Raw genomic sequence first — 57287 nt, 5'->3', positions numbered from 1 at the left:
GGCACGAAAGAACCTCCGCGGGAAATGGCACGTCTCGGGGAGGACTCGCGGTGACCGCGTGCGATCGCAAGGACGGGCCCGGCGCGACGAGGGCGCCGTTGGTCGGGTTTCGGATGCACCGGGGAAAAATCCGGGTCGCCGGAGAGCGGGAGGTCGTCCCGAGTGGACCCGGCCGGTGCGGCACCCGAGTCTAACCGATCGGGGTGAGCACCGGCCGGGACGCCTCAGTGGCTGTCTGCGAGCTCACCTTGCGCAGCGGTTCCGGTGGCGAGCCTCAGGCGCTCTCCGGCTCCGGGATCCAGTCCGCGCGCATCACCCGCTTCGAAGCTCGAAAACAGGCACTCAGGCCATCCGGGCCGCTTCGGCCAGCGCGGCGCACAGTTCGTCCGGATCGACCTGATCGCCGGGTGCGCCGCGGTCCCGGAACCACCCGGTGATGTTGTCGACGTCACGCCGCAGGTAGGCGGCGCCCAGCGGGTTCGCCGCCAGGTCCACCGCCTGCGGGAGGTCGATGAGCAGCAACCTGCCCGGGCCGCCGGGTTCCGGCTCCACCAGGACGTTGTAGGCCGACAGGTCGCCGTGGGCGTAGCCCTGCTCGGCCAGCGCGAGCAGCGCGTCGACGAGCTGGTGCCACAGGTCGGCGAGCTGCTCGCGGTCCGGGCGCAGCGAGGCGAGCCTGGGCGCGGCCTCGCCCTGCGCGGTGCCCACGAACTCCAGCAGCACCTCGGTGCCGACGCGCTGCACCGGGTACGGCACGGGCGCCCCGGCGTTCCACAGGGCCGACATCACGCGGAACTCCGCCACCGCCCACTGCTCGGCGATCAGTCCGCGGCCGAGCGCGCTGCGGCGCGCCATCGCGCGGTTCTCCCTCGCCCGGCGCATCCGGCGGCCTTCCAGGTAACCCGCGTCGCGGTGGAACATGCGGTGGTCGCTGTGGCGGTAGCGCTTGGCCGCCAGCAGGCAGGACTTCCCGCCACCGGAATTCTCGCTGCGGGCCTTCTCGCCAGCCTTCCCGCCACCGGAATTCTCGCGGTCGGACTTCCCGCCGCCTGCTTTCTCGCCGCCGGACATCCCGCGCTCGGATTTCCCGGTGCCGGACGTCTCGCCGCAGGGCAGCGACCGGCGCAGCAGGTGGACGTCGGCTTCCTTGCCGGTCTTGAGGATTCCGAGCTCGTGGTCCACCGCGGCGAGCTCGGTCACGACCCACTCCGGGCGCGGGAGCGGACCGCGTTCGCCGGTGTCCCATGTGGACCATCGATCGGCGTCGCCGGGCAGCGGCCGGGGTTCCGGCTCCTCGCGCAGTGAGGCGAGCCGTTCGCGCTGCTCCTCGGTCAGGCGCCCTCGTCGGGCCTGCTCTTCGTCGAACCTCTTGCGCTGCTTGGTCCGGATCTTCGACATGCGCGGCATGTCGTCGTGGTCGTGTTCGTCGAATGCGTCTTGCGCACGCACTGCGTGGTGCTCCTCGCTGGCGATCCCGCGCCCGGAGCACCGCGGGTCAGCGCGGCGGGGCGGCAGGAGGTCGGTTCCGGGTGCGGCTGGGCGCGGCTGTCGGTAGCTGCCCAGCGCGGGCTTCCGTCGCGGTCGTGTCCACGGTGACCTCCTCCCTGTGCAGTCGATGGGCGTTCGTCCGGTCGGCTCGGTGCGAGCGCGTCCGGCTCGACGCGGGTTTTGTCCGACGGCCAGTCAAGCCGCCTTCCACCCTGCGCCGCAACCGGTTTTTCCCGAACGCCGCCGTGCGGCGCTCAGGCGCTGACCACGACGCACAGTTCGCGCTCGGCTTCCCGCTCCACGCGCAGCCCGGCGGCCTCGGCGACGGCGAGCAGTTCGCCGACGTCGGCGGGCTCCGCCGGCGCCTGCGCGAGCGCGCGGGCCAGCTTGCCCTTGTGCGCCTTGTTGTGGTGGCTGACGACCTTGCGCTTGCCGCCGGCGTCCTCCGACAGCACCCGCACCTTCACCGCGTGCGGCACCCGCGCCAGCGTCGCGTAGGCACCGGAGCGCAGATCCACCACGAGGTCGTCGACGTCGGCGAGCAGCGGTTCCAGCACCGGACGCCACATGCTGCGCAGCGGAGGCAGGCCGGGCAGCGAGCTGCCTCCGGAGAGCCGGTACGCGGGAATCGCGTCGGTGCCCCGCGCCAGCCCGAACAGCGCCGAGGCCACCGCCAGCCGCGAGTCCGCCTGCTTGCGCTCGGCCGCCGACAGCGAGCCGACGTCCAGCGCGTCGTAGAGCACGCCGGTGTAGCGCTCCAGCGCGGGCGCGGTGGGGGAGCGCAGCAGCTCGGCGTTGCGCTGCACCTCCTCGGCCTGCCGCTGCGACAGCCCGAGCGCGTCCAGGCTGGCGGGCACGTCGTCGGCCAGCGCGCGCAGCGCGTCGATCAGCTCCCGCCGCGCCGGGTTGAGCTCGGGGTGCGACAGGGCTTCGAGGTCCAGCGGTCCACCGTCACCGCCGACGGCCTTGGTCTCGGAAGGGGGAAGCAGGACGAGCACAGCGCGCCAGGGTAGCGGCCCGGCTCAGCGGCGGCCTCCGGCCGTCGCCTTCGACGCCGCGACCGGCAGCGCGGACAGGCCGTGGATCACCGACGTCGGCCGCCGCACCAGCGCCCCGGACCTGCGCAGCTCCGGTACCCGCGTGGCCAGGCAGCGGAAGGCGATCTCGGACTCCAGCCGCGCCAGCGGCGCACCGAGGCAGTAGTGGATGCCGCTGGAGAACGCCAGGTGGTCGCCCCTGGTGCCGCGGGTGATGTCGAAGCGGTCCGGCGCGAAGTGCACCGCCGGGTCCCGCCCGGCCGCGCCGAGCATCGGCAGCACCGCGGAGTTGCGGGGCAGCAGCCGGCCCGCCACCTCGACCGGTTCGTGGGCGATGCGCATCGTGGTCTGCACAGGCGGGTCCCAGCGCAGCGTCTCCTCGACCACTCCGACGGCGAGGTCCGGGTCGTCGCACAGCAGCCGCCACTGGTCGGGCCGCTCCAGCAGCGCCAGCACGCCGTTGCCGATCAGGTTGACGGTGGTCTCGAACCCCGCGACCAGCAGCAGGTCGCACATCTGCACCAGCTCGGCGCTGTCGAGCTTGTCCTGGTCCAGCGCGGTGACCAGGTCGCTGACGATGTCTTCGCCCGGCTGGCGCCTGCGCTGCTCGATCAGGTCGCCGAACAGCTCGTTGAGCTCCAGCGTGGAGGCGCGCATCTGGCGCAGGTGCCGGATCGAACGGATGCCGTCGAGCGCGCCGGACAGCGCCGCGCCGTGCACCGCGAGCCGCTCGGCGCCCAGCTCGGGCAGCCCGAGCAGCTCGCAGATCACCCGGATCGGCAGCGGCGATGCGAAGTCGCGGATCAGGTCGAACTCGCCCTTGGCCAGCGCGCGGTCGAGCAGCTCGTGGGCGCTGTCCTCGATGCGTTGCCGGTAGTTCTCCAGCTTGCGCGGCCGGAAGGCGGGCGCGGCGAGCTTGCGCAGCCGGGTGTGGTCGGGCGGGTCGAGTTCGAGCAGCGAGAGCTGGAGCCCGACGGCCGCGGTCGTCGGGTCGCCGTAGGAGCCGTCGCTGGTGCGCACGCCGAACCGGCGGTCGCGCAGCACCGCGTCGCACACCTCGTAGGTGCTGGCCGCCCACACGCCGAGCCTGCTGCGCACCAGCGGTCCCCGGGCGCGCAGCTGCCGGTAGATCGGGTACGGGTCGCGCCGCCACGGCGCGTGCAGCAGCCGGGCCACCGGATCGCCGAGCCGGGCGATCGACCACGTGACCGCTCCGTGCAGCACCAGGCGAAGCCCCAGGTTCAGCTCCGCCGGCGAGCCGGTGCCGGCGGGTTCGGCGGTGGTCATCGGCGGCCTCCCTGGAGTGCGATCTCCCTTTCGAGGAGACCGCAGAACGGGTGGAAGCGGCAAGGGCCCGATCGGCTCAGTCCGCGCGCGGGCCACGGGCACGGCGGTGACCGTCGCGCAGGTGGCGCGACGCCAGTGACCGGGCGCTCGGCGCACCGGCGTGCGGTTCGCCGACGGCGTTCACTCGTGAACGCCCACGCAGAACTCGTTGCCCTCGGGGTCGGCCAGCACCCTCCACCTGATCCCCGGAGCCTCGTACCCGCCGAGCTCCCGCGCGCCCAGCTCCACCAGCCTGCGCACCTCGGCCGCCGGGTCGTCGGTGCTCAGGTCGATGTGCACGCGGTTCTTGCCGGTGCGCGGCTCCGGCACCCGCTGGAGCCCCAGCGCGGGGCCGTTGCCGGACTTCGGCGAGAGCATCATGAACTCGCCCGCGTCGAACGCGACGGTCATGTCCAGGGCCCGCGTCCAGAACTCGGCGAGCCCCTGCGGGTCGGTGCAGTCGAAGGTGACCATGACGATGTCGAGCTTCATGCGGCAACGCTGGGCCCGGGCACCGACAGCCGACCGAAATGAGCTGGACCGGGCTCGCTACCCTGCGGAGATAACCGCCACGCCGTCTGAGGAGCGAGCAGCCGTGATCACGAGGATGTCGACGTTGTTCCTGCGTACCCTGCGCGAGGATCCGGCCGACGCCGAGGTGCCGAGCCATCGGCTGCTGGTCCGCGCCGGTTACGTCCGCCGGATCGGGCCGGGTATCTACTCGTGGCTGCCGCTGGGCCTGCGCGTGCTGCGCAACATCGAGGAGATCGTCCGCCAGGAGATGGACGCCATCGGCGCGCAGGAGATCCACTTCCCCGCGCTGCTGCCGAAGGAGCCCTACGAGGCGACCAACCGCTGGACCGAGTACGGCCCGAACCTCTTCCGGCTCAAGGACCGCAAGGGCGGCGACTACCTGCTCGGGCCCACCCACGAGGAGCTGTTCACGCTCACGGTCAAGGGCGAGTACAGCTCGTACAAGGACTACCCGGTCATCCTCTACCAGATCCAGACCAAGTACCGGGACGAGGAGCGCCCCCGCGCCGGCATCCTGCGCGGCCGGGAGTTCGTGATGAAGGACTCCTACTCCTTCGACCTCGACGACGAGGGCCTGGCGAACTCCTACCAGCTCCACCGCGACGCCTACATCCGGATCTTCGACCGCGTCGGCCTGCGCTACGTGATCGTCGCGGCGACCTCCGGTGCGATGGGCGGCTCGGCGTCGGAGGAGTTCCTGGCCGAGGCGGCGACCGGCGAGGACACCTTCGTCCGCAGCACCTCATCCGGCTTCGCCGCCAACGTCGAGGCCGTGGTGACCCCGGCGCCCGGGCCGGAGCCGATCGAGGACAAGCCCGCCGCGCAGGTCCACCACACCCCCGACACCCCGACCATCGAGACGCTGGTCGACTTCCTCAACGCCCACGGCGACCGCAAGTTCACCGCCGCCGACACCCTGAAGAACGTGCTGGTCAAGACCCGGCAGCCGGGTTCCCGGGAGTGGGAGCTGCTGGCCGTGGCGGTGCCCGGCGACCGCGAGGTCGACCTCAAGCGGCTGGAGGCGTCGCTGGAGCCCGCCGAGGTGGCGCTGCTGGAGGAGTCGGACTTCGCGGCCAACCCCTTCCTGGTCAAGGGCTACATCGGGCCGAAGGCGCTGCAGGACAACGGCATCCGCTACCTGGTCGACCCGCGCGTGGTGACCGGCACGGCCTGGGTGACCGGCGCGGACAAGCCCGACCACCACGTCGTTGACCTGGTCGTCGGCCGCGACTTCACCCCGGACGGCACCATCGAGGCCGCCGAGGTCCGCGAGGGCGACCCCTCGCCGGACGGCGAGGGCACCCTGGTCGCCGCGCGGGGCATCGAGATCGGCCACATCTTCCAGCTCGGCCGCAAGTACGCCGACGCGTTCTCGCTGGACGCGCTCGGCCAGGACGGCAAGCCCAAGCGCATCACCATGGGCTCCTACGGGGTCGGCGTGTCCCGGCTGGTCGCCGCGATCGCCGAGCAGAGCCACGACGAGCTCGGCCTGGTGTGGCCGCGCGAGGTGGCGCCCGCCGACGTGCACGTGGTCATCGCGGGCAAGGACGAGTCGGTCCGCGAGGGCGCGGAGCGGCTGGCGGCCGACCTCGACGCCGCCGGCGTGCGCGTGCTGCTGGACGACCGCAACTCGTCGCCGGGCGTGAAGTTCGCCGACGCCGAGCTGGTCGGCGTGCCGACGATCCTGGTCGTCGGCAAGGGCCTGGCCAAGGGCGTCGTGGAGGTCAAGGACCGCCGCAGCGGCGACCGCGCGGAGGTCCCCGTCGACGGCGCGGTGGAGCACCTGGTGAGCGTCATCCGCGGCTAGGACGTGTTTCAGGGGCGCAAGCGGCTCCGCCGCTTGTGAACAGAACCTGGTGGGGGTTCGGGTCCGGTTTCGCGGGCCGCCGGTTGCGCACCGGCGGCCCGCGTTCGCGTCTGCGGGTGCACGGCCACCAGCGCGCTGCCGCCTTGCCCGGACGTGTTCGCCCGGCATGCGGTGCGGGCGGTGAGAACGTCGTCGAGTCCGGTCGGCCGCTTGACGGCATATCGTTTTTCGATAGTATCGAAAAACGATATCCTGCTGGAGGTGGCCGACGTGGAGAAGGCGTCGTGGTGGGTCCGGCTCAACGACCACGTGCTGGAGGCGGCCGTCGGGCTCGGGTTGCTGCTGGTCGGGCTGTTCGGCGTGCTGTTCCCGGTCCTCGGGGTGATCGGCCCGATGCCGCCGACGGTCAACAGCAGGGAAGTGCGGCTCGGCGCGGCCACCACCCCGCCCGGCGGCGGAACCCCGGGGCCCGTGGCACTGCGCGGCACCGACAACGCCGAACTCGTCTTCGCCGCCCCGGACCTCGCGGAGCGTCTGCTGCTCGCCCTGCCCGGGGTGGTCGGGAGTCTGCTGCTCGTCGTGATCTTCGAGGTGCTGCTCCGGATCGCGCGCACCTTCCGCGACGGTGACTTCTTCGTGCCGAAGAACGCGCCGCGGCTGCTCGCCATCGCGCTGATCGTCCCGTTGTTCGGCATCCTGCCCCCGATGGTGGATGCGATCACCACCGACCTGCTGGTGTCGGGGACGGCCGTGGAGGGTTCGGTCCGGACAGTCTTCGAGTTCGACGCCGGCCCCGTGCTGCTGGGGCTGCTCATCGCCGCCGCGGCGGTGGCGTTCCGCAACGGCGCCCGCCTGCGTGACGACACCGCGGGCCTGGTCTGATGCCGCCGGAGAAGCCGCACCAGATCGAGTCCCACCTCGACCGGCTGCTCGCCGAGCGCGGCATGACCCTGGCCGAGCTCGCCGCGCGCGTCGACGTGACCGTTGCGAACCTCTCCATCCTGAAGAACGACCGGGCCAAGGCGATCCGCTTCAGCACGCTGAGCGCCATCTGCCGCGAACTGGACTGCCAGCCCGGCGACGTCCTCACCTACCGGCCTGCGTGATCAACGGCGTCCTGAGCCGTCAGAACGAGAAGCAGCCGAGCGCGGCGTTTCCGCCGCTTTGTTGACCGATCTGTACAGAACTGCCTAGGATCGGTTCCCGTGGGCAGGCCGAGGGAGTTCGACGAGGGTGCCGCTGTCGACGCCGCGATGCGGGTGTTCTGGGTGAAGGGCTACGAGGCCACCTCGACCCAGGACCTCTGCGAGTGCACCGGCCTCGGCCGGGGCAGCCTCTACAACGCCTTCGGCAGCAAGCGCGCCCTCTACGAGGCCGCGCTGCGCCGCTACGCCGACCGCGAGTTCGCGCCGGTGCTGGAGATCCTGGACAAGCCCGGCCCGGTCAAGGACCGGCTGCGCGAGCTGATGGTCTGGGTGATCGGCCTGGACGTGGCAGACCCGGACCACCGGGGCTGCCTGACGATCAACGCCGCCGTGGATGCCGCCGGGCGCACCGGCACCGTCGCCGAGTTCGCCCGGCGCGAGTTCGACCGGCTCGAAGGCATCCTCCGCGACCTGGTCGCCCTCGGGCAGCGCACCGGCGAGCTGTCGCCGGACCGCTCGCCCGAGCAGGTGGCGCGGTCGGTGCAGAGCACCTACTACGGCCTGCGCGTGCTGGGGAAGGTGCGCGGCCGGGACGAGCTGCTGGACGTCGTGGAAGGCACGCTCTCGAACCTCTGACGCAAACCTCCCGTCACCGCTGGTGGTCTTCGCATGGCGGAATTTTGTACAGATCAGTCAAGAAAGGGTCCCGAGATGAACCCCGAACCGAGGACGGAGCGCTGAGATGCCTCGTGCCGTGTACGTGCTGGCCATGGGCATCTTCGCCATGGTCACCAGCGAGTTCGTCGTGGCCGGCCTGATGCCGCAGGTGGCCGCCGGGCTGGCGGTCACCGTGCCGCAGGTCGGCTACCTCATCACCGCCTTCGCGGTGGCGATGGCGCTGGGCGGGCCGGTGCTGACCGCCCTGGTGCTGCGGATGCGCCCGAAACCCGCCCTGATGGTGCTGTTCGCGGTCTTCCTCGCAGGCAACCTGATGGCCGCCACCGCCTCCGGCTACGCCGTGATGATGATCGCCCGCGTCGTCACCGGAGTCGCGTCCGCGGCGTTCTTCGGGGTCGCGATCTCGCTGTGCGCCAGGCTCGCGCGACCGGAGGTGCGCGGACGCGCCGTCGCGGTGGCCATGAACGGCCTGATGCTGGGCACGCTGCTGGGGCTGCCGCTGTCGACCGTGGTCGGCGAGCGCCACGGCTGGCGGGCGGCCTTCTGGGCGATCACCGCGCTGGCGGTGCTCGCCGCGCTGTGCACCGCCGTCGGCGTGCCGAGGCTGGAGCGGGCCGGCGACGGCGGCGACTTCCGCGCCGAGCTCGGCGCGTTCACCCGGCCCCGGCTGTGGCTGGCACTGGCGACGAGCACGCTCATCATCGGCGCCACGTTCTCGGCGTTCAGCTACCTCGCACCGATCCTCACCGAGCTCAGCGGCTTCGCCACCGGGACCGTCCCGCTGCTGCTGATCGCCTACGGCGCCGCGACGGTCGTCGGCAACACCGTGGTCGGCAGGCTCGCCGACCGCCACGCGATCGCCGTCCTGCTGGCCGGGCTGGTGCTCAACCTCGGGTTCCTCACCGCATTCGCGCTGCTGGCCCACCTCAGCGTCCTCGCCGTGGTGGCGATGCTCGGCATCGGCCTGGTCGGGGTGACCATGAACCCCGCGATGATCACCCGGGTGCAGCGCGCCGGGAACGCCCGGCCGCTGGTCAACACGGTGCACTCGTCGTTCATCACGCTCGGCGTGATCATCGGCTCGTGGGGCGGTGGCGTGGCCATCGGCGCCCACGGCCTGCGCGCCCCGCTCTGGCTGGGGGCGGCGCTGGCCGCGGTCGGAATCCTGACGGTGGTGCCGGAACTGCGCATGTCCCGGCGGGCTCCGGTCGTCGTCGCGGAGGAAGCGGCGGTCTGCACCTGAGAACACGCGACGGTGCCGGTCGTGGGGGTGGCCACTCGGCCGGCGCCGCTTGCGGTGCAGCTCTCAGCCGGGCAGGAAGCTCAGGCGGACGCGCCGGACGGGGTTGTCGACGTTGGTGTCCACCAGGCACACCGACTGCCAGGTGCCCAGCGCCAGCTCGCCGCCGAGCACCGGGATGGAGGCGTACGGCGGGACCACGGCGGGCAGCACGTGGTCCCGCCCGTGCCCAGGCGAGCCGTGCTCGTGCCGCCACCGCCCGTCGGCGGGCAGCAGCTCGCGCAGCGCCATGAGCAGGTCGTCGTCGCTGCCCGCGCCCGTCTCGATGATCGCCAGCCCCGCGGTCGCGTGCGGCACCCAGACGTTGAGCAGCCCGTCGCGCGCGCCCGCGGAGGCCAGGAAGCGCTCGCACTCGGCGTTGAGGTCGTAGACGACCTCCACCGATCCGGTCCGGACCTCGATCTCCTCGCTGTGCATGCGCCCCACGGTAGGCGTCGCCGATCTACCGCGCCGCCGGCGCGGTGGCGGTAGGTCGACACCGCCGGGGCCGGACGGCGAGGATGCTCGGCATGCGACACGCGTTCGGCGCGGACTTCGACGTGCCACCGGGCTACCTGAACACCGCGAGCATCGGCATCCCGACCGCGAAGGCCGCCGCCGCGGTCGGCGAGTCGGTCTCGCGGTGGTCGTCCGGGCTGGACCGGCCCGGCGACTTCGACAGCTCGGTCGCGGCGGCGCGCTCGGCCTTCGCCAGGCTGGTCGGCGTGCCGGTCGAACGGGTCGCCACCGGCGCGTCGGCGGCGCAGCTCGTCGGCCTGGTCGCGGGCAGCCTGCCGGACGGGGCGCGGGTGCTGGTCGCCGAGGGTGAGTTCACCAGCGTGTCGTTCCCGTTCGCCGCCCACCACGACCGCGGGGTCAGCGTGACCGAGGTCGAGCTGGCCGACATCCCCCGGCGCGCGCCGGAGTTCGACCTGGTCGCGGTGAGCGTCGTGCAGTCCGGCGACGGCCGGTTCGTCGACCTGGACGCGTTGCGCGAGAACGCCGGACCGGCCCGCGTGCTGCTCGACGCGACCCAGGCGGCGGGGTGGACGCCGTTGAGCCTGGACTGGGCCGACTGGGTGGTCGTCGCCGCCTACAAGTGGCTGCTCGCCCCGCGCGGCGCGGCCTGGCTGGCCCTCGGCGCCGACTCGCCGGCCTTGCGGCCCGGCAACGCGAACTGGTACGCGGGGGAGGACCCGTGGAGCACCACCTACGGCCTGCCGCTGCGGCTGGCAGGCGACGCCCGGGCCCTCGACCTCTCCCCGACGTGGTTCTCGCAGGTGGGCGGGGCCGTCGCGATGGAGTGGCTGTCCGGGCTGGACCTCGCCGAGGTCTCCCGGCACTGCACCGGACTGGCCAACCGGCTGCGCGACGGGCTGGGCATGCCGCCCGGCGACTCGGCGATCGTGGCGGTCGACGCGCCGGACGCTGTGTCCAAGCTCACCGCGGCCGGGGTGGCCTGCTCGGCGCGGGCTGGTCGCGCGCGGCTGTCGTTCCACCTCTACAACACCGACCAGGACGTGGATCTGGCACTCAACGCACTCCGGTGGTGACCGACCGTCGTCGCCGCGCACGTCGTTTTCGAACTGATATCCACAACCGCTACGGTTGGTGCCCGTGCCTGACCCGAATGGTGCGCCCGAAGACATGACGGGCTCGCTCCCCAACACACAGCGCGAGACGACGCCGCTGACTCGCGACAACTCGCGGGTACGACCGGAGAACCGGAGCGAGCCGCCCGACCCGGAAGAGGCCGGGGAGGAGAAGACCCGCCCCGCGTTCCCGCAGCCGACGGCGCAGCAGCCGGCGTCGTCGAGCGGGCCGCACCAGGTGGGTCAGCAGCACCCGGCGTCCTCCAGCGGGCCGACTCACCTCACGCCGCAGCCGGCGTCGTCGAGCGGGCCGCACCAGGTGGGTCAGCAGCACCCGGCGTCCTCCAGCGGGCCCACCCACGTCACGCCGCAGCCGGGGGCCTCCAGCGGGCCGCACCACGTCGGCCAGGCGCACCCCGCCGCCTCCACCGGCCCCGGCTACCAGCCCCAGCAGCCGCATCCGACGGCGCAGCAGCCGATGCCGCAGGCGCACCACGGCCAGTACCCGTCGAACCCGCAGCCCCGCGGTCCGCAGCCGACCGCCAAGCAGCCCTACCCGGCGCAGCCCCAGCAGGCACCGGGGCACGCTCCGGCCGCCGGGCCGGGCAACGCGCGCGCCGCCGGCGCCCGCCAACCGGCGGGCAGGGTCACACCGATGGGCTGGCTGCTGCGCGTGGCCGGGCTGTGCGCGGTCGCCGTCATCTCCGGCCTGCTGTGGATCGCCCTCAAGCCCGGCTCGGAGCCCGAGCCGCAGGCCCAGGACACCGCGCCGCGGACCAAGTACCAGTTCGCGCCGGTGACCAAGGAGGACGCCTTCCAGGGCTGCAAGAGCATCTCGACCTCCCGGATCGCGCAGTTCTTCGCCCGGCAGGAGTGCGACCACCTGACGCGGGCGCTCTACACCACCACGCTCCCGGACGGGGACAAGGTGCTGACCTCGGTGGTCACCGTCCTGATGCCGAACCCGCAGAGCGCCACCGAGCTCAACGAGCTGACCACCAAGAACAACACCGGCAACATCAAGGACCTCGTCGAGGACGGCAGGCAGGCCGAGAAGAACTTCCCCGACCTCAACGACCACGCCTACGCCTCGCAGCGGCAGGACCGGCTGGTGGTGATCGGCGACTCGGCCTACATCGGCAGGAAGACCCCGGCCAAGGACCCCGCGCTGCTGGAGGTCACCAAGGACGCGCTCCAGCTCGGCAGGCCGCAGGACCAGGCCCCGCAGTGAGCGGCCCGGCCCTGGCGCCCGCCGGGTGTCAGGGCTGACCGGGGAACTCCGGCGCCGCCGGCCGCTCGCCGATGGTCAGCCGCCACCGGGTCGCCCTGGTCGCCGCCGTGGTGAGCCCGTTCAGCGCGGTGCGCCGCAGACCTGGGTCCTCGCTGTTCTCCAGCACCGAGCGCCAGCCGACCTGGCAGTCGTGCTCGGCCTTGGCCAGCACCCGGATCGCCGAGGTCTGGTCGGTGAGCGACTGGCCCACGTCGTAGGCGGGCTGCGCGGCGGGCGGGGTCTGCCCGGAGTCGCGGACCAGCTTGTCGGCCTCGTCCCGCTGCATCCGGTGCGCGGACATGGCCTCGTCCAGCGCGGAGCGGACCCTGGACTCCGAGACGAAGGCGGCGGCCAGCCCGTACACCCAGACGGCGGCGTGCTCGGCCCCCAGCGCGGACCGCAGCGCCCGCGCGGCCTCCTCGGTCATCTCGGTCACGACAACACCTCCAGCAGGCAGGCGCAGCTCGCCGAGATCGACCCGGCCAGCCCCGCCCGGTACGGCGGCAGCGCGGGCACCATCCCGCCCAGCCGGTCCTTCGCCGCGCGCAGCGCCTCGGCCAGCGCGGCACTCGCCTGTTCGGCCGAGGCCGGAGCCTGCTGCGGCCCGGGGTCGGGCACCGACGGCGGCTTGTCCGGGTCCGGCGGGTTCATCCGGTCGATCTCGCGCTGGAGCGCCTGCGCGTGGGCCTTGCGGGCGGCGGCGACCTCTCCCGCCTGCTCCGCCAGGCCGGTGTGGGCGCGCGCGACCGCCTCGGCCAGCGCCGCGTCCTTCCTGGCCGCGGTCGCCGCGGCCAGCAGCGGATCGGGTTCCTCCGCGGTCGGCGTGCACGCCGTGGTCAGCGCCACCGCCGCGGGGGCGAGAGCGAACAGGCGCAGCGCGGACCGGCGCCCGAACGTGTACCGGGCTCGCGAAGGGGATTCCACGCCGCACCATCCTGCCAGCGCTGATCTCGGCGCCGCGCGGTGCCTCGCGACGATCACCGGCGGGGCCGGATGTAGGGTTGCTTGGCTCGGACGCCGGATCTCGCGCACCGGCCCCGCGACGGCGGAGTCCGGGCGGTTCCGGCATCGCGCCAAAGCCATCCCCGTCCACCCCGCGTCGGCGGGTGGGTGGTGCTGCGCGCCGCGCGCGGCTCGGCCACGCGGGACGCGATACGCTGGGCGACCGCGACCGGCACGGGCAGCACTGGTCGCGGGTCGGCGTGCCGCCGCAGGCCGGCGTCGCGGACCGCGCGAACGAGCGCACCGCAACGCTGCGGGTCAGCCGAATGACCCTGTAACGACTTTGAGGGAGTGCCAACGTGTCCAGCCCGCCGCGCGGTGAGGTCGCCGCGCGACTGGAGCCAGTCGTGGCCGAGGCCGTCTCGGCGGCCGGCTTCGACCTCGAGGAGCTCGACGTGCAGCAGGCCGGGCGCCGCCGGCTGGTCAAGGTCGTCGTCGACGCCGAAGAGGGCGTCGGCCTCGACGAGATCTCCGAGATCAGCCGCGCCGTGTCGAAGGTCCTCGACGCCCACGAGCACGTGCTCGCGGGCTCCTACACGCTCGAGGTGACCTCCCCGGGGGTCGACCGGCCGCTCACCAGGCCGCGGCACTGGCGGCGGGCCCGCTACCGGCTGGTCCGGGTGCGGCTGGCCGACGGCTCCGATTTGGTGGTCCGGGTCGGCGAAGCCGATGATGAGGGCGTGGTCGTGCTGGCAGGTGGCGAGATCCGCACGCTGGCCTACCGCGACGTCGAGCGCGCAGTGGTCGAGGTGGAATTCCAGCAGCCACCGGCGGAGGATCTGGTCAGGCTGGAGCGGGCTGCGGACGGCGCCCCCGAGCGCGGGGGCGACCGGGGAGACACGGAGGAGTCGAGGTGAACGTCGACATCGCGGCGCTGCGGGCGATCGAGAGCGACAAGGGCATCCCGTTCGAGACGGTCCTGGAAGCCATCGAGTCAGCGCTGCTCACCGCATACCGCCACACCGAGGGGCACCAGCCCCACGCCAGGGTGGAGGTGGACCGCAAGACCGGTGTCGTGCGGGTCATCGCCCACACCCTGGGCACCGACGGCACCGTGGCCGAGGAGTGGGACGACACCCCTGAGGGCTTCGGCCGGATCGCGGCGACCACCGCGCGCCAGGTCATCCTGCAGCGGCTGCGCGACGCCGAGCACGAGCGCACCTTCGGCGAGTTCTCCACCAAGGAGGGCGAGATCCTCGGCGGCGTCATCCAGCGCGACGCCAAGGCCAACTCGCGCGGCATGGTGATCGTGCAGGTCGGCGACAGCGAGGGCGTCATCCCCGCCGCCGAGCAGGTGCCGGGGGAGCGCTACGAGCACGGCATGCGCATCAAGTGCTACGTCGTCGGCGTCTCGCGCAGCGCCCGGGGCCCGCAGATCACGCTCTCGCGGACCCACCCGAACCTGGTACGCAGGCTGTTCGCGCTGGAGGTGCCCGAGATCGCCGACGGCACCGTGGAGATCCCGGCGGTCGCCCGCGAGGCCGGTCACCGCTCCAAGATCGCGGTCCGCTCCACCGTCGGCGGCGTCAACGCCAAGGGCGCCTGCATCGGCCCGATGGGCGCGCGCGTGCGCAACGTGATGAGCGAGCTCGGCGGCGAGAAGATCGACATCATCGACTACTCCGACGACCCGGCCACGTTCGTGGGCAACGCGCTCTCGCCTGCCAAGGTCGTCTCGGTCGAGGTCGTCGACGAGCGGGCCAAGACCGCCCGCGTGGTCGTGCCCGACTTCCAGCTCTCGCTCGCCATCGGCAAGGAGGGCCAGAACGCCCGGCTGGCGGCCCGGCTGACCGGCTGGCGGATCGACATCCGCAGCGACGCCGACCCCAGTTCGCCCGCCACCTCGGCGGGCCAGGCACCCGGGCTCGACCCCGCGGTTGGTGGCGTGCCGACCGTGGGTTCGGCCGAGTGAGGGCGGCGGGTTAGAATCACAGTTGGCTCGACGCGAGGGAGCGGCAATCCGCGCAACCAACACCAGTGACCAGGGCTCAGACCGTGGTCCGGTGCGAACGTGTGTGGGATGCCGGGTCCGGACGTCGGCTACCGAGCTGCTGAGAGTGGTCGCCGAGGGTGGTCGTGCGGGTTCCGCCGCCGTCCCGGACCCACGGCGGAGGCTTCCGGGGCGGGGCGCGTGGCTGCACCCCGACACCGCATGTCTTCGCCAGGCCGAGCGGCGTCGGGCGTTCCCACGCGCACTGCGCGTACCGGGGCCACTCGACATCTCGGCTCTGCAGGAATATCTGGAGCGCCCGGAGCGGTTGAACCGGTCCGGCCGGCTGGGGAACCACCAGGTGGCTCGTGGCCAGACCGACGCGGGAACCTCCCGCGCCAGGCATCGAAGGAAGCAGGTCGACCCGTCATGAATCAGCCGTGAAGCTGAAGCCATGAACGCGCATCGGCGATAGGACGAGGTCGAGCGGGACTGCCGCCCGGCCTCACCAGATGAGGAGAGCAGTGGCAGGCAAGGCCCGCGTACACGAGCTCGCCAAAGAGCTCGGCGTGACAAGCAAGGAAGTTCTCAACAAGCTCGCCGAACAGGGCGAGTACGTCAAGTCTGCGTCCTCCACGGTGGAGGCGCCGGTGGCGCGCAGGCTCCGGGACGCGTTCCCGAAGTCCGGCGGCAAGAAGGGCGGCGGCGACTCCAACGGCCGCGCCAAGCCCGCGCCGCCCCGCCCGCCGGAGTCCTCCGGCCGCACCGAGGCGCAGGCGCCCAAGCCCGGCCCGAAGCCGGGACCGCGCCAGGAGGCGCCGTCGGGTGAGCGCCCGAAGCCCGGTCCCAAGCCGGGTCCGAAGCCGGGCCCCAAGCCGCCCGCGCCCGAGACCAAGCCGTTCGAGGAGGCCCCGGCCCCGGCGGCCAAGGCCGACGCGCCCGCGCAGCCTCGGTCCGAGCAGTCTCGGTCCGAGCAGCCTCGGTCCGAGCAGTCTCGATCCGAGCAGCCGCGTTCGGAGCAGCCTCGCTCCGAGCGGTCCGGACCCAAGCCCGGCGGACCCAAGCCGGGCCCGAAGCCGGGCCCCAAGCCCGGCTCCCGCGGTGGTGGCGACGCCGACGCCGGTGTCGTGCCGCCCAGGCCGCAGTCGCCCAAGCCCGGCCCGCGCTCGCCGCGTGTCGGCAACAACCCGTTCGGCGTCGGCAGCGGCGCCCCGGCGCAGCGTCCGCCGCGCCCGGGGCCCGGCGGTGGCCAGCGCCAGGGCGGTCAGGGCCCCGGCCCGTCCGCGAGGGCGCCTTGCGGCGCCTCGCGGCGCTGCTGGCCGTCGCGCTGCTGCCCGCGCTGCGGGCGCTTGCCGCCGCCGTTGCGGCGGCCGCCCGCGCCGCCGGCCCCGCCGCCTCCGGCGGACTGGCCGCGCTCCGCGCGGCCGCCGGAGCCGTTGGTTTCGTCGTCGAGCCGGAGGGTCAGGGAGATCCGCTTGCGCGGGATGTCGACGTCGAGGACCTTGACGCGGACCACGTCGCCGGACTTGACGACGTCGTGGGGGTCGCTGACGAAGTTCTTCGACATGGCCGAGACGTGCACGAGGCCGTCCTGGTGCACGCCGATGTCGACGAACGCGCCGAAGGCGGCGACGTTGGTGACCACGCCCTCCAGGCGCATGCCGGGCTTGAGGTCGCCGATCTTCTCCACACCGTCGGCGAAGGTCGCCGTCTTGAAGGTCGGGCGCGGGTCGCGTCCGGGCTTCTCGAGCTCGGACAGGATGTCGGTGACGGTCGGCAGGCCGAACTTGTCGTCGACGAAGCTCTCCGGCTTGAGGCCGCGCAGCACCCGGGTGTTGCCGATGAGCCCGGAGATCCCGTCGTCGGTCCGCTCCAGGATGCGGCGCACCACGGGGTAGGCCTCGGGGTGCACGGCGGAGGAGTCCAGCGGGTCGTCACCGTCCGGGATCCGCAGGAAGCCCGCGCACTGCTCGAACGCCTTGGGTCCGAGCCGCGCCACGTCCTTGAGCGACTTGCGCGAGCGGAACGGGCCGTTGGCGTCGCGGTGCACGACGATGTTCTCGGCCAGCCCCTCGCCGATGCCCGAGACCCGGGTCAGCAGCGGCGCGGAGGCCGTGTTGACGTCGACGCCCACGGCGTTCACGCAGTCCTCGACCACCGCGTCCAGGGAACGCGACAGCTTGGTCTCGGACACGTCGTGCTGGTACTGGCCGACGCCGATCGACTTCGGGTCGATCTTGACCAGCTCGGCCAGCGGGTCCTGCAGCCTGCGCGCGATCGACACCGCGCCGCGCAGCGACACGTCGAGGTCGGGCAGCTCGCGGGAGGCGTAGGGAGACGCGGAGTACACCGACGCGCCCGCCTCCGAGACCGAGATCTTGGTGAGCTTGAGGTCGGCGTGCTTCTTGATCAGCTCAGCGGCGAGCTTGTCGGTCTCGCGCGAGGCCGTGCCGTTGCCGATGGCGACCAGGTCGACGCCGTGCGCGCGGGCCAGCTTCTCCAGCTTGGCGATCGCCTCGTCCCAGCGCTGCTGCGGCTGGTGGGGGTAGATGGTGTCGGTGGCCACCACCTTGCCGGTGCCGTCGACGACGGCGACCTTCACACCGGTGCGGAAGCCCGGGTCCAGGCCCATGGTCGCGCGGGTGCCCGCCGGGGCCGCCAGCAGCAGGTCGCGCAGGTTGGCCGCGAAGATCCGGACGGCCTCGTCCTCGGCGGACTGGCGCAGCCGCAGCCGCAGGTCGATGCCGAGGTGGGTGAGGATGCGGGTGCGCCAGGCCCAGCGCACGACGTCCGACAGCCAGCGGTCGGCCGGGCGCCCCTGGTCGGCGATGTCGAACCGCTGGGCGATGCGGCGCTCGTACTCGGTGGGCCCCTCGGACTGCTCGTTGCCGTCGTCGGGTTCGAGCGCGATGTCGAGGAACTCCTCCTTCTCGCCCCGGAACATCGCGAGGATGCGGTGCGAGGGCAGGTCGGTGAAGGCCTCGGAGAACTCGAAGTAGTCGGAGAACTTCGCGCCCTCCTCGTCCTTGCCGTCGCGGACGCGGGAGACGAGCCTGCCGCGCGTCCACATGCGCTCGCGCAGGTCGCCGATCAGGTCGGCGTCCTCGGAGAAGCGCTCGACCAGGATCGCCCGCGCGCCGTCGAGCGCGGCCTGCGCGTCGGCCACGCCCTTGTCGGCGTCGACGTAGCCCGCCGCGGTCTCGCGCGGGTCGTGCGAGGGGTCCGAGAGCAGCAGGTCGGCCAGCGGCTGCAGCCCCGCCTCGATGGCGATCTGGGCCTTGGTCCGGCGCTTGGGCTTGAAGGGCAGGTAGATGTCCTCCAGCCGGGCCTTGGAGTCGGCGGCCATGATGCTGGCTTCCAGCGCGTCGTCGAGCTTGCCCTGGGAGCGGATCGACTCCAGCACCGTCGCGCGCCGCTCCTCCAGCTCGCGCAGGTAGCGCAGGCGGTCTTCCAGGGTGCGCAGCTGGGCGTCGTCGAGGGCGCCGGTCGCCTCCTTGCGGTAGCGGGCGATGAACGGCACGGTCGCCCCGCCGTCGAGGAGGTCGACTGCCGCCTGCACCTGTCGCTCGCGGACGCCGAGCTCCTCGGCGATCTTGTGGTGAACAGATGTCGTCACGATCCTGATCCGCCTTATCCGAGCTACGCCGAAGATCCGCCGTGCATTCTGCCGGAAGCCGCGAACGGCCCCGCCCGGCACTCGCGTCGGCGTGTCGGCACCCGCTTGCCCAGCACTTTCGCACCCGCCGGAGAGGGAGAGCACCGAGCGCCGGAGGTGCCGCGGGCAGCGCCGCGCCGCTGTGGCAGACTCCGCCGCCGGGTCGAGCCGGGAGATCGGCGGGGCCCAGCCGCGACCTCGAGCGATGCCCAGGAGCCGCCCCCGGCCAGGGGCCGGCTGCCCCTGGAGAAGGCCCGGGGCAAGGTCATCGGTCACCCGCTGTGTCCGGGGTCTCGTCGTCGCTCGTTGTGACCGAGGTCTGTGACCCACGCCAAAAAACAGCCGGATTCTCACGTCGCGTAATCGCTATGACGGTCCAGGGTTACCTCTAATGGGTCAATCTAGGTAGTCGCGTACGTACAAACCGCGATGCTCGTGCACTCTCCGTGCCGGAGTGTGGGGACACGTGAAACCCGAATCCCCCGACCAATCCCGAAACCCCGAAAACCCCGACACCTCGAACGAGACGCAGGACCGCGGTCTGCGTTCCTCGGCCCTCAAGGCCGACCACGCGGTGCGTTCCGCCGTGGACCAGGTTCGGCCGGTGGTTCACCGGATCGGTGAGTCGCCCGCCGCGCAGCGCCTGCGGCAGTGGCTCGCGCCGCTGCTGCTGCGCATCCAGCAGTGGATCGCTCCGCTCGCGCGGCGCCTCTGGGAGAGGGTGGCGCCGCAGGTGGAAGCGGCCCAGGGCAAGGTCCAGGGCAAGCTGGGCTCGGCCTTCGGCAACGACCTGACCGCGGGCAGGCAGTCCGCGGTGCCCGCCCGGGTGCGCTCGATGCAGCTCGGCGCCGTGGCGGCCGCGCTCGGCATCGTCGCCGTCGTGGTCGGCAGCGCCGGCGGCACCTCCGGCGGCCAGGACGTGGAGGAGGCCGCGCAGACGGCCGCGCTGCCCGCGGGCTCCCCGCAGAACCCGGGGCAGGCTCCGGTTCCGGCCGACCCGCACGGCGGCGACGGGGACGTGCCGCCGGAGGCGCCGCCCGGCCCCGAGCCGGAGGCTCCGTGGGGTCCGCCCGCCGAGGGCATCGACGTCTCCAACCACAACGGCTCCATCGACTGGCGCAAGGTCGCCGCCGACGGCAAGCAGTTCACCTTCGTGCTGGCCACCGACGGCACCAGCTTCACCAACCCCCGCTACAGCGAGCAGTACCACGGCGCCAAGGAGGCCGGGCTGATCGCCGGTGCCTACCACTTCGCGCGGCCCGACAAGTCCGCCGAGGCGCAGGCCGACCGGCTGCTGGCCACCGCCGACTACCAGCCCGACGGCCGCTCCCTGCCTCCGGTGCTCGACCTGGAGGTCGACCCGAAGGGCGGCGGCTGCTACGGACTGTCGGTGCAGGAGATGCACCAGTGGACCGACACCTTCAACCGCAAGATCAAGGACGCGACCGGCAAGGACCCGATCATCTACGCCAACCCGTCCTTCTGGAACCAGTGCATGGGCGGCACCGCCGACTACGGTGACCACCCGCTGTGGCTGGCCTCCTACGGTGTGAGCAACCCGAAGGTCCCCGCGGGCTTCGACAACTGGGACTTCTGGCAGTACACCGACAGCGGCAAGGTGGCTGGCATCAGCAAGCCGACCGACCTGAACCAGTTCCAGGGTGGTATCGAGCGTCTCAAGCAGCTGGCCTCGAACTGACCCGGTCAGGTACAACGGGCCGTCCGCACCGCGCGGGCGGCCCGTTCTCGTGCGTCCGCGCAGGTCGGGACCAAGGGCCCGTGACGGTGCGCGGTTCGAACGTGCATGCTGACGGACACCGGGAGGGCAGAGCTCTTCCGGTCCCGACCGCGAGGAGACGCTTTGATCCTGAACCAGTCGCCATGCGCCCACGGCGAGTCCGGCCTGCTGCCGGTGCTGACCGCGCTGGAGTCCGCCCGCGTCCTGCGGTACCGGATCGACGTGCTGGACACCGCCGACGCCGACGACCTGACGGGCCTGCGGCACGAGGCCGCCATGCTGCGCCACTGGTTGGAGGTCGGCCACCGGGAAGCCGAGTACACCGCGCTGCTGGAGGGCCTGGCGGCGTTCGCCGACCACGTCGACCACCTGCTCGCCGAGGCCTGAGCCCGTGCCCGCCGCGGAGCCCGCACCGCCGGGCTCCGCGGTTCACGTTCGCCGTTTTCGGCTCACCACCCCGAGCCCGACGCGTGCGGCTCATCCCGGAGCCCGGGCCGCCCGCGGCTCACCTGCCGGGGACTCGTCCCGGTAGCGAGCGGGTACCGGATCGGTCCAATCGGGTCACTGGCCGACATTCGGGCTACCCGCAAGTAGCTATTTGTTCTAGTGTGCTGGGAAACCCCGCCCCCGCAGGGCGTTTTGTCTGTTCCACTCCCCGGAGGGTTTTCGATGGAAGCCAGCACGCAGACCCCGACCGGCGTCGAACGGCGTCCGGCCTCGGTCGGCCGGATGTTCCTCGACCGGGTCGCCGACACCCCGGACCTGGAGGCCTACCGCTTCCCGCGGGGTGACCGCTGGGAGTCGGTCACCTGGGCGCAGGCCGCGGACCGGGTCGCCGAGCTCGCGGCCGGACTGCTGACCCTGGGCATCGGGCCGCAGGAGCGGGTCGCGATCGCCTCGGGGACCAGGTACGAGTGGGTGCTGGCCGACCTGGCGATCATGTGCGCCGGCGCGGCGACCACCACCGTCTACCCGAGCACGGTGTCGTCGGAGGTCGCCTACATCCTGTCCGACTCCGGCAGCCGCATCGTCTTCGCCGAGGACGACGAGCAGATCGCCAAGCTGCGCGAGCACCGCGACGAGCTGGGCGACGTCTGCAAGGTGGTCACTTTCGACGGCACGCCCGACGGCGACTGGGTGATCTCGCTGGCCGAGCTGGAGGACCTCGGCGGCCAGCTGCTATCCGAACGCCCGGACGTGGTGCGCGAGCGAGTCGAGGCCACCGCGCCGGACGCGCTGGCGACCGTCATCTACACCTCCGGCACCACCGGCGCGCCCAAGGGCGTGCGGCTGCTGCACTCGGCGTGGACCTACGAGGGCTGGGCGGTGGCCGAGCAGGGCATCGTCTCGGCCGACGACCTGCAGTACTTCTGGCTGCCGATGGCCCACGCCTTCGGCAAGGTCCTGATGTGCGCGCAGCTCGCCGTCGGGTTCGCGACCGCGATCGACGGCCGGATCGACCGGCTGGTCGACAACCTCGCCGTGGTGCGGCCGACCGTCATGGGCGCGGCGCCGCGGATCTTCGAGAAGGCCCACGCGAGGGTCGTGACCATGGCCGCCGGCGAGGGCGGCGTGAAGAAGAAGATCTTCGACTGGGCGTTCGACGTCGGGCGCCGGGTCTCCAGGCTGCGGCAGGCCAAGCAGCCGGTGCCCCCGCGGCTGGCGATGGCCTACAAGGTGGCCGACCGCCTGGTGTTCACCAAGATCCGCGAGCGCTTCGGCGGGCGGATCCGGTTCTTCATCTCCGGCTCCGCGCCGCTGGACCCGCAGATCGCGGAGTGGTTCGACGCGGCGGGCGTGCTGATCCTGGAGGGCTACGGTCTGACCGAGACCTCGGCGGGCACCTCGATCAACCGGCCCGGCAACTACCGCTTCGGCACCATCGGCGAACCGCTGCCCGGAACCGAGATGCGCATCGCCGAGGACGGCGAGATCCTGATCAAGGGTCCCGGGGTGATGTCGGGCTACCACCACCGCGAGACCGAGACGGCCGAGACGCTGGACGCCGACGGCTGGCTGCACACCGGCGACATCGGCGAGCGCGACCCGGACGGGCTGATCCGCATCACCGACCGCAAGAAGGACCTGTTCAAGACCTCCGGCGGCAAGTACATCGCGCCGACGGCGATCGAGGGCCGGTTCAAGGCGATCTGCCCGTACGTCAGCCAGTTCCTCGTGCACGGGCCGGGGCGCAACTACTGCACGGCGCTGCTGACCCTGGACGAGGAGACGATCGTGCCGTGGGCCCGCGACAACGGGCTGGACGGGCGGAGCTACGCCGAGATCGTCTCCTCCGCCGAGGTGCGCGACCTCGTGCAGGACTACGTCGACCAGCTCAACGCCGGGCTCAACCGGTGGGAGACGATCAAGAGCTTCACCATCCTCACCCGCGATCTGTCCATCGAGGACGGTGAGCTGACGCCGAGTCTGAAGGTCAAGCGGCGCGTCGTCGAGGAGCGCAACCAGGACGCCCTGGACGGGATGTACTCGTCGTAACGTCCGGCTGCGACCGCGGAGGGGCCGGAGGGCGGCTTCGGCGGATCGGCGGCTGACGGCGGACCGCTGCCGGGCAGCGGTCCGCCGGTGCACCGCTGCTCGGCCCGCCTACTCCCGTGCGGACGCGTCGCCGGAACGCCACTCGCTCGCCAGCAGCGACCACACCTCGATGTCGAACCTGCGGCCCAGGTAGGGGAAAACCTCCCGCAGGACGCCGTCGAGGGTCATGCCCAGCCGCTTGGCGACGGCCTTGCTGCGCTCGTTCTCGACCGCGTTGCGCCATTCCACCCGGTGCATGCCGCGTTCGCCGACGGCCCAGTCGATCATGAGCCGCGCCGCGCGGGTGATCAGCCCGTGCCCCTGCGCTTCCGGGGACAGCCAGACGCCGATCTCGCAGAGCCCGTCGACAGGGCTGAAGACGCGGAAGAGGGTGCCGCCGACCAGCCTGCCGTGCGACCAGATCCCGTAGATCCGGCCGTCGTCGGCGGCCTGCCGGTCGGCGTAGCGCTGGAGGAAGGCCCGCGCCGACTCCTCGTCGGTGACCAGTTGCGTCCAAGGCAGCCACCGTTCGAGGTGGACCCGGTTGCGGTCGGCGAACGCGGCGAACTCGGCGGCCTGCCACGGTTCCAGCGGTCGGAGCTCGGCACCCTCGGCCAGTCGGCACGACAACATCCGCGACTCCGTTCCGCTCGAATCCCCGTTCGCATCCTAGCCGGATCCGGTGGCGCGCTCCCCCGGATTTCCACGGCAGCCAGGGCGTCAGGCCGGTTGCACCGAGTACGGCTTGAGCGCTACCGACCGGGCTGCCCGGTTGAGCGGGCCCTGGTCCTCCTGGCCGCGCCCGTTGGTGATGGCGAGTTCCTGGCACCCCCGGACGTAGTCGCGCATTTCCCGCTCGTAGGCGGCGAACGCCGAGGTGTGGTCGCCGTCGGCGGCCGCGAGCTCGCCCGCCAGCACGTAACCGGCCACCAGCGCGAGGCTGGTGCCCATGCCCGACAGCGGGCTCGCGCAGTACCCGGCGTCGCCGGCGAGCGCGACCCGGCCGCTGGACCAGCCCGGCATCCGGATCTGGCTCATCGAGTCGCAGAAAAAGTCCGGTGCCCGCCACATCTCCTCCAGCAGCCGGGGCACCTCCCAGCCGTCCGCGCCGAAGCGCTCGGCCATCAGCCGCTTCTGCCCCTCGACGTCGCGGTGGTCGAAGTCCAGCCGCGGTGCCTCGAACCCGAGCATCGCCCGCACCTCGGTGTTGCGCCGGGTGCTGAGCACTCCGGCGAGTTTGCCGGGGGACTGGTGGAAGACCTGCCAGCGGTCCAGCCCGAGGAAGTTGGGGACGCTGAAGATCGCCAGATAGGTGTCGAGGTGGTGCGCGAAGCGCGACTCGTCGCCGAAGACCAGGCCGCGCACCGCCGAGTGCAGGCCGTCGGCGCCGACGACGAGGTCGAAGGTGCGCGGCGCACCGTGGTCGAAGGTGACCAGCACGTCGTGCTCGCGCTGGGTGATCGAGGTGATCGAGTCGCCCAGGACGTACTCGCTGTCGTGGCGGGTCGCCGCGTGCATGATGCGGACCAGGTCGCTGCGCATGAGCTCGACGTCCGGGCAGGCCAGGTCGCCGCCGGTGAGCGTGCGCCCGGTGTCGCGCCACAGCTCCGCGCCGGAGGGGTCCACGTAGGACATGCCGGTCATGTCGGTGGCGTGGCGGCGGATCTCGTCGAGCAGCCCCATCCTTTCGACCACGTCCAGCGCCGTGCCGCGGACGTCGATCGGCTGGCCGCCGGTGCGGATCGCCGGCGCGCGTTCCACGACGGTGGCGCCGAACCCGTGGTGGCGCAGCCAGTACGCCAGTGCGGGGCCCGCGACACCGGCGCCGGAGATGAGGACGTTCAGCATCAGGTGCTCCTTCGGAAGTCTTTCGGTACCAGGAAATGTACGGCGTATTTAGCGGTATTCCGTCTCTGTGCACTGAATTCGTGGAATACTGAATATGTGTACTAGTACACATGTGGCCTGATTTTGCGGTTTTGGTGAGGAAATCGTGTTGTCCGGCGCCTGTCGGTGCGATGTCGTACTAGTACGCTTGCGCGGACTTGGGAGGACGAGTGAACAAGGCCGATCCGCCGTACCTGGCCATCGCGGCGCGGATCCGCGCCCGCATCGCCTCGGGCGAACTGCGCCCCGACGACCGGGTGCCCTCGGCACGGCGCATCAGCCGGGAGCACGGCGTGGCGATCGCGACCGCGACGAAGGTGCTGGCCGAGCTGCGCCGTCAGGGCCTGGTGCGGGCCGTGCCCGGTGTGGGCACCGTGGTCGTCGGCGTTCCGCGGGACGCGCAGGGGGAGACCGGTGCGATGCCCGACCGGATGGTGCGCGTGGCGATCGGGATCGCCGACGCCGAGGGACTCGACGCGGTGTCGATGCGGCGGATCGCGACCGAGCTGGGCGTGGCCACCATGACCCTGTACCGCCACGTTCGCAGCAAGGGTGACCTGGTGCTGCGGATGGCGGACGCGGCCTTCGGCGAGTCCCCGCTGCCGGAGGTGGTGCCGCCCGGGTGGCGGGCCCGGCTGGAGGTCTCGGCGCGGCTCCAGTGGGCCCTGTATCGCAGGCACCCGTGGCTGCCCGGCGCGATCTCGTTCGCCCGGCCGAGGCCGATGCCGAACGTGATGCTGCACGTCGAGTGGGTGGTCCGGGCGCTCGACGGCCTCGGCCTGGACCGCTCGACCTTGCTCTACACCTACGTCACGCTTTTCAACCACGTGCGCGGGACCGCGCTCAACCTGCGCCCCGACGCCGAGGCTCTGCGCGACACCGGGATGTCTGCCGACGAGTGGATGGACGCGCACGGCGGGCCGGAGCTGCGCTCGGTGCTCGATCCCGAGCGCTACCCGGTGTTCGTCGCGCTCACGGAGCAGGACTGGGACTTCGACTTCGACACGCTCTTCGAGCAGGGGCTGCGCCAGCTCCTCGACGGCCTCGAGGCCCGGCTCACCGGATAGCCCGCTCCCGGTCCGTGCGCGGACCGTCGGCGATCCGTGCGTGCCCGGCGGCAGAGTCGGACAGGTCAGCCAACGACGAGCGGGAAGAGACCATGAACGAGCACAAGGAAGCTGTCACCGTGATCGGCCTGGGCCCGATGGGCCGCAGCATCGTGCGGGTCCTGCTGGCCGCCGGGCACCCGGTGACCGTCTGGAACCGCACGCCCGGCCGAGCCGACGCCATGGTGGCCGAGGGCGCGGTGCGCGCGCAGACCCCGGCCGAGGCGGTGGCGGCCTCCGGGCTGGTGCTGCTGAGCCTGACCGACTACCAGGCCATGTACGACATCCTCGGCGACGGCGAGGGGCTTTCCGGCAAGGTGCTGGTGAACCTCAGCTCCGACACCCCGGAGCGCAGCCGCGAGGCCGCGACGTGGGCTGCCGAGCGCGGCGCGGAGTTCCTCACCGGCGGCATCATGGTGCCGGAGAACCTGGTCGGCACCGAATCCGCCTACACCTTCTACAGCGGCCCGCGCGAGGTGCTCGATGCCCACGAGCCGGTGCTGCGCCTGATCGGCAGGCCCGACTACGTCGGCACCGACCCCGGCCTGGCCCAGCTCTACTACCTGGCGCAGCTGGACATCTTCCTCGGGTCGCTGTCGCTCTACATGCACGCGACCGCGCTGCTGGGCTCGGCGGGGGTGTCGGCGAAGGAGTTCCTGCCGAGGGCGGTGGAGAACTTCGACACGGTGTCCTATTTCCTCGCCGATGCGGCCAAGGCCGTCGACGAGGGCGCCCACCCCGGGGACGCGGCCTCGACCTTCATGATGGGCGCGACCGCCGACCACATCGTCGGTGCGAGCGAAGTGGCGGGCATCGATCTGGCGCTGCCGAAAGCGATCCAGTCGCACTACGCGCGGGCCGTCGCGGCCGGGCACGGCAAGGACAGCTGGACCAGCCTCATCAACGTCATCCGCGACCCATCGCTCTGAGTGCTGGCTTCGGACGCACCCCTGCGTGGCAGGGGTGGGTCGAGCGGCTTCGCCGCTTCGAAGGCCAAAGACAGGTCTGACGTCTCGCCGGGAGGCGTCAGCGGCGGCGGAACTCCTCGGGTGAGGCCCGCGCACCGCGCTCGAACTCGGCGGCGAAGACCTCGTCGCCGAGCTCGGCGCGCGCGGCGGCGGTGATGCGGTCGACGTCGGCGGACTCGGCCGGGATCAGCGGCGTGCCCACCGACTCGCGCGCGTGGGCCGCCGCGCCCAGCAGCCGGGCGGCCCGGGCGTGCCGCCCGGCCAGCGCGTCGGCGCCCGCCAGCCCCTCCATGGCCAGCGCGACGGCCCTGGAGTCGCCGAGGCGGAGGACCAGCTCGAAGCCCCGGTGGTGGTGCTCGGCAGCGCGCCCGGCGTCGCCGCGCATCTCTGCGACGAAGCCGAACTCGGCGTGCACGAGCGTGCTGCTGGGCTCGAACGCCGAGTCGCGGTACCAGCGCATCACCTCGTCCAGGTGGCGTTCGGCGAGGTCGAGGTCGCCCTCCCGGCGGGCGCCGAGCGCAAGCCCGGTCACCGCGTAGACCTCGCCGGTCCGGAAGCCGTGCTCGCGGGCGATCTCGGCGGCGCGCTCGTGGTGTTCGCGGGCGAGGGCGTGGTCGCCGGTGAGCAGCGCGTTGCGGCCCAGCCACGTCAGCTGGTAGGAGACCTCCGGCCAGAGCTCGAGCTCCCGCGCCTTGTCGAGGCCCTCGCGGTGCAGCCGGCGCGCCCGCTCGTGGTCGCCGAAAGTCTCGGCGAGCACTCCCCGTGCGAACGACGCCTGCAGTTGCCCCCACCGGTCGCCGAGCTCGTCGAACAGCTCGGCGCTGCGTCGCGCGGCGCGGTCGGCGGAGGCGAGCTCGCCCGCGCCGAGCGCCTGGCTCGTCCGGTCGGCCAGCGCGGCGGCGATGCCCCACTTGTCGCCGAGGGCCTCGAAATCGCGCAACGCCGCGTCGGTGAAGCGCCGCCCGGCCGCCATGTCGCCGATGGTGGACTGCACGTAGCCGGCGAACCACAGCGCACGCGAACGCGCCCTCGGGTCGGCGATGCCCGCGGCCTGCTCGAACGTCTCCTCGTCGACCGGATCTCCTCCCAGCACCGCAAGACCCGCCGTCCAGACCGCGACCTCGGTGCGCCGCGACGGACTCGCCCCGGGCACCGACAGGGCACCGCGCAGCGCCCTGCACGCTTCGCGGAACCGGCCGCGCAGGAACCAGAACCACGTCAGCGCGCGGGCCAGCCGCAGCGCGGCGTCGGCTTCGCCGTGCTCGGCGAAGGTCTCCAGCGCCGACCGCAGGTTCGCGGCCTCGGCGTCCAGCTCGTCCAGCCGCTCGCGCTGGTGCGGGCCGCGCGACAGCGGTTCCGCTCTTTCGGCGGCGGTGAGGTGGTGGTGGGCGTGGCGCAGCCGGACCGCCGCCAGCTCCCCGGCCTGCTGGAGGCGGTCGAGGCAGTAGGCGGCGACCGACTCCAGCAGCCGGTAGCGCTGGCCGGACCGGCCGGGCTGGCTGACCACCAGCGACCGGTCGACCAGTCGGGCCAGCACGTCGAGGACGTCCTCGGGGCGCACGCCGTCGCCGGAGCACACCGCCTCCGCCGCCGCCAGCGTGCACCCGTCGGCGTGGACGGCGAGCCTGCGCAGCACGACCCGTTCCGGCTCGCCGAGCGGCTCCCAGCTCCAGTCGATCACCGCCCGCAGGGTGCGCTGCCGCGCGGGCGCGTCGCGCGGACCGGTGGTCAGCAGGCCGAACCGGTCGTCGAGCCTGCCCAGCAGCTCGCCGACGCCCAGCGCGCGCACCCTGGTCGCGGCCAGCTCCAGAGCAAGGGGGATGCCGTCCAGCCTGCGGCAGATCGCCGCGACGGCGGCGGCGTTGCCCGCGTCCAGCGCGAAGCCGGGTCGCGCGGCGGCGGCGCGGGCGACGAACAACCGCACCGCGCTGAACCGCCCGACCTCGGCCGCGGCCACGACGTCGGCGCCGGGGACCTCGAGCGGCGGGACGCTCCACACGACCTCGCCGGTGAGGCCGAGCGGCACCTGGCCCGTGGCCAGCACCCGCAGCCCCGGCGCGGCCCGCAGCAGGCGGGCGACCAGCGCGGCCACCGGCTCCACGACCTGCTCGCAGTTGTCCAGCAGCAGCACGACCTCCTTGCCGCGCAGGACATCGGTGAGCCGGTCGGCGGAGGCGCCCGCGACCTCCTCGCGGATGTCCAGGGCGGCGGTCACGACGGCCACGACCCACTTGTCGAGGGAGTCCGGGCCCGCGCTCACCTGCCGATCCAGACCGGCGAACTCGACCAGCCACACGCCGTCGGCGGTCTCCAGCGACCTGGCCACCTCCACCGCGAGCCCGGTCTTGCCGACACCGCCCGGCCCGGTGAGCGTGACCAGCCGCGACCCGGCGACCAGCGAGCGGACCGCGGCCACCGCGTCGGCCCGGCCCACCAGCTCGGTCAGCGGCGCGGGCAGGTTGGTGCGCCGCGCGGGACGGACCTCCAGCGCGGCGTCCTGCCGCAGGATCGACCCGTGCAGGGCGGTGATCTCGGGGCCGGGCTCCAGGCCGAGCTCGCGGTCGAGCCGCTCCCGCAGGTCGAGGTAGGCGTCCAGTGCCTCGCTCTGCCTGCCCGCCCGGTACAGCGCCCGCATCTGGACGGCGCGCAGCCGCTCGCGCAGCGGGTGCGCGGCGACCAGCTCGGCGAGCTCACCGGCCAGGTCGTCGTGCTCGCCGAGCGCGAGCCGGGCCTGCGCCCGGTCCTCCTCGGCGACGAGGCGCTGCTCCTCGAGCCGCCGCGCGAGCGGCGCCGCGAACGGCGCGTCGGCGAAGTCGGCGAGCACCGGACCCCGCCACAGCGCGAGGGCGTCGGTGAGCAGCGCGACCCGCTCGCGGGGGTCCGCCGCCGCGCGGGCGCGTTCGGTGAGCGACTCGAACCGCCGGGCGTCCAGCGACTCGTCGGCGACGTGCAGCAGGTAACCGGGCGGCTGGTGCCGGACCAGGTCGCGAGCGCCGGGCTCGGCGGCGTCCAGCACGCGGCGCAGCTGCGAGATCTTGGTCTGGATGGTGTTGGCGGGGTTGCCCGGCAGCCGCTCGCCCCACAGGCGGTCGGCGAGCCGGTCCACCGAGACCGCCCGGCCGGGTTCGACCAGCAGGCTCGCCAGCAGCGCGCGGACCTTCGCCTCGGGCACCCGGACCGGGCGCCCGTCGGCGGCCCACGCGGCCAACGGACCGAGCACTCCGAAACGCACGGTATGACCTTAGGGAATGCGTCGGACAAGGTCTGCGCAGCCGTGCGCGCTGGGCCTGCACCCAGCGGCTGACGCCGCTCGTGAGCCGACCGTGCGCCCCGTCACTTGATCGTGCCGACGAGATCGCCAGAATCGGACGCATGGCTTCCCCGAACGAGGACCCCGACACCCGCCGCCGCGGTTGGTGGCGCACCCCGCGGCTGAAACCCCGCGGCCTCAGCGCCGACGTGAAGCGGGGTGCGGTCGCCTCGGCGCTGGCGGTGGCGATGATCGTGGCGGCCGCGGTGGTCGACCCCGCCGCGCTGTTCCGCCACGGCTCCGCGCTCTACAAGACCGCCGCCATCGCGGGCGCGATCGTGTTCGTCGTGCTGGGCGCGATCGCCGTGCAGTGCCTGGCCAGGGAGGCGGGCCGCCGCACCCGGGTGCGGCTGAGCCCCAGCCACGCCGGGGCGCTGCGGCTGGTCATCTCCCTGGCCGGGTACGCGCTCGTCGCGGTCGTGGCGCTGGGAGAGCTCGGCGTGCGCGTCGACCAGCTGCTGCTCGGCGGTGCCGTCACCGGTGTGATCATCGGTATCGCGGCGCAGCAGTCGCTGGGCAACGTCTTCGCCGGGCTCATGCTCGTGACCGCACGCCCGTTCACCCTCGGCGACCACCTGGTCATCCACTCGGGCACGCTCGGCGGGCCGCTGCAGGGCCGCGTCACCGAGATGGGGCTGGTCTACCTGACGCTGGAGAGCGACGAGGGCCCGGTCAAGCTCCCCAACACCGCGGTGCTCAACTCCGCCATCGCCCCCAACAACAAGACCGACTCGGGGCGGTCCGGCCAGACCAACGGGTTCGGCAGCGAACAGACCACCGCCGGCTAGCGACGTCGCGGAGGACGACGTGAGAGCGGGCACACGGGCTGGGGAGAGGGCTTGGTACCAGCGCATTCGCCCCGTTAGCGTGCGGTTGCTTCCCACGGCCGCCCCCGGCACGCGGTCGTGGTCCCCCGAGGCGTCCCCGAGGAGGCTGCGTGAGCTCCCGATACCCGCTGGCCCGCGTGCCGTGCTCGCACTGCCGCGCCACCGACGTGTTCGGTGACGTGCGCCACCAGTCCGGTTGCCCGTCCGACGGCGACAACATGGCGTTCTTCGCGCACCCCGACCTGATGGATCTCGAAGCGCACATCGCCTCGTTCTACCCAGAGGCGTGAGCCTCCCGTCGCGGCCCTGGCCAGGGCCGCGACGGGAGGGGAACACCGGCGTTCTGGCGTAGCCTTGACGGCGTGGACGACCTCGGCAGACCGATCGCCTACCTCGCGCTGGCCGAAGGCACACCGGTCTTCGACCGCGACGGTGAGCGGATCGGGACCGTGGAACGCGTCGTCGCGGACCTGCCGATGGACATCTTCGAGGGCGTGGTCGTGCAGGGCGCGCGGCTTCCCGTCCGCCGCCTCTTCGCCGACCCCGACCAGATCGCGCAGATGCACGAACACGGCGTGCTGCTGAAGGTCGGCCGCGGCGAGCTCGCCGAGTACCGCGACCGCACCAACCCCAGGCGCGACAGTGCGGGCCGCCCGTTGCCGGAAGGCCGGTTGCACGCACTGGTGCGCCGCGCCTGGGACCTGATCAGCCGGCGCTCCTGACGCCGGGGCCGTCACGGCCCGCGCGCGACGGACACCTCCACGCACAGCGGTTCGACCACGGTGCCCAGCGGGTGCGTCGCGAGCGCCTGCGCGTTCGCGACGCCGAGACGGAACGCAAGTCACGCCGGCAAGTGCAATCGGGTCGTCGGGGCCTTGCAACCGCGTATTCGATCTGAGTAGTGCTACCGATGCGGCCCTGATCGCCCGTGGCAAGACTCTGGGCCCATGTCGCACTCCAGTTCAGGTGAGCGGTCCGACTGCGGACCCGATCAGGACGGCACGCTCGTGCTGCTCGCGGGCGAGCTCAACGCGATCGGGCAGCGCCTGGCCGAACTGGGCGCGGTTCTGCATTCCCGCGCCGCCGGGTCGGCGCCACAGCAGACAAGCGTGCCGCAGCAGCCGGCCATCCAGCCGCCGCAAGCCATGCCGCAGCCGCCGACGATGCCGCAGCGGCAGGAAGCCTGGGCGCAGCAGCCGTACGGCATGCCGCCCGCCCCGCCGCAGCCGACTCCCCACGCCCCGCCGTATCCGGAGATGCCGCAGCCGGTGCAGGCCGCGCGGGCCCCGCGCCGCCTCAGCGCCGGACAGCTCACCACGAGCCGCGTTCTCGCCGTCGCGGGCACCGCCGTGACGCTGCTCGGAGTGGTCTTCCTGCTGGTGCTCGCCGCGCAGCAGGGCTGGTTGCTGCCGCAGTTGCGCGTCGGCGGCGGAGCCGCGCTGGGCGCGGCGCTGGTCGCCGCCGCAGTCTGGGTCCACCGCAGGCAGGCCGGCCGCATCGGCGCATACGCGCTCGCCGCAACGGGTTTCACCGCGGTGCACCTGGCCGTGGTCGCCGCGACCTCGCTCTACGGCTACTTCCCGAAGCCGGCCGGCCTCGGCCTCGGGTTGCTCGTCGCCGCCGCGGGACTGGCGCTGGCCGACCGCTGGCGCGCGCAGTCCCCGGCGGTCGGCGCGGTGCTCGGCAGCGCCGTCTGCGCGCCGATGATCACCGCGCGGCCGGATGCGATGCTGGTCGGTTTCCTGCTGGTGTTGCAGATCGCCGCGACGCCCGTGCAGATCCGGCGCGGGTGGCGCGGGCTGACGCTGGCCGCCGCGGTCCCGTGCGTGCTGGGAGCCCTGGTGGCCGACGTCTGGAACCTCGTCCTGCCCCGCCACGACGGGACCACGCTGCTGGCCGTGCTGGCCGTGTCGCTGCTCGGCGTCGTGCTCGCCGCCGTGACCGCCGGGGCCCGCCGCGGCGACGACGTGACGGCGATCGGGCTGCTGGTCGCCTCGCCCGCCCCGGCGCTGCTGTCGGCGCCGATGGTGGAACGCGTGCACGCCGGACTGCTCGCGGCGCTGGTGGCCGCGATGCTGCTCGCGGTCTGGGCGGTGGGCAGGTTCCTGCCCGCGTTCCGCGAGCTGCTGCCGAGCCGCTTCACGGCGGTCGCCGGTGGCGCGGGTGCGGTGGCGGCATTGCAGGCGACGGTCACCTTCGTCGATCCCTCGGCGTGGGCGACCGCGCTGCTGTGCGAGGCGCTGCTGCTGGCGCTGGGGGCCTTCCAGTTGCGCAGCAGCGGAATCCTGCTCGGCGCGCTGTGCTTCGGCGTCGCCGGCTTCCTGGTCTCGATGGTCCACGAGGTGCCGATCGCGGCGCTGGCCGGCCTGGGACGCGCCCAGGGCATCCCGGGTGTGCTGGCGGGGCTGCTGATCGCGGCAGTCGCCGTTCTCGTGCCCGCGGTCGCGGTTCGGCTCGGCGCGCTGAGCCGGGAACCCGGTGGAGTGTGGGCACTGCCCGGCATGGTGCTGCTCTACGGCAGCGCCAGCACGATCATGGCGCTGGTGCTGCTCGTGCGCGATGACCGCACCGGCTTCCTGACCGGGCACATCCTCATCACGCTGAGCTGGGTCGGCGCGGCGATCTACCTGCTGCTGCGGGGAGTCCGGCTCACCCACCTGCGGGTGGCGGGGATGGTGCTGATCGCGGTGGCGCTGGCGAAGCTGTTCCTGTTCGACCTGGCCACATTGGACGGTTTCGCGCGCGTGGTGGCGTTCCTGTGCGCGGGGTTGGTGCTGCTGGCGGCGGGCGTGCGCTACGCCCGTCTGGTGGCCGCGGAGCAGTCCGACGCCTGAGGGCCTGGTCAGGTCCTCAGCAGCGAGTGCACGGCCATGACAGCGGGGGAGGCCCACCGCGTCGCCGAACGAACCAGCCAAAGGTGGTGCTCGGACGTGCGCGGGCCGCGCAGCTCGACCAGCCTGCCGTCGGCGATCTCCTCCTCGACGGTCGCGGTCGGCAGCAGCGCCGCGCCGAGGCCCGCCGCCACGCAGCGCTTGACGGTCTCGACGCTGCCGAACCGGGTGGGCGCGGCGGCCGGGGCGGCGGCGGACAGCAGCGCGGCGAGCTCGTCGCTGTAGCCGCAGCCCTCCTCGAGCAGCAGCGCACCGGCCTCGGCCAGCTCCGGCGCCGTGACCCGGCGCCCGCGGGAGAGACCGGTGGCCGGGCCCGCCACCAGAGACAGGCGCTGCGGTCCGAGATCGACGACGTCGAACCCGTTGCCGCTCACCGACGGCTCGAAGACCAGCGCGAGGTCGGCGCGGCGGTCGGCGACCGCGCTCAGCGCGTCACCGGTCGCCGCGGGCGCGAGTGACAGCCGCACGTCGGGATAGCGCTCGGAGAGTCCGCGCAGCACACCCGGAAGCCGGTACGCGCACACCGACTCGGGCGCCCGGAGGCGGACCTCGCCGGCCGGTGTCCGGTCGGCCGCGGCCAGCTCGGCGAACATCCGGTCCTCCAGATCCAGCATGTGCCGGGCGTGCTCGGCGAGCCGGGCGCCCGCCGAGGTCGCCACCGCCCCGGCCGCCGACCTGTCGAGCAGCCGGGCGCCGGTCAGCCGCTCCAGGGCCTGCACGTGCGCGGTGACCGTGGACTGGGCGTAGGAGAGCTCGGCCGCCGCCGCGGTGATACCGCCGGTGCGCACCACCGCGAGGAAGCTGCGGAGCAGCCTGGTGTCCATCGAGTTCTCCGATCGAAGGCATCGGAAGTCATCGTTGGACATGATGTCACCGGGTCGGCAGGCTGGTCACCATGGACGACATAGACGTGCTGCGGTACAGCGCCTTCGACGACGGCGGCCGGGGCGGCAACCCGGCCGGGGTGGTGCTCGACGCCCGCGGGCTGACCGAGGAGCGCATGCAGGAGATCGCCGCGGAGGTCGGCTACTCCGAAACCGCTTTCCTCGTCGAGCGACCGGGCGACCGCCACCACCGCATCCGGTACTTCAGCCCGCTGGCCGAGGTCGGGTTCTGCGGTCACGCGACGATCGCCACGGCGGTCGCGCTCGCCGAGCGCGACGGGGCGGGAGAGCTGCTGCTGACCGCACCGGTCGGCGACGTCGCGGTCGACACCCGGACCGAGGGCGGCCGGGTCGTCGCGACGCTCACCAGCGTCGCCCCGGCGGTGCGCGAGGTCGACGAGGGGGACCTGGCCGCGGTGCTCGGCGCGCTGGGCTGGGACGCGGCCGAGCTGGACCCCGGCCTGCCGCCGCGCATCGCCAACGCGGGCAACGACCACCTCGTGCTGGCCGCCGCCACCCGCCGGAGGCTGGCCGAGCTGGACTACGACCGCGCCGCGCTGGGAGCGTTGATGGCGGAGCGGGGCTGGACGACCGTGCACCTGGTGTGGCGGGGCGATGACGGTGAGTTCCACGCCCGCGACCCGTTCCCGCCAGGCGGCGTCTACGAGGACCCGGCCACGGGTGCCGCGGCGGCGGCCTTCGGCGCGTACCTGCGGGTGCTCGGCGCGGTCGAGCCACCGGTGCGGATCACCATCCACCAGGGTGAGGACATGGGACGTCCGAGCAGGCTGCTCGTCGACATCCCCGCCGGGGCGGCGTCGGGCATCGCGGTCACCGGCTCGGCCGTACCCATCTCCGAGTGACGTCGCCGACCCCTGGTGCGGGGGCGAGGTCCCGCGGGGCGCGGGGTGCACCTCCGGGCCGCGGCACGGCCGGACTTGCGGCCCGAAGACTCTCGGGCGGGCAGGCGCGGAGGGGGTGCGCTGTGGCTTCTCTCATGTGCCTGGCAGTGGGGGAGGGCTGTCGCCCCGGCGGTGTGATCGTCACAATGGCGGGCCATGAGCAGTCACCCGCCCCAGGGGCCGCCGCCCGGCGCGAGACGGGGCCCCGGTCCGGCTCCGCCCGGACCCGGGCCGCAGGGTCCCGGCCCCGGTGCTCCCGGCCAGCAAGGCCAGGGCCCGAGTCCTCAGGCTCCGAATCCGCAGGGCCCGAACCAGCAGGGTCCGAACCCGCAGGGCGCGCCGCCTCCGGCGGCTCCTGGCCCGTCGCAGGGCCCGCCGCCACCGCCCGGGCCTCCTCCGCAGGCACCCGTGCCACCGGGACCGCCGCCCGCGCAGGGCCGGCCGCCCGCGCCCGGACCTCCGGGACCTCCGCAGGCACCGCCCCAGGCTCCCCCGCAGGGCGGTGGACCGCAGGGGGCTCCGCCTGGGCCGCCGCAGGGCGCTGCGCCGCAGCCGCCCCGCCTGGGCCGCCGCAGGGCGCGCCGCCCGCTCCGCAGGGCCCGCCCGCGCCGCCGCAGGGTCCGCCGCCCGGCGGCGGGCAACCGCCGATGCCGCAGGGCCAGCAGCCGCGTCCGCCGCAGCCACCCGGCCCGCCTCCCGGTCAGCCGCCCGCGCAGCCTCCGGGTCCGCCGCCGGGAGCACCGGAACCGGCGACGCAGGCGGCACGTCCGCCGAACCCGCCGACGATGCGGTACGAGCAGCCACCGGCGCCGGCGCGGCAAGATCCGGAGCCACCGCCGTCCCGGTACGACGACCCGGACCCGTACGACCACTACGACCGGGACCGCGACTACGACTACGACCGCCCGTACGACCGCGAGAGCGACCGGGACTGGGACCGCGACTGGGATCGCTACGACAGGGACCGGGACCGGTACGACCGCGACCGGCGGTACGAGCGCGAGCGCGGGCGCGACCGGTACGAGCCGCCGCCGGAACCGCCGCCGGCCCGCCACGACCGACCGGAGCGCTCCTACGAGGAGAAGCGCGCCCGCAGGGCGGACCGCGCCAACACCCTGGCCATGGTCGTCCACCTGTTCACCGGGGTGGTCGCCACGGTGTTCGTGCTGCACATCGTGTTCCAGCTGTTCGGCGCGAACCCCGACAGCGGGTTCGTCTCGTTCGTCTACCAGACGGCGCGGATCTTCGTGTTCGGCTTCGGGGACGTGTTCACCCCGGGTGACGCGACGTTCGGCCTGGTGCTCAACTACGGTCTCGCGGCCGCCGTCTACCTGGTCGTGGGCCGCGTCGTCGCCGGAGCGCTTCGGCGCCGCTGATCCGGCGCGACGCGCAGGGCCGGGGACGCGAGCCGTTCGGACGGGGCTGCCGCGCAGCCCCGTCCGGCCACCGGCCGTGACTACGCCACCGGCCGTGACTACGCCACCGGCCGTGACTACGCCGCCGGCCCGCCCCGCCAGCCCGCGGGCACCTGGCCCAGGCGCATCCGCTGCGGGTGGTCGCCGACCTGGACGCTGCCGACCTCCTGCCCGGTCCGGTAGGAGATCGCCGACACCTTGTCGTCGCCGCTCCACGACACGTAGCAGTGCTGCCCGTCGGCGCTGGGAGTCGCCCAGTACGGCTTCTTGCCCGAGCGCACCAGTCCTTTGTGGCGCAACGTCTCCGGCGAGACGATCGTCGCGTAGTCCGACATCGTGCCCGCCACGCACAGGTCGGTGCCCGCGGGGTTCATCGCGATGCCGTGGTGGGCCGAGTCCAGCAGGTACTGCTCCCTGGGCAGGTCCTCCACCTCGTCGGCGATCGGGAGGTTGGCCACCCGGGTCACCCGGTCCTGCACCAGGTCGTACTCGACGAAGCCGTGGAAGAACGAGACCTGCAGGTAGGCGTAGCGGGCGTCCGGACTCAACGTCATCGGCCGCACCGCGGAGCTCATGTGCGGATAGCCCGCCTCGTCCAGCTCGGCGCCCATGTCGATGCGCCGGACCACCTGGCCGGTGGCGCGGTCGACGATCTGGAAGTAGCGCTCGCCCTTGGTCGTGTCCAGCGCCGGGTGGTCCAGCGGCGAGTAGACGTGCCCGATGCTGGCGTGCAGGATCCACCTGCCGTCGGCGGAGTAGACGTTCTCGTGCGGCGAGTCGCCGGACGGGAAGCGGCCGGTCTCGCGCCCGGTGGCCACGTCGAGCAGGTGCACCACGTTGCCGGTGGAGGCGGAAACGGCGACCTCGGTGCCGTCCGGGGAGATCGCCATGTGGTCGGAGCGCTGGCCTTCGACGGCGAACCGCCACACCAGCTCGCCGGTGGCGATGTCGATCGCGACCACGTCGGCGAAGCTCGGCCGCGAGACCACCAGCAGCCGCCCGTCCCGCACGCTGTAGGCGTCGTCGACGAACTGGTCGTGGCCCTCGCCGACCAGCGCGCGGATGCCCAGGAAGTAGGCCAGCCGCACCGGGTTCGCGTAGATCTCGCGCATCCGTTCGTCGCGGTCGGGCACGGCGTTGATCCGGCCGATGCTGGTGAGGCCGCCCTGCGCGGACACCACTTCCACGGTGCCGTCCCAGTTGTTGCCGACGAAGAGCACGTCCTGCGGTGCCGGCGCCGTCGCGTAGCCGGGTGTCACGACGGCGGCTCCGGCGAGTGCGAGCGCGGCCAGGCCGGTGGTGAGTATTCTCCTCATGCGCACACGTTCCCTTCGTCGGTCGGCGGTCGGTCCGTTCGGTGCGGTCCGTTCGGTGGCGAGGGACTGCCGGCGACAAGCCCGGTTACCGGCAGGTAGCTTGATCTCCGTAACATGATGGGGCATCCGGTCGTTGGGTCGACGTGGGATTCTTCCCAGACAACAGCGGAGATCTTCGTGACCGGACACAGTCCTGGCTCCTCCGGGGAGCCCTCGACCGCGATCGACCCCGTCACCGTCGACCCGATCACCGTTGGCGGAGTTGCGCTGCACCAGCGGATCACCGCCGCCGCGCCGGAACTGGTGGCGGCCGTCTTCGAGCGCATCCTCGCCGAGCTGCCCGCCTACGCCCGGATGCCCACCGAACTGCTGCGCGGTGACGTCACCCGGATCATCGGCGCGGGAGTCAGGGCCTTCGCCGAGGTCGTGCGCACCGGCCGGCGCCCGTCGCCGCGGTTCCTGGCCTCGCTGCGGGAGAACATCGCCCAGCGGGCCGAGGAGGGGGTGCCGATCGACGTGGTGCTCAGCGCGCACCACCTCGGCGTGCGGGTGAGCTGGGAGTTGCTGGGGCCGCACGCCGAACCCGCCGACCTGCCGGGACTGCTGCGGCTCAGCAGGTTGCAGCTCGCCTACCTCCAGGACGTCACCGCCGCGGTCTCGGCCGGGTACTTCCACGAGCGGCAGGCGGTGTTCAGCGAGGAGCAGGCAGCCCGGCAGGCCCTGCTCTCGGCGCTGCTGGAAGGCGGAGCGAACGCCGAGATCGCCGCCAGGGCGGGAATCCTGCTGCCGCCCTCGTATCTGGTGCTCGAGCTGGTGATCGGCGCGCACCCCGACGAGAACAGGTCCGATGTGGATGGTTCGGTCGCGGCGCGGCGCAAGCTCCGCAGGCTGCGCACCGAACTCGAACACCGAGCGCGCGATCCGGTGCTTTGTGCGCTCACCCCGGCAGGTGGCGTCGCGCTCGTGCCGTGCGCGCAACCCGCCGACGAGGTCGGCGAAGCCGACTGGGGGCGGCTGGCCTCGCTGGTCGAGTCGGCGTCGCGCGCGGCGGGCGCCGACGCCACGGCGGGTGCGGTGGCGGCAGCCCCGACCGATGTGGGAGAGGCGGCGGTCGTGGCGCGGGAGGTCCTCGACGTGGCGCTCGCCTGTGGGCGTCCCCCCGGCGTCCACCGGCTCGACGACGTGGCGCTGGAGTACCAGCTGTCCCGGCCGGGGCCTGCGGCGGAGAAGCTGGCGGCGCTGCTGGAGCCGGTCGCGCGCAAGCCCGAGCTGCTCGAAACGCTGCGGACGCACTTCGGCCACGGCCTCAACCGCAGGCACACCGCGCGGGCCCTGCACATCCACCCCAACACCGTCGACTACCGGCTGCGCAGGATCGCCGCCCTGACCGGGCTCGACACGACGGTGCCCGCCGAGCTGCCCCGCATCCGGGCCGCGCTGATCGCGCGCCAGGCGCTGACGTCGGCGCGACGGCGCTGACGGCCCTCGACGAGCCGTTCAGCGGGTGTCCGCCCGGGTACGGTGGGGTGTGCTCGACCGAGCGCACCGGAGCCGACGGGGACCTCCCGATGAGGACACGTCACCACCCGCACCCCGCCCACCGCGCGTGTCTCGCGGTGGCGCTGCTCGCGGTGCTCGCGCAGTGCTCCGGCCCCGCTCCGCCACCGCCCGCTCCGCCACCGCCCGCGTCGCCGCCGCCCACCGCCCCGGCGCGGGCGCCGTTCACCGCCGAGGTCTTGCCGGTCACCGCCGCCGAGCTGGGGCCGAGCTGGCGACCGGGCTGCCCGGTGGGGCCCGCCGAGCTCCGCCGCGTGCGCCTCGCCCACGTCGGTATGGACGGCGCGACGCACGTGGGTGAGCTGGACGTGCACCAGGACCGGGTCCGGCAGGTGGTCGACGTGTTCGGGCAGCTCTACGCTATCGGCTACCCGGTGGAGCGGATGCGTCCGGCGGGCTCCTACCCGGGTGCCGAGGACGAGCTGTCGATGCGGGACAACAACACCTCGGCGTTCAGCTGCCGCGACATCCCCGGCAGCGGCCGGTGGTCCCAGCACGCCCTCGGCCGCGCGGTCGACGTGAACCCGCTGATCAACCCCTACGTCGACGACACCGGCGCCTTCCAGCCCGCCAACGCCGCGCCGTACCTGGACCGCGCCCGCCGCGACCCGGGCCTGCTGCACGACGGCGACCCGGCCGTGCGCGCCTTCACCGACCGCGGCTGGGCGTGGGGCGGGCACTGGACCACGCCGCTCGACTACCAGCACTTCGAGATGCCCTGAGCGCCGCCGCGCCACATGGTGGTGCCAGCCGACGACGCGGCGCTGGGGGTGTCCGCCATGCCTGACCTGACCAACCTGCTGGTCGTGACGGTGGTCGCGCTGCTGGCGCCGTTGCTGCTCGGCATGGCTCCGCGGGTGCGCGTGCCCTCCGTGGTCCTGGAGATCGTCGCCGGCGTGGTGCTCGGACCGTCGGTCCTCGGGCTGGTGGAGGTCGACGAGGCGGTGCGGATCGTCGCCCTGCTCGGGCTGGCGTTCCTGCTGTTCCTGTCCGGCCTCGAGGTCGACGTGCACCGGTTGCGGGGCTCGCTGCTGCGCACGGCGCTGCTCGGCTACGCCCTGACGATGGTCCTCGGCGTGCTGGCCGGGTTCTCCTTCGGCGCGGCGGGCTGGGTGCGCGACCCGCTGCTGATCGCCGTCGCGCTGTCGGCGACCTCGCTCGGGCTGGTCGTGCCGGTGCTCAAGGACGCCGGCCGCGCCGAGGACGCGACGGGCCAGACCACGATCGCGGCGAGCTCGGTCGCCGACTTCGCCGCGGTGGTGCTGGTGTCGCTGCTCTTCTCGGTGTCGGAGACGACCCCGGCCGAGCGGCTCGCGTTCCTGGCCGTGTTCGTCCTGTTCGTGGCCGCCATCGGTGTCGCGGTCGCGATGGCGGGCCGGTGGTCGCGGCTGGACGAGGTCTTCCTGCGCCTGCAGGACACCACCGCCGAGCTCCGGGTCCGCGCCGCGGTGGCGCTGCTGGTGGCCTTCGTCGTGCTCGCCGAGGCGTTCGGGCTGGAGAGCATCCTCGGCGCGTTCCTGGCGGGTGCGGTCGTGGGCCTGATCGACCGCGACACCAGCACGCACCCGCACTTCCGCACCAAGCTCGACGCCATCGGCTACGGGTTCCTGATCCCGGTCTTCTTCATCTCCAGCGGGGTGACGCTGGACCTGCGGGGGCTCGTCGAGGAGCCCGCGGCGCTGCTGCGCGTCCCGCTCTTCCTGCTGGCGTTGCTGATGGTGCGGGGCGTGCCCGCACTGCTCTACGCGCGGTCACTGGGAACGCGTTCGGCCGTGGCTGCCGGGTTCCTGCAGGCCACGTCGCTGCCGTTCCTGGTCACCACGACGCAGATCGGCGAAGCAGTGGGCCTGATCGCCCCGGTGACGGGGGCGGCGCTGGTCTGCGCGGGCCTGCTGTCGGTGCTGCTGTTCCCCAGCACCGCGCTGGCCCTACTGCGCCGGGACCGCCGCCCGACGTAGGAAGCAGTCTTTGGACTCGCCTTGCGTGGCGGTTCCGGTGGCGGAACCTCAGGCGTCCTCTGGCTCCGGGATCTTTTTCTGACGTATCACGCATACGCGGCGAAAAAGCTGTCCTCGCCAGAGAACGCCGGAGAACCCGCGACGGTGCCGGTTGCGAGGGTGGGCCAAGCGGCTGACGCCGCTTCAATGATCGACGACAGGTACTCAGGCACCCCCTGCGCCGGGACCGCCGCCCGGCGTAGATGTCCGGCGGGTCAGCCCGGGTCGTGCGCTGCCATCAATTCGGCCAGGTGTGGGTGCGCGCCGCGCAGGTCGGCGCGCACCCGGGCGCGGACGTCGGGCGGCATGTCCTGGCTGAGCTTGAACGTGCTACGCACCGAGGTCACCCGCACCCGGAACGCGACGACGTGCCCGGCGAGGGCGGCGAACTTCTCCCGCGACGCGGTCATGTCCCACGCCGGGTCGCGCAGGTCTTCCAGCGCCCGCACGGTTTCCTCGACCACGCGCAGGCATCCGGCCGCGTCGCCGACCAGGTCCACCGAGCCGGTGACGTGCACGGCGGCGTAGTTGAGCGTGGGCACCGCGGGCTCGAACCCGTAGGCGGAGGGCGAGACGTAGCCGTGCGGGCCGGAGAAGACCAGCAGCACCTCCCGACCCGCGGTGAACGACCGCCACTGCGGGTTCGACCGCGCCATGTGCCCCGGCAGCGTCGTGCCGTCCAGTACGCCCGGCGGCGGCCGGTCCTGCGGGAACACCACCGGGACGTGGCTGCCCACGGGCGCGCCGGTGCCCTCTGCGCTGACGACGACGGCGAACGGGTGCCGCCGCACCAGGTCGACCTCCGCGCTCTTGGAGGGCGCCGCGTAGCGGTCGAACACGTGCATGGACTCTTCGTTCCTTTCAGCGCCGGGCCGGTCAGCGCCCGGCCCGTCAGCTCCCGGCCTGCGGCGAGCAGTGCCCCGGGGAGGGCGGCGGGACGTCGAGCGTCGGGTTGCGGTCGAAGAACCCGGCCGGACGCAGGGTGAACCCGCAGCTGTCGACCGGCATCACCGGCCAGTCCTCCGGCCGCGGGAAGTGCGTGAGCCCGAAGGTGTGCCAGACGACGAGGTCGGCGCCGTCGATCGGCCGGTCCGCCGCCGCGTACTCGGGCAGCCCCGCACCCGGCGCGCTCTGGTTGACCAGGTCGCCCGCCGGGTACCGCTGTTCCTCGTCGTGGCGGGTGACCCACAGGTGCCTGGTCGCGAACCCGGCCCTGCCGTGGATGGCCGAGGACTCGTCGGCGAGCAGCACGGGCTGTCCCTGCGGGACGAGCTCGTAGCCCGTCGGCCGGCCGAACCGGTTGTGCCGGTCCGGGTTCACGACGTGCCAGACCCGGCCCCGGCCCGGATCGGCCATCCGCACGGCCTCGCCTTCGGTGCGCAGGCGCCTGCTCGCGCGGCGGAACGCGTTGCCGTGGGGGTTGTCCGGCCCGATGGGCACGCGCTCCACCTCGACCTCGTCAACGGCGTTGAGCGGGCCGTCGACCGCCATGTCCAGCCGCACGTTGAACAGGTGCTGGTGGTAGGGCGCGGCCAGACCGGGCGCGACCTCCGTGGCGTGCGGTGCGATCCGCTCGTCGTAGCGGGCGGTGAAGACCACGCCGGTCGCCTTGCACTCCAGCTCGATCGTGCCGTCGAGGTAGAGGTACCAGTAGAAGCCGTAGTCGTAGTTGCCGACGGTGGTGAAGAAGGAGACGACCAGCCTGCGCTGCCTGCGCGTCTGCCTGCTGCGGTTGGCCGGGTCGGTGTGCTTCCACAGCACGCCCGCGTCCTCCTCGTGGACGCAGACGGCGTTGGTCAGCGTCACCGGTTCGCCGGCGCCGTTGGCGACGACGGCGTCGAGGTAGGTGATCTCGCCGAGGCAGTCGCAGCCCAGCTCCAGCGAGTTGGCCAGCCTGCCGAGCTGGTACTCGCCGGTGTCGAAGTAGTTCTGCCAGAAGCGGATCGGGCCGGGGTCGGCGTAGGGCACGACCATCTCGGCGACCGACGCACGGTGCAGCACCGGCCGGTCGCGGTCGCCGTCGCGGAACCGGACCTGGTGCAGGACCAGGCCCTCGCGCATGTCGAAGCCGACGCGCAGCGTCCAGTTCTCCCACCGCAGCTCGTGGCCGTCGAAGGCGAAGCTCGGGCCTTCGGGCTGGGTGATCTCGATGGGGCGCAACGAGGTCCGCAGCGGTCCACGCACCTCGGGATCGTCGTAGTCGCCGGACTCCTGCGGGATCGGCACCGCGCCGGTGTCGACGATCTCGACGACCTCGCGCTCGATGAGATCCACGTGGGCGACCAGGCCGTCCACCGGATGCGCCCAGACCATTGTGGACTCTTCGGGTCGCCAGTGCGCCAGCACGCGCACCGTCCGCCTGCGTCCGTCGTCGCCGGAGAACCGCCCAGCCGACAGCGCGGCGAGGAAGACCTGCGCGGGATCGTCGATGCCGCGCTTGCGCAGGGCGGCGCACCAGCCTTCGTCGGCGGCCACGATCTCGCGCACCCGGTCGTGCTCCTCCAGCAGGACCGGGACCTGGCCCGCGGTGGCGGGGTCGATCGGGTGCCGGGACACGACGGCGCCGCCGGACAGGCTCACCCGCACTTCCTCGGCGTCGCCGCTGGCGATGTCGAGCAGCAGGACCCGAACGTCCCGTGGTACCGGCGAACCGTCCTCCTCGTACCGCGCGAGCGCGTCCTTGGCGGGATCGAGCAGCCCCAGGTACGACACCCTGGTCGAGGTGCCCATGATCCCGGCTGCTTCGAGGATCTCGCGCGTGCGGACGATTTCCGGCGCGCTCAGCGGCGCGAGCGGGTGGGAGGGGGTCTCGTCGGTGGGCGCTTCGCCGGGGTCCTGGTGTCGGCATCCGGTCACGGTCGTCCCCTTGTCTGCCGCGTGGGCCGGTCACTCGAATGCCGGAACGTTCCGGCATCGGCTGTCCAGCAGGCTAGCCCGGCGGTGCCGGTGGGTCAACGGACTCCAGGTAGCGCCAGGGTTCTACGAATGGTCCGTTCGGGTGTGACCTTGACGGGTGGGCCACGTCACCGTTTAATCGTCGCCCATGTCGGAACGTTCCGGCATGTGTGCTGGACCGGCACGGCGGCCACGTTCGCAGCGGAAGGTGAGGCCACATGCGGATCACCAGGCTCCTCTGCGCTGTGCTCGCGGTCGTGCCGGTCGCGGCTGCCTGCTCCGCGGTCGAGCATCACGAGCCCGCCCCCACTTCCTCCGGGCTCTCTCGCCGTCGTCGACGAGAGGGCACGCGCCGGTGGCGTCCTCCAACTCCAGATGCCGGCGGACAACGGTGCCGCGACCGGGCTCGACCCCCAACTCGCCGACGTGGCCACGTCGGGGCGGCTCATATCGCTGGTCAGGACCCCGAGTACTCACGACAACTGCTGGAGGCGCTGTGAGCGGCAACGACCCGCGGATGGCAACGCCCTCGCGCTTCGCGCGGGGTGCGCCGGGCAACGACGACGTCGTGCTCGACCCCCAGCCCAGTCCCGGTCACCGGTCGGTCCGGTTCGACATGCCCGGCGTGTTCGTCGGCACCGCCGAGTACCCGGAGGGGCCGACCGGGTGCACGGTGATCCACGTCCCGGCCGGTGCCCGGACCGCGGTCGACGCGCGCGGCGGAGCGGTCGGCCTCAGCGGCGGCTACCGCTACCACGAGGCGATCGTGCTCGCGGGAGGGTCGGTCTACGGCCTGGAAGCGGCGGCAGGCGTCAGCTCGGAACTGCTGTCACGGGTGCAGAACCAGACGCATTGGGCCGCGCTGCAACACGTCTCCGGTGCGGTGATCTACGACTTCTCCGCCCGCGACACCGCCATCGCACCGGACGCGGCGCTGGGCAGGGCCGCGCTGCGCAACGCCGAAGCAGGCGCGTTCCCTGTCGGACGGTGCGGTGCGGGGCGTTCGGCATCAGTCGGCAAGATCGACTTCGCCAGGGCGGAGTTCGCCGGGCAGGGCGCGGCGTTCCGGTCGTTCGCCGAGATGAAGGTGCTGGTGGCCACCGTGGTCAACGCGGTCGGCGTGGTCGTGGACCGCCAGGGCGAGATCGTGCGCGGCAACGTGCACCCGCAGACGGGGGAACGCCGCTTCCCGGCCGAGGACTTCGCGGCGGGGGCGACCGGCGGGCCTCAGGTGCACACACTGGCCGGCAACACCACGCTCACCGTGCTGGTCACCAACGTGCGGCTGACCGACGTCGCGCTCGGCCAGCTCGCCACCCAGGTCCACAGCTCGATGCACAGGGCGATCCAGCCCTTCCACACCGAGATCGACGGTGACATCCTGTTCGCGCTCACCACCGACGAGGTCGATCTCACCGGCACCACCGCCACCGGGCTCGGGGCGCTCGCCTCCGAACTGGCCTGGGACGCGGTGCTCAGCAGCGTCGAGTGAGGCGGGTCCGCGGCGGCCCCGGGCACGAGGAGGTCTCGAATGTCCTTGCCAGTCCACCGGTCCGGCGAGCTCGACCCGGCGGAGCGAGGGCGTGGTTTCGGCCGCGCGTGGCGGGAACAGGTACGGCGTTCCTACGCCGGCTACGCCGAGCTGTTCGCCGCCGTCGGAGCTTCCGGCATCCGCGGCTGGAGCGAGCAGGCATACGCCGAGACCGCGGCGTGGGCGCCCGCGCTCGCGGAGGAGATCGCCGGGGTGGCGGAGGGGTGCGGGCTGCCGGAATGGCAGGTCGCCGCGCTCAACGCGCGCACCGAGATCCTGGCCGCCGCGGCGAGCAACGGCGAAGGCGAGTGCTCCACGTCGGTCGTGCTGCCCGGCACCGGACTCGCCCCGCGCACGGTGCAGACCTGGGACTGGCACGACACCCTGGGCGACGGCATGGTGATCTGGTCGCTGGAGCCCCGCGCCGGACACCGGGTGCACACGTTCACCGAGTTCGGCGTGCTCGGCAAGATCGGGGTGAACAGCGCGGGGCTCGGCGTGCACTTCAACGTGCTGCGGCACGTGCGCGACAGCGCTGACATCGGGGTGCCGGTGCACGTGGTCGCACGTCGCATCCTCGACGAGGCGAGCACCGTCGGTGAAGCGGTCGCCATCGCGGGCTCGGCCCGCCTGTCGGCGTCCTCGCTGATCACCGTCGCCACCTTCGACGGAGAGCGCGGTGAGGTGCGCGGTCTGGAGCTGTCACCTGCGGGAGTCGCCGAACTCGAGCCGGACGGCACCGGAATCTTCCTGCACACCAACCACTTCCTGGACGCCGAGCTGAGCGCGGGGGAGCGGACCACCGAAGCGGAGTCGAGCACCTACCAGCGGCTCGCCCTGCTCCGGCGGCGCACGCACGGCCTTTTCTCCGACGACCCGACCGACCGCGCCCGCGCCCTGCACGCACACCACGCGGACGGCGCACCGGTGTGCGCCCACGCGGATCCGGCGCTGCCCGCGCACCGGCGCTGGCAGACGCTGGCGACGCTCACCCTCGACCTGGCCGCCGCCCGGCTGGGCGTGCACGACGGCGGGCCCTGCGGAGTCTCGGCGCAGAGCTGGCAGTGGACTCCCGCGGCGCGGCGAGCGACCGCACCGAAGAGCTAGACCCCCGCGATGTTCCACAGTGGATACCGGCCGATATCCACTTCGGGAGAGTGGGCTCCCGGGCTAGCCTAGGTGCTTGATCGTTCTGCCCGTCCGCGTTCGCCCGGAGGATCTCCTTGAGCACTGGAATCAAGACCGCCGTCGTCACCGGAGCGGCGAGCGGGATCGGGAAGGCGCTTGCGGAGGAGCTGCGCGCGAGGGGCACCGACCTGGTGCTGGCCGACGTCGACACCGACGCGCTCTCCGAGGTCGCGACGCGGCTCGGCGCCACCGGGGTGACCACGGACGTCTCGGACCAGGCCGCGATGGACGATCTCGCGGCGAAGGCCCCGGACGCGCGGCTAATCTGTCTGAACGCCGGGGTGGTGGGCGCCTCGCTCGGCGCACCGTGGGAGGTCCCGCCCGGCGAGTGGGACCGGGTGTTCGGCGTCAACGTCGCGGGTGTCGTCAACGGGCTGCGCGCCTTCGTGCCGAGGTTGCTCGCGTCCGGCGAGCGTGCTCATGTGCTGATCACCGCGTCCCTGGCGGGACTGGCGGTGTTCCCGGGCGGGGGAGCGTACGGGCCGTCCAAACACGCGGTCACCGCCGTCGCCCAGCATGCGGCCATGGCCCTGGCCGGCACACCCGTGCGGGTGAGCATGATCTGCCCCGCGCTGGTGTCCACCGGGATGTCGTCGGAAGGGGCCGATCCGGCCGATGTCGCCCGCGAGGCGCTGGGGACCCTCGACGACGACGGGGTTTTCTCCGTCGTCCCGGCGGAGTGGCGGACTGCCGTCGTCGAGCAGGCGGAACGGCTCGCCTCCGGCCGGACGCCCAAGCCTCCGACCCCGTGCTGACCTCCCGGGGGCCGCTCCGGCAGTGGACTTCCGTGGTTCGGCGGGCGACGTTCGTTGCGGTCGCTCGCGCCGATCGGCAGTCTTGACCGCGATGAGGTGGTGGGCAGGCAGATCCAGGTCGCGGCGGATTCTGGCGTGGCTGCTCGCCGTGCTCGCGGTCGCACTGGTGGCGGCGGTGGCGGTCGTCGTGGTGTGGTTCCCCTCGCTCGCGGCCACGACGTGTCCCGGCTGCTATGGGCTGGAGCGGGTGGCGCCGGGCCTCCACGCGGAACCCGGACCACCGGCGTCGCATAGGCAGCAGGTGATCTCCGCGGTGGAGCATGCGAACCGGCGCGTCGACCGCTTCTATGGCGGCAGGGTGAGCTCCCCGCGGATACTCGCCTGCCTCACCGACGACTGCTACCGGCGGATCGGCGGAGGCAGGGAACGCGGCATCGCCGTGCTGAACAGCGCGGTGATGCTCTCGCCGCGCGGCGTGGACCCGGTCATCGCCTCGCACGAGATGTCGCACGTCGAACTGCACACCCGGCTGCACTCGGAAGGTGCGCGGGTTCCGCAGTGGTTCGACGAGGGCCTGGCCGTCCTGGTCTCCGACGACCCGCGCCATCTCGCACCGGCGACGGCGCCGGACCGCTGCCTGGTACCGGCGGAGGGACCGCTCCCGGTGACCTTGGACGACTGGCTGAAGGCCGCGGCGGCCGACCCCCGCACCTACGCCAAGGCGGCGTGCCGAGTGGACGGCTGGGTCACGGCCCACGGCGGATCGCACGCCGTGCTGGACCTCGTCCGACGTCTCAACGCGGGCGAGGAGTTCCACGCGGTCACCGGGATGTGAATGGCTCGACCAGCCGTCGGCGTCCTTCCGTCGATTCAGTCCCGCGGTGCCGTCGACCGCCGCTCCACCAGCCCTATCGGCAGATCGCGCACCGCGCCTTCGTCCGCCGTTCCCGCCAGCAGCTCGAACAGCAGCTCGGCGCAGGCGGCACCGGCTTCGCGCGGGCGCAGGTCGATGGCGGTGATCGGCGGATCGGTGTGCGCCAGCGGGCCGCTGTCCACGCACGCGGCGAGCAGCACGTCGCGCCCGACCTCCCGGCCCGCCTCACGCAGCACCGGCAGGGCGGCCGCCGCCGAACCGTCCGGTGCGCAGACGAGCGCGTCGATGCCGGGTTCGGCGGCCAGCAGCGCGCGGATCTCGTCCTGAGTGACCTCCGACGGTGCGCCGTAAGGCAGCTCGCGCAGCCGGACGGCGGTTCCCCTGCGCTCGCACCACTCGCGGTAGGCGCGCTGCAGGATCGCGCCCCAGTCGGTGATGGTGCTCGACGCCAGCAGCGCGGGCCGCGAGGCCCCGGTGTCGTGGAGCCGGTCGAGCAGCCGGGACAGCATCGCGGCGTGGTCCGAGCGGACGGTCCCCGCCGGTTCGGCGTCGCCGGTGAACCGCTCGCAGGTGACCACGGGCACCGCCGACGCCAGCAGGCCGTGCACGACCGGGTCGGTCACCAGCGGGTCGCCGAGCACCACCCCGTCGAGGCGGTGGAACGCGGCCCGCGCCCTGGCGCTGCGCGAGGTGAGCAGCGTGACGTCGTAGTCGTGCCGCGACGCCTGGTCGATCACGCCGAACACGAACGACATGTAGTACTCGGAGCGCGTCAGGACCTCCGGCAGGTGCAGCCCGATCGCCCCCGTCGTCGCCGCCCGCAACGACCGCGCGGAGAGGTTCGGCGTGTAACCCAGCCGGTCGGCCGTGTCGGCCACCAGCTTCCGCGTCTTCTCCGAAACCCGGCCGGACCGGCGCAGGGCGTCGGACGCGGTGGTCTTGGAGACCCCGGCCGCCCGGGCGACCTCCACCAACGTAACCGGGGCGTCTGCGCTCACCTCCCGTACGGTAGTCGCCGCACCCCGCCCGGCGAACACCGACCGCGACCGCGTTGCGCAGGGCGTTCGGCGGCCGGATCAGCCGTCTTCGTCAGCGTCGGTGGCCGGGTTGCCGCCGTTGTCCGCGTCGGTGCCGTGATCCGCCAGTTGCCTGCGCCGGCTCGAACGAACAGCGCCCGCATCGCCGAATCCCCTTGCCGCAACTGGTCAAACGGGGAGGTCGCGTGCCAGGAACGGCAGTACGCGGGGGAGTACGCCGGCCGAGTCGTTCCAGCCGCGCACGTGGTCGGCGTCGGGCAGGGAGAAGAACGCCGCGCCCGTCCGCTCGGCGAAGATCCGCATCGGTTCGTGCCAGGGGTCGGCGGTACCGGCGTACATGAGCATCGGGACGTCGGCGGCGGCCAACTCCGCGTGCAGGCCCGGCTCGCGCGAGTACGCCGCGTAGTTGGCCCGCAAGGCTGTCGAGTCGGCGGCTTCGATCACGGCGGCGAATGCGGGATGGGCGAGGGCTGCGCGTTCCACGAGCGGGTACGGGTCGGCGTCCGCCGGGAGGCCCAGGGCGCGCAGCATCGGGTCGATCGCGGAGCGGAAGCCGTCGAGGGGGTCGAACGCGCCGGCGACCAGGCGGGTCAGCCGCTCGGGAGCGTGCACGGCTACCGCGTAGCCGGTGAGCGCCCCCAGCGAGTAGCCCCAGAACGCCGCCCTCTCCACACCGACCGCGTCGAGCACGGCGGTGACGTAGTCGGCGCGGCGCGGCAATGCGTATGCCGCCGGGTCCCGCGGAGCGTCGCTGCCACCCAAGCCCAGGGGGTCCACCGTGATCACCGCATGGGTCGCCGCCAGCGTCGAGGAGTAACCGGCCAGCGACCAGTGCGCGCCGACCTGGAACATGCCCGGGTGCAGCACGAGCGGCGGACCCTCGCCGAAGACTTCGTAAGAGATCCGGAGACCGTTGCTCCGTGCGACGGGCACTGCTGCTCCCTCACGTCTTTCCCAGCGAGGCCCGGAAACTCAGAACCCGACGGTGGTTTCGTGGACGTGCTGCCAGCGGAAGCCGTTGGGAGCGGCTGGGTCCTGGCGGAGGACGGCCGTGGTGCGGCGCTGGGTTGTTCCGCCGTGGTGGCGGTGGGTTTCGCGGAAGCGCACCACCGCGAGGCCGGGAGACGACGCCACGAGTTCGATGTCGTCGACGCCGATCTCCAGGCCGGGGGCGGTGTTGCGGGCTTCGGCCAGCCCGCTGAAGAGATCCTCGGCGGCGAGGGCCGCGCCTTCCGCGGTGGTCATGGTGAAGCCGGGCGAGTGCGACTCGCGCAGCTCGTCGAGAACCGACGAGTCGCACTCGGTGCCCAGCCAGCGTGCGAGCAGGCGGTGCTGCCGCTCGACTTCGGCCGCGACGCGCCCGGCGAGGTCGGTCACCAGCCGCGCTCGCGCCACTCGGCGAGCTTCGGGCGCTCGGCGCCGAGGGTGGAGTCGTCGCCGTGCCCCGGGTAGAACCAGGTGTCGTCGGGCAGCTCGGCGAAGACGCGGGTCTCGACGTCGTCGATCAGCGAGCGGAAGTCCTCCGGCGACGTGGTCTTGCCGACCCCGCCCGGGAACAGCGAGTCGCCGGTGAACAGGTGCGGGTGACCGGCCGGGTCGCGGTAGAGCAGGGCGATCGAACCCGGCGTGTGCCCGCGCAGGTGGATGACCTCCAGCGCGGCCTCGCCGACCTGGATCGTCTCGCCGTGCTCGACCAGGCGGTCCGGCGGCACCGGCAGCTCCGCCGCGTCGGCCGGGTGGGCCATGGTGTAGGAACCGGTCTGGCCCGCGATCGACCCCAGCGCCTGCCAGTGGTCGCCGTGGCGGTGGGTCGTGACGATCGTGCGTAGGCGCGGGCGCTGGTCGTCGTGGCCGAGCAGGTCGGCCAGCCGCTCGGAGTCGTTCGCCGCGTCGATCAGCAACGCGTCGCCCGTCCGGCGGCAGACCAGCAGGTAGGCGTTGTTGTCCATCGGGCCGACAGACATCTTGGTGATGGTCAGCTCGTCCAGCTCGCGCCGGGCCGGAGCGCCGCCGGCCTCGACGTGTCCCGTGTACTGTCCTCGTGGCTCCACGCCAGCGAGCCTAACGGCAGGTGGAGGCGCGGCTCACGTCAGCCGTGGGTGAGTTTCCCGCGCGGCGGATCATCCGCCCGGCCCAGGCAGCGGGCCATGCAGCCGCCGACGGCCTACACAGCGGGAAGCGACCACACAGCGGACGGACGGCCGCCCAGCCGACCACGCCGCCCAGCCGACCACGGCGGATCAGCAGCCGGACTCCCGAGCTACGGCGTGTTGCGCATGGGACAACCGCGCACTTCCGTTGCGGGAGAACACAGAACGGCCCCGGAACCAGGCCCTCAGAGCCAGGGCGGCAGGGTCGGCAGCGGGTCGCCGGTGAGCCGCTCGCCGCTGGTGCGTCCGAGCAGCCACCCCAGCATCGCGCCGGGGTCGCCGTGCACCTGGCTGGGCCGCGACGTCGTCCCGCGCAGCTCCCAGCTGCGCTCGCGCCCGTCGAAGTCGACCACGACGGTGAGCGCGGGCACATCGTGCCTGCCGCCGAACTGCTGGACGACGTCCTCGAGGACCTCCTCGACGTCGGGGCGCGGGATGTCGTCGAATCCGAAGCCGTGGTCGAGGTCGACCAGGTGCACCCACACCTCCAGCAGCCGCCCGCGCAGCACCCCGTGCGCCGGGATCGGGTCGCCCGCGCCGTCGAGCACCTCGGCGGTCCACGCCCACACCGGCAGTTCGCGGGCGGCGCGGGCGAAGCGCTCGCACGACGCCGCGAGGTCCTCCAGCAGCAGCTGCCTGCCGCGCACCGCGCCCTCGTCGATGTCGGCGTCGCGGTCCGACGCGCTGGCGTACATGGGGTGCTCGACGCCTGTGCGCGCCCACCGCAGCAGGTTCAGGAACCCGTCGGCATTGCGCGCCACGTGCGATATGACGTGCGCCCGGGTCCACCCCGGCAGCAGGCTCGGCCTGTGGATCGACAGCTCGTCGAGGCTCCTGGCGGTCTCCATGAAGCGGTCGCTGGCCTGCTCGATGGCGGCCAGTGCGACCGAGGTCCGGTGGGCTAGCTGCGCGGCGCCGGTGGTGCTTTCGATGTTGCTACGGTCGCCGGCCCCGAGAGCGATGTCAGCCATGGGTCGTCCTCGCTTCAAAAGGGGATTGCCGGTGCTGCACGCCGGTGAGGTTTCGAGCGTAGATGCGAGGGCGCCGAGGCCGACAGTGCCCATTCCGGGGTAATTTTGCGTATCGTCGGACGAGGCCCCGGCGCGGTGACGCCGTCCTCACGGTCGGTCACTCGTTCAGGTGACAGCGGGTGACAGTGGACACAGGTCACGCGGTGGTGGACCGGACGCGATCCGAGACTGTCGGTGCCCCCGAATAGCATTGATGTGCGACGTCCTGCAGGCGTTTCACCCCGGCGCCGACCGCGGTGCGGCACCCGGCGCACCACCACCGGTGCGCGGCCGTGCACCACTGCGGTGCCGATGCCGGTGTCTCGCTCGGGACGTGCCCGCTGACCCGTTGGGGCCGGCACCGCCTCCTGCCCACACCCGGGCCCGTCCGACACCGGGCCCGCACCGCCGGGGGGTCGCACCCGACCCGGCGAGAACTTCGAAGGGATTGCAGTGGCTGACCGCCTTGTCGTCCGCGGCGCCCGTGAGCACAACCTGCGCGGGATCGACCTCGACCTGCCCCGGGACAGCCTGATCGTGTTCACCGGGCTGTCCGGCTCCGGGAAGTCGAGCCTGGCTTTCGACACGATCTTCGCCGAGGGGCAGCGACGCTACGTCGAGTCGCTGTCCGCCTACGCCCGGCAGTTCCTCGGGCAGATGGACAAGCCCGACGTCGACTTCATCGAGGGCCTGTCCCCGGCGGTTTCCATCGACCAGAAGTCGACCAGCCGCAACCCGCGGTCCACGGTGGGCACCATCACCGAGGTCTACGACTACCTGCGGCTGCTCTACGCCCGCGCGGGCAAGCCGCACTGCCCGGTGTGCGGCGAGGCGATCAGCAAGCAGACCCCGCAGCAGATCGTCGACCAGGTCCTTGCGATGCCCGAGCGCACCAAGTTCCAGGTGCTGGCGCCGGTGGTGCGCAGCCGCAAGGGCGAGTACGTCGACCTCTTCGAGAAGCTGCAGTCGCAGGGCTACGCCCGCGCGCGGGTCGACGGCGTGGTGCACCCGCTGGAAAACCCGCCGAAGCTGAAGAAGCAGGAGAAGCACGACATCGAGGTCGTGATCGACCGGCTCACCGTCAAGCCCAGCGCCAAGCAGCGGCTGACCGACTCGGTGGAGACCGCGCTGCGGCTGGCCGACGGCCTGGTACTGCTGGAGTTCGTCGAGGTCGAGGAGAACGACCCCCACCGCGAGCGCAAGTTCTCCGAGAACCTGGCCTGCCCCAACGGACATCCGCTGGGTGTCGACGAGCTGGAGCCGCGGTCGTTCTCGTTCAACTCCCCCTACGGCGCCTGCCCGGACTGCGTCGGCCTGGGCATCCGCAAGGAGGTCGACCCGGAGCTGGTCGTGCCCGACGAGGAGCTGTCGCTGGAGGAGGGCGCGATCGCGCCGTGGGCCGGCGGGCACACCGCCGAGTACTTCACCCGGCTGCTGACCTCGCTCTCGGAGGCGATCGGCTTCCGGATGGACACCCCGTGGAACCGGCTGCCGACCAAGGTCAAGAAGGCGGTGCTGCACGGCACCAACGACCAGGTGCACGTGCGCTACAAGAACCGCTACGGCCGCACCCGCTCCTACTACGCCAACTACGAGGGCGTCATCCCGTTCCTGGAGCGCAGGCTGGAGCAGACCGAGTCCGACTACGCGCGCGAGAAGTACGAGGGCTACATGCGCGACGTGCCGTGCCCGGCGTGCGACGGCACCCGCCTCAAGCCCGAGATCCTCGCGGTGACGATGGAGGGCGCCGAGACCGGTGAGATGTCCATCGCCGAGGTCAGCGCGCTCAGCGTCCGCGAGTGCGCGGACTTCCTGAACGGGCTGGTGCTCGGCCAGCGCGAGGAGATGATCGCCGGGCGGGTGCTCAAGGAGGTGCAGGCGCGGCTGGGTTTCCTGCTCGACGTCGGCCTGGACTACCTGTCGCTGGACCGCGCCGCGGGCACGCTCTCCGGTGGTGAGGCGCAGCGCATCCGGCTGGCCACCCAGATCGGTTCGGGCCTGGTCGGCGTGCTCTACGTGCTCGACGAGCCCTCGATCGGCCTGCACCAGCGCGACAACCACCGGCTGCTGGAGACGCTGAGCCGCCTGCGCGACCTCGGCAACACGCTCATCGTCGTCGAGCACGACGAGGACACCGTGCGCAGCGCCGACTGGATCGTCGACATCGGTCCCGGCGCCGGTGAGCACGGCGGTCGGGTCGTGCACAGCGGGCCGTACAAGGAGCTGCTCGACAACGAGGCGTCCGTCACCGGCGACTACCTGGCGCGGCGCAAGCACATCCCGCTGCCGGAGACCCGGCGGCGCAACGACCCCAAGCGCCAGCTCACCGTCGTCGGCGCCCGCGAGCACAACCTGCACCGCATCGACGTCTCGTTCCCGCTCGGCTGTCTGGTGGCGGTGACGGGGGTGTCCGGATCGGGCAAGTCCACGCTGGTCAACGACATCCTGGCGTCGGTGCTGGCGAACAAGCTCAACGGCGCGCGGCAGGTCCCCGGCAGGCACACCCGCGTCAACGGGCTGGGCAACGTCGACAAGCTGGTGCAGGTGGACCAGTCGCCGATCGGGCGGACCCCGCGGTCGAACCCGGCGACCTACACCGGCGTCTTCGACCACATCCGCAAGCTGTTCGCGGCGACGACCGAGGCCAAGGTGCGTGGCTACCAGCCGGGCCGGTTCTCCTTCAACGTCAAGGGCGGCCGGTGCGAGGCGTGCGCGGGCGACGGCACGCTGAAGATCGAGATGAACTTCCTGCCCGACGTCTACGTGCCGTGCGAGGTGTGCAAGGGGGCCCGGTACAACCGGGAGACCCTGGAGGTGCACTACAAGGGCAAGACGATCGCCGAGGTCCTGGACCTGCCGATCGAGGAGGCCGCGGAGTTCTTCAAGCCGATCAACGCCATCCACCGCCACCTGCGGACGCTGGTGGACGTCGGCCTCGGCTACGTCCGGCTCGGGCAGCCCGCGCCGACGCTGTCCGGTGGCGAGGCGCAGCGGGTGAAGCTGGCCAGCGAGCTGCAGAAGCGCTCGACGGGCAAGACGGTCTACATCCTCGACGAGCCGACGACGGGTCTGCACTTCGAGGACATCCGCAAGCTGCTCGGCGTGGTCAACGGCCTGGTGGACAAGGGCAACACGGTGATCGTCATCGAGCACAACCTCGACGTCATCAAGACGGCGGACTGGGTGCTGGACATGGGCCCGGAGGGCGGTAACGGCGGCGGCGAGCTGATCGCGGAGGGCACTCCGGAGGACGTCGCCGAGGTCGAGGACAGCTACACCGGCCGCTTCCTGGCGCCGATCCTCGCCGAGGGCTGATCCCCGCGCCCGGACGCTTCCCGGCGCCGGAGATGCGATCCCGCCTGATCAGGATGCACGTGATCAGGCGGGACCGCCGAGGATTCGCGGGGCGGGCCGGGCGGGCGCGCCGCCTGATCAGGGCGTGGCGGGAGCGCGGCTGAAAAGCCTGCCCCCGAGGTCCACGCCCACGACGGCGCCGTCGTCGTCGCGGGTGAAGTAGCCGCGCTCTCCCTGCAAACCGCCTTCGGTGACGACGTACTCGTCGCCGTCGCCGGGCAGGAAACCAGCGGCGGCCGGCGGGTAGTCCGGGGGCATCTCGACGTCCGAGGCGAGGCGGATCGCCGGCCTGATCCCGACCCCGAGGGTGAGCCGGGAGCCGTCGGTGGCGATGTCGAGGTACATGGCGTCGTTCTCGTAGCGTCCGGCGACCTCCCGGGCCCGGGTGTCGTCGTGGGGCACCGGCTGCGGGTCCCG

The 57287-nt window shown here is 72.8% G+C and carries 51 protein-coding genes and 1 pseudogene (2 of these 52 cut by a window edge); 30 read left to right on the top strand and 22 right to left on the bottom strand.

Features of this window, described 5'->3' with window-relative positions:
• The 5 genes from HUO13_RS29875 to HUO13_RS29855 form a co-directional block, all read right to left on the bottom strand.
• On the bottom strand, positions 1–5 hold the 5' end (the start) of the coding sequence (locus HUO13_RS29875) for a DEAD/DEAH box helicase (protein ID WP_211898296.1). The gene continues 1570 nt to the left of window position 1, outside the view; the window shows 5 of its 1575 coding nt (coding positions 1–5); it begins with the start codon at positions 3–5; its stop codon lies off the left edge, out of view.
• A 337-nt stretch (positions 6–342) separates the two neighbouring features.
• Positions 343–1407 (bottom strand): RIO1 family regulatory kinase/ATPase, encoded by a 1065-nt coding sequence (locus HUO13_RS29870; protein WP_211903253.1) that lies wholly within the window; start codon positions 1405–1407, stop codon positions 343–345.
• A gap of 335 nt (positions 1408–1742) precedes the next feature.
• The gene (yaaA, locus tag HUO13_RS29865; RefSeq protein ID WP_211898295.1) at positions 1743–2486 is read right to left on the bottom strand and encodes a peroxide stress protein YaaA; all 744 of its coding nucleotides are present in this window, start codon (positions 2484–2486) and stop codon (positions 1743–1745) included.
• A gap of 24 nt (positions 2487–2510) precedes the next feature.
• On the bottom strand, positions 2511–3812 hold the full coding sequence (locus HUO13_RS29860; RefSeq protein WP_211898294.1) for a cytochrome P450: 1302 nt from the start codon (positions 3810–3812) through the stop codon (positions 2511–2513).
• 180 nt (positions 3813–3992) lie between these two features.
• On the bottom strand, positions 3993–4343 hold the full coding sequence (locus tag HUO13_RS29855; RefSeq protein ID WP_211898293.1) for a VOC family protein: 351 nt from the start codon (positions 4341–4343) through the stop codon (positions 3993–3995).
• A gap of 103 nt (positions 4344–4446) precedes the next feature.
• On the opposite strand from HUO13_RS29855, the gene HUO13_RS29850 reads away from it, so the two are divergent.
• The 5 genes from HUO13_RS29850 to HUO13_RS29830 all read left to right on the top strand — a co-directional run bounded on the left by HUO13_RS29850 (position 4447) and on the right by HUO13_RS29830 (position 9258).
• On the top strand, positions 4447–6192 hold the full coding sequence (locus tag HUO13_RS29850) for a proline--tRNA ligase (protein ID WP_211898292.1): 1746 nt from the start codon (positions 4447–4449) through the stop codon (positions 6190–6192).
• 261 nt (positions 6193–6453) lie between these two features.
• A complete protein-coding gene (locus HUO13_RS29845) occupies positions 6454–7074 on the top strand; it encodes a hypothetical protein (RefSeq protein WP_211898291.1) in 621 nt (206 codons plus the stop codon).
• On the top strand, positions 7074–7298 hold the full coding sequence (locus HUO13_RS29840; RefSeq protein ID WP_211898290.1) for a helix-turn-helix domain-containing protein: 225 nt from the start codon (positions 7074–7076) through the stop codon (positions 7296–7298). Before HUO13_RS29845 ends, HUO13_RS29840 begins: the two co-directional genes overlap by 1 nt.
• Before the next feature lie 99 nt (positions 7299–7397).
• Complete coding sequence (locus HUO13_RS29835) at positions 7398–7973, top strand: TetR/AcrR family transcriptional regulator (protein ID WP_211898289.1); 576 nt, start codon at positions 7398–7400, stop codon at positions 7971–7973.
• Positions 7974–8079: 106 nt separating this feature from the next.
• A complete protein-coding gene (locus HUO13_RS29830) occupies positions 8080–9258 on the top strand; it encodes an MFS transporter (RefSeq protein WP_211898288.1) in 1179 nt (392 codons plus the stop codon).
• Between the two features lie 63 nt (positions 9259–9321).
• Here the strand turns inward: HUO13_RS29830 and HUO13_RS29825 are convergent, their stop codons facing one another.
• Positions 9322–9732: a YjbQ family protein gene (locus HUO13_RS29825; RefSeq protein ID WP_211898287.1), complete on the bottom strand. Its 411-nt coding sequence runs from the start codon at positions 9730–9732 to the stop codon at positions 9322–9324.
• A 92-nt stretch (positions 9733–9824) separates the two neighbouring features.
• On the opposite strand from HUO13_RS29825, the gene HUO13_RS29820 reads away from it, so the two are divergent.
• Together HUO13_RS29820 and HUO13_RS29815 are read left to right on the top strand one after the other, a co-directional pair.
• The gene (locus HUO13_RS29820; protein WP_211898286.1) at positions 9825–10847 is read left to right on the top strand and encodes an aminotransferase; all 1023 of its coding nucleotides are present in this window, start codon (positions 9825–9827) and stop codon (positions 10845–10847) included.
• Between the two features lie 94 nt (positions 10848–10941).
• Positions 10942–12117 (top strand): hypothetical protein, encoded by a 1176-nt coding sequence (locus tag HUO13_RS29815; protein ID WP_249124175.1) that lies wholly within the window; start codon positions 10942–10944, stop codon positions 12115–12117.
• Between the two features lie 28 nt (positions 12118–12145).
• On the opposite strand, the gene HUO13_RS29810 is transcribed toward HUO13_RS29815, so the two are convergent.
• Positions 12146–12583, bottom strand: a complete 438-nt coding sequence (locus HUO13_RS29810) for a ferritin-like domain-containing protein (protein WP_249125189.1) — start codon at positions 12581–12583, stop codon at positions 12146–12148.
• Positions 12584–12588: 5 nt separating this feature from the next.
• Positions 12589–13080 carry a hypothetical protein gene (locus tag HUO13_RS29805; RefSeq protein WP_211898284.1) on the bottom strand — a complete coding sequence of 164 codons (492 nt, stop codon included), beginning with the start codon at positions 13078–13080 and terminating at the stop codon, positions 12589–12591.
• A 377-nt stretch (positions 13081–13457) separates the two neighbouring features.
• Between HUO13_RS29805 and rimP the strand changes: the two genes are divergently transcribed.
• The 4 genes and pseudogenes from rimP to HUO13_RS37855 all read left to right on the top strand — a co-directional run.
• Positions 13458–14015: a ribosome maturation factor RimP gene (gene rimP, locus HUO13_RS29800; protein ID WP_211898283.1), complete on the top strand. Its 558-nt coding sequence runs from the start codon at positions 13458–13460 to the stop codon at positions 14013–14015.
• Entirely contained in the window at positions 14012–15070 is a 1059-nt protein-coding gene (gene nusA, locus HUO13_RS29795; protein WP_211898282.1) for a transcription termination factor NusA, read from the top strand. Before rimP ends, nusA begins: the two co-directional genes overlap by 4 nt.
• Positions 15039–15521, top strand: coding sequence for a YlxR family protein (locus tag HUO13_RS29790; RefSeq protein ID WP_349253344.1), 483 nt, complete (start codon positions 15039–15041; stop codon positions 15519–15521). The genes nusA and HUO13_RS29790 overlap by 32 nt, the downstream gene beginning before the upstream one ends.
• 79 nt (positions 15522–15600) lie before the next feature.
• A pseudogene (locus tag HUO13_RS37855) lies at positions 15601–15705 on the top strand (translation initiation factor IF-2 N-terminal domain-containing protein); the annotation flags it as partial.
• A gap of 647 nt (positions 15706–16352) precedes the next feature.
• Here HUO13_RS37855 and HUO13_RS29780 read toward each other — a convergent pair.
• On the bottom strand, positions 16353–18707 hold the full coding sequence (locus tag HUO13_RS29780; protein WP_432757867.1) for a Tex family protein: 2355 nt from the start codon (positions 18705–18707) through the stop codon (positions 16353–16355).
• A gap of 502 nt (positions 18708–19209) precedes the next feature.
• Here HUO13_RS29780 and HUO13_RS29775 point away from each other — a divergent pair.
• From HUO13_RS29775 to HUO13_RS29765, 3 genes are all read left to right on the top strand, one after another.
• Positions 19210–20442 carry a lysozyme gene (locus HUO13_RS29775; RefSeq protein WP_211898279.1) on the top strand — a complete coding sequence of 411 codons (1233 nt, stop codon included), beginning with the start codon at positions 19210–19212 and terminating at the stop codon, positions 20440–20442.
• Positions 20443–20604: 162 nt separating this feature from the next.
• Positions 20605–20868, top strand: a complete 264-nt coding sequence (locus tag HUO13_RS29770; RefSeq protein ID WP_009950783.1) for a hypothetical protein — start codon at positions 20605–20607, stop codon at positions 20866–20868.
• 282 nt (positions 20869–21150) lie between these two features.
• Positions 21151–22977 (top strand): AMP-dependent synthetase/ligase, encoded by a 1827-nt coding sequence (locus tag HUO13_RS29765; protein ID WP_211898278.1) that lies wholly within the window; start codon positions 21151–21153, stop codon positions 22975–22977.
• A gap of 108 nt (positions 22978–23085) precedes the next feature.
• On the opposite strand, the gene HUO13_RS29760 is transcribed toward HUO13_RS29765, so the two are convergent.
• Together HUO13_RS29760 and HUO13_RS29755 are read right to left on the bottom strand one after the other, a co-directional pair.
• The gene (locus HUO13_RS29760; protein WP_211898277.1) at positions 23086–23649 is read right to left on the bottom strand and encodes a GNAT family N-acetyltransferase; all 564 of its coding nucleotides are present in this window, start codon (positions 23647–23649) and stop codon (positions 23086–23088) included.
• Positions 23650–23736: 87 nt separating this feature from the next.
• Positions 23737–24864: an FAD-dependent monooxygenase gene (locus tag HUO13_RS29755; RefSeq protein ID WP_211898276.1), complete on the bottom strand. Its 1128-nt coding sequence runs from the start codon at positions 24862–24864 to the stop codon at positions 23737–23739.
• A 209-nt stretch (positions 24865–25073) separates the two neighbouring features.
• Between HUO13_RS29755 and HUO13_RS29750 the strand changes: the two genes are divergently transcribed.
• A complete protein-coding gene (locus HUO13_RS29750) occupies positions 25074–25970 on the top strand; it encodes a TetR/AcrR family transcriptional regulator C-terminal domain-containing protein (RefSeq protein WP_211898275.1) in 897 nt (298 codons plus the stop codon).
• A gap of 92 nt (positions 25971–26062) precedes the next feature.
• Positions 26063–26938, top strand: a complete 876-nt coding sequence (locus tag HUO13_RS29745) for an NAD(P)-dependent oxidoreductase (protein ID WP_211898274.1) — start codon at positions 26063–26065, stop codon at positions 26936–26938.
• A gap of 97 nt (positions 26939–27035) precedes the next feature.
• Here the strand turns inward: HUO13_RS29745 and HUO13_RS29740 are convergent, their stop codons facing one another.
• On the bottom strand, positions 27036–30209 hold the full coding sequence (locus HUO13_RS29740; protein ID WP_211898273.1) for a BTAD domain-containing putative transcriptional regulator: 3174 nt from the start codon (positions 30207–30209) through the stop codon (positions 27036–27038).
• 140 nt (positions 30210–30349) lie between these two features.
• Between HUO13_RS29740 and HUO13_RS29735 the strand changes: the two genes are divergently transcribed.
• The 4 genes from HUO13_RS29735 to HUO13_RS29720 all read left to right on the top strand — a co-directional run bounded on the left by HUO13_RS29735 (position 30350) and on the right by HUO13_RS29720 (position 33948).
• Complete coding sequence (locus HUO13_RS29735) at positions 30350–31075, top strand: mechanosensitive ion channel family protein (protein WP_211898272.1); 726 nt, start codon at positions 30350–30352, stop codon at positions 31073–31075.
• A gap of 149 nt (positions 31076–31224) precedes the next feature.
• Positions 31225–31404 (top strand): hypothetical protein, encoded by a 180-nt coding sequence (locus HUO13_RS29730; RefSeq protein ID WP_211898271.1) that lies wholly within the window; start codon positions 31225–31227, stop codon positions 31402–31404.
• A 72-nt stretch (positions 31405–31476) separates the two neighbouring features.
• On the top strand, positions 31477–31836 hold the full coding sequence (locus HUO13_RS29725) for a PRC-barrel domain-containing protein (RefSeq protein WP_211898270.1): 360 nt from the start codon (positions 31477–31479) through the stop codon (positions 31834–31836).
• A 225-nt stretch (positions 31837–32061) separates the two neighbouring features.
• Positions 32062–33948 (top strand): DUF2339 domain-containing protein, encoded by a 1887-nt coding sequence (locus tag HUO13_RS29720; protein WP_211898269.1) that lies wholly within the window; start codon positions 32062–32064, stop codon positions 33946–33948.
• An 8-nt stretch (positions 33949–33956) separates the two neighbouring features.
• On the opposite strand, the gene HUO13_RS29715 is transcribed toward HUO13_RS29720, so the two are convergent.
• Positions 33957–34829: a LysR family transcriptional regulator gene (locus HUO13_RS29715; RefSeq protein WP_211898268.1), complete on the bottom strand. Its 873-nt coding sequence runs from the start codon at positions 34827–34829 to the stop codon at positions 33957–33959.
• 71 nt (positions 34830–34900) lie between these two features.
• On the opposite strand from HUO13_RS29715, the gene HUO13_RS29710 reads away from it, so the two are divergent.
• A complete protein-coding gene (locus HUO13_RS29710; protein ID WP_211898267.1) occupies positions 34901–35752 on the top strand; it encodes a PhzF family phenazine biosynthesis protein in 852 nt (283 codons plus the stop codon).
• A gap of 824 nt (positions 35753–36576) precedes the next feature.
• Entirely contained in the window at positions 36577–37167 is a 591-nt protein-coding gene (locus tag HUO13_RS29705; protein ID WP_211898266.1) for a hypothetical protein, read from the top strand.
• A 116-nt stretch (positions 37168–37283) separates the two neighbouring features.
• On the opposite strand, the gene HUO13_RS29700 is transcribed toward HUO13_RS29705, so the two are convergent.
• Positions 37284–38522, bottom strand: coding sequence for a YncE family protein (locus tag HUO13_RS29700; RefSeq protein ID WP_211898265.1), 1239 nt, complete (start codon positions 38520–38522; stop codon positions 37284–37286).
• Positions 38523–38699: 177 nt separating this feature from the next.
• On the opposite strand from HUO13_RS29700, the gene HUO13_RS29695 reads away from it, so the two are divergent.
• From HUO13_RS29695 to HUO13_RS29685, 3 genes are all read left to right on the top strand, one after another.
• Positions 38700–40001, top strand: coding sequence for a PucR family transcriptional regulator (locus HUO13_RS29695; protein ID WP_249124173.1), 1302 nt, complete (start codon positions 38700–38702; stop codon positions 39999–40001).
• A gap of 89 nt (positions 40002–40090) precedes the next feature.
• Positions 40091–40801, top strand: a complete 711-nt coding sequence (locus tag HUO13_RS29690; RefSeq protein ID WP_211898263.1) for a M15 family metallopeptidase — start codon at positions 40091–40093, stop codon at positions 40799–40801.
• A gap of 57 nt (positions 40802–40858) precedes the next feature.
• Positions 40859–42037, top strand: coding sequence for a cation:proton antiporter (locus HUO13_RS29685; RefSeq protein WP_211898262.1), 1179 nt, complete (start codon positions 40859–40861; stop codon positions 42035–42037).
• A 254-nt stretch (positions 42038–42291) separates the two neighbouring features.
• Here HUO13_RS29685 and HUO13_RS29680 read toward each other — a convergent pair whose 3' ends face one another.
• Positions 42292–42921 (bottom strand): FMN-binding negative transcriptional regulator, encoded by a 630-nt coding sequence (locus HUO13_RS29680; RefSeq protein WP_211898261.1) that lies wholly within the window; start codon positions 42919–42921, stop codon positions 42292–42294.
• Positions 42922–42967: 46 nt separating this feature from the next.
• Positions 42968–44932 carry a primary-amine oxidase gene (locus HUO13_RS29675; protein WP_211898260.1) on the bottom strand — a complete coding sequence of 655 codons (1965 nt, stop codon included), beginning with the start codon at positions 44930–44932 and terminating at the stop codon, positions 42968–42970.
• A 535-nt stretch (positions 44933–45467) separates the two neighbouring features.
• On the opposite strand from HUO13_RS29675, the gene HUO13_RS29670 reads away from it, so the two are divergent.
• The 4 genes from HUO13_RS29670 (at position 45468) to HUO13_RS29655 (ending at position 49280) form a co-directional block, all read left to right on the top strand.
• Positions 45468–46463, top strand: coding sequence for a P1 family peptidase (locus HUO13_RS29670; RefSeq protein ID WP_249124172.1), 996 nt, complete (start codon positions 45468–45470; stop codon positions 46461–46463).
• Between the two features lie 39 nt (positions 46464–46502).
• Positions 46503–47609 carry a C45 family autoproteolytic acyltransferase/hydolase gene (locus HUO13_RS29665; protein WP_211898259.1) on the top strand — a complete coding sequence of 369 codons (1107 nt, stop codon included), beginning with the start codon at positions 46503–46505 and terminating at the stop codon, positions 47607–47609.
• Positions 47610–47725: 116 nt separating this feature from the next.
• Positions 47726–48445: an SDR family oxidoreductase gene (locus HUO13_RS29660; protein WP_211898258.1), complete on the top strand. Its 720-nt coding sequence runs from the start codon at positions 47726–47728 to the stop codon at positions 48443–48445.
• A gap of 91 nt (positions 48446–48536) precedes the next feature.
• The gene (locus tag HUO13_RS29655; RefSeq protein ID WP_249124171.1) at positions 48537–49280 is read left to right on the top strand and encodes a hypothetical protein; all 744 of its coding nucleotides are present in this window, start codon (positions 48537–48539) and stop codon (positions 49278–49280) included.
• Between the two features lie 35 nt (positions 49281–49315).
• On the opposite strand, the gene HUO13_RS29650 is transcribed toward HUO13_RS29655, so the two are convergent.
• The 5 genes from HUO13_RS29650 to HUO13_RS29630 all read right to left on the bottom strand — a co-directional run bounded on the left by HUO13_RS29650 (position 49316) and on the right by HUO13_RS29630 (position 53477).
• Positions 49316–50317, bottom strand: coding sequence for a LacI family DNA-binding transcriptional regulator (locus HUO13_RS29650; RefSeq protein WP_249124170.1), 1002 nt, complete (start codon positions 50315–50317; stop codon positions 49316–49318).
• Positions 50318–50524: 207 nt separating this feature from the next.
• Complete coding sequence (locus HUO13_RS29645) at positions 50525–51289, bottom strand: alpha/beta fold hydrolase (RefSeq protein WP_211898257.1); 765 nt, start codon at positions 51287–51289, stop codon at positions 50525–50527.
• Between the two features lie 39 nt (positions 51290–51328).
• Positions 51329–51751, bottom strand: a complete 423-nt coding sequence (locus HUO13_RS29640; protein WP_211898256.1) for a hypothetical protein — start codon at positions 51749–51751, stop codon at positions 51329–51331.
• Positions 51730–52407, bottom strand: a complete 678-nt coding sequence (locus HUO13_RS29635; protein ID WP_211898255.1) for an MBL fold metallo-hydrolase — start codon at positions 52405–52407, stop codon at positions 51730–51732. The genes HUO13_RS29640 and HUO13_RS29635 overlap by 22 nt, the downstream gene beginning before the upstream one ends.
• Before the next feature lie 284 nt (positions 52408–52691).
• Positions 52692–53477: a maleylpyruvate isomerase family mycothiol-dependent enzyme gene (locus tag HUO13_RS29630; RefSeq protein ID WP_211898254.1), complete on the bottom strand. Its 786-nt coding sequence runs from the start codon at positions 53475–53477 to the stop codon at positions 52692–52694.
• Between the two features lie 492 nt (positions 53478–53969).
• On the opposite strand from HUO13_RS29630, the gene uvrA reads away from it, so the two are divergent.
• Positions 53970–56831, top strand: a complete 2862-nt coding sequence (uvrA, locus tag HUO13_RS29625) for an excinuclease ABC subunit UvrA (RefSeq protein WP_211898253.1) — start codon at positions 53970–53972, stop codon at positions 56829–56831.
• Between the two features lie 117 nt (positions 56832–56948).
• On the opposite strand, the gene HUO13_RS29620 is transcribed toward uvrA, so the two are convergent.
• On the bottom strand, positions 56949–57287 hold the final stretch of the coding sequence (locus HUO13_RS29620; protein ID WP_211898252.1) for a serine hydrolase domain-containing protein. Its footprint extends 1038 nt past the window's final position; only the last 339 of its 1377 coding nucleotides appear in the window; its start codon lies off the right edge, out of view; its stop codon occupies positions 56949–56951.

The organism is Saccharopolyspora erythraea (assembly GCF_018141105.1).
Lineage (GTDB): Bacteria > Actinomycetota > Actinomycetes > Mycobacteriales > Pseudonocardiaceae > Saccharopolyspora_D > Saccharopolyspora_D erythraea_A.
This window is presented reverse-complemented; position numbering and strand designations above follow the sequence as displayed.

What these genes read in the sequence shown, in the direction of transcription:
- HUO13_RS29870 (WP_211903253.1), bottom strand. Translation starts at nt 1,407, where the DNA reads ATGCCGCGCATGTCGAAGATCCGGACCAAGCAGCGCAAGAGGTTCGAC.
- HUO13_RS29860 (WP_211898294.1), bottom strand. Translation starts at nt 3,812, where the DNA reads ATGACCACCGCCGAACCCGCCGGCACCGGCTCGCCGGCGGAGCTGAAC.
- HUO13_RS29855 (WP_211898293.1), bottom strand. Translation starts at nt 4,343, where the DNA reads ATGAAGCTCGACATCGTCATGGTCACCTTCGACTGCACCGACCCGCAG.
- HUO13_RS29840 (WP_211898290.1), top strand. Translation starts at nt 7,074, where the DNA reads ATGCCGCCGGAGAAGCCGCACCAGATCGAGTCCCACCTCGACCGGCTG.
- HUO13_RS29830 (WP_211898288.1), top strand. Translation starts at nt 8,080, where the DNA reads ATGCCTCGTGCCGTGTACGTGCTGGCCATGGGCATCTTCGCCATGGTC.
- HUO13_RS29825 (WP_211898287.1), bottom strand. Translation starts at nt 9,732, where the DNA reads ATGCACAGCGAGGAGATCGAGGTCCGGACCGGATCGGTGGAGGTCGTC.
- HUO13_RS29820 (WP_211898286.1), top strand. Translation starts at nt 9,825, where the DNA reads ATGCGACACGCGTTCGGCGCGGACTTCGACGTGCCACCGGGCTACCTG.
- HUO13_RS29815 (WP_249124175.1), top strand. Translation starts at nt 10,942, where the DNA reads ATGACGGGCTCGCTCCCCAACACACAGCGCGAGACGACGCCGCTGACT.
- HUO13_RS29810 (WP_249125189.1), bottom strand. Translation starts at nt 12,583, where the DNA reads ATGACCGAGGAGGCCGCGCGGGCGCTGCGGTCCGCGCTGGGGGCCGAG.
- HUO13_RS29765 (WP_211898278.1), top strand. Translation starts at nt 21,151, where the DNA reads ATGGAAGCCAGCACGCAGACCCCGACCGGCGTCGAACGGCGTCCGGCC.
- HUO13_RS29760 (WP_211898277.1), bottom strand. Translation starts at nt 23,649, where the DNA reads ATGTTGTCGTGCCGACTGGCCGAGGGTGCCGAGCTCCGACCGCTGGAA.
- HUO13_RS29755 (WP_211898276.1), bottom strand. Translation starts at nt 24,864, where the DNA reads ATGCTGAACGTCCTCATCTCCGGCGCCGGTGTCGCGGGCCCCGCACTG.
- HUO13_RS29745 (WP_211898274.1), top strand. Translation starts at nt 26,063, where the DNA reads ATGAACGAGCACAAGGAAGCTGTCACCGTGATCGGCCTGGGCCCGATG.
- HUO13_RS29735 (WP_211898272.1), top strand. Translation starts at nt 30,350, where the DNA reads ATGGCTTCCCCGAACGAGGACCCCGACACCCGCCGCCGCGGTTGGTGG.
- HUO13_RS29720 (WP_211898269.1), top strand. Translation starts at nt 32,062, where the DNA reads ATGTCGCACTCCAGTTCAGGTGAGCGGTCCGACTGCGGACCCGATCAG.
- HUO13_RS29715 (WP_211898268.1), bottom strand. Translation starts at nt 34,829, where the DNA reads ATGGACACCAGGCTGCTCCGCAGCTTCCTCGCGGTGGTGCGCACCGGC.
- HUO13_RS29710 (WP_211898267.1), top strand. Translation starts at nt 34,901, where the DNA reads ATGGACGACATAGACGTGCTGCGGTACAGCGCCTTCGACGACGGCGGC.
- HUO13_RS29705 (WP_211898266.1), top strand. Translation starts at nt 36,577, where the DNA reads ATGCGGTACGAGCAGCCACCGGCGCCGGCGCGGCAAGATCCGGAGCCA.
- HUO13_RS29700 (WP_211898265.1), bottom strand. Translation starts at nt 38,522, where the DNA reads ATGAGGAGAATACTCACCACCGGCCTGGCCGCGCTCGCACTCGCCGGA.
- HUO13_RS29690 (WP_211898263.1), top strand. Translation starts at nt 40,091, where the DNA reads ATGAGGACACGTCACCACCCGCACCCCGCCCACCGCGCGTGTCTCGCG.
- HUO13_RS29685 (WP_211898262.1), top strand. Translation starts at nt 40,859, where the DNA reads ATGCCTGACCTGACCAACCTGCTGGTCGTGACGGTGGTCGCGCTGCTG.
- HUO13_RS29680 (WP_211898261.1), bottom strand. Translation starts at nt 42,921, where the DNA reads ATGCACGTGTTCGACCGCTACGCGGCGCCCTCCAAGAGCGCGGAGGTC.
- HUO13_RS29665 (WP_211898259.1), top strand. Translation starts at nt 46,503, where the DNA reads ATGTCCTTGCCAGTCCACCGGTCCGGCGAGCTCGACCCGGCGGAGCGA.
- HUO13_RS29655 (WP_249124171.1), top strand. Translation starts at nt 48,537, where the DNA reads ATGAGGTGGTGGGCAGGCAGATCCAGGTCGCGGCGGATTCTGGCGTGG.
- HUO13_RS29630 (WP_211898254.1), bottom strand. Translation starts at nt 53,477, where the DNA reads ATGGCTGACATCGCTCTCGGGGCCGGCGACCGTAGCAACATCGAAAGC.